48 protein-coding genes and 1 pseudogene (2 of these 49 cut by a window edge) are annotated in these 57,671 nt (G+C 70.1%); 23 read left to right on the top strand and 26 right to left on the bottom strand.

Translation table 11 applies throughout. The features are described from left to right. Together ACTMTF_RS14210 and ACTMTF_RS14205 are read left to right on the top strand one after the other, a co-directional pair. A protein-coding gene (locus tag ACTMTF_RS14210; protein ID WP_441111015.1) for an SGNH/GDSL hydrolase family protein crosses the window boundary here: on the top strand, nt 1-635 show its 3' portion. Its footprint begins 148 nt before the window's first position; 635 of the gene's 783 nt are visible here — the last part of the coding sequence; its start codon lies off the left edge, out of view; the stop codon is at nt 633-635. 607 nt (nt 636-1,242) lie between these two features. Beyond that, the gene (locus tag ACTMTF_RS14205) at nt 1,243-1,503 is read left to right on the top strand and encodes a helix-turn-helix domain-containing protein (RefSeq protein WP_397010666.1); all 261 of its coding nucleotides are present in this window, start codon (nt 1,243-1,245) and stop codon (nt 1,501-1,503) included. Between the two features lie 107 nt (nt 1,504-1,610). On the opposite strand, the gene ACTMTF_RS14200 is transcribed toward ACTMTF_RS14205, so the two are convergent. The 10 genes and pseudogenes from ACTMTF_RS14200 to ACTMTF_RS14155 all read right to left on the bottom strand — a co-directional run bounded on the left by ACTMTF_RS14200 (nt 1,611) and on the right by ACTMTF_RS14155 (nt 14,315). Next, nucleotides 1,611-6,395, bottom strand: coding sequence for a GH92 family glycosyl hydrolase (locus ACTMTF_RS14200; protein ID WP_441111014.1), 4,785 nt, complete (start codon nt 6,393-6,395; stop codon nt 1,611-1,613). A gap of 185 nt (nt 6,396-6,580) precedes the next feature. Beyond that, the gene (locus tag ACTMTF_RS14195; RefSeq protein ID WP_441111013.1) at nt 6,581-7,309 is read right to left on the bottom strand and encodes an AAA family ATPase; all 729 of its coding nucleotides are present in this window, start codon (nt 7,307-7,309) and stop codon (nt 6,581-6,583) included. A 144-nt stretch (nt 7,310-7,453) separates the two neighbouring features. Next, nucleotides 7,454-7,846 (bottom strand): annotated as a pseudogene (locus tag ACTMTF_RS14190) (NUDIX hydrolase); the annotation flags it as partial. Nucleotides 7,847-7,903: 57 nt separating this feature from the next. Beyond that, nucleotides 7,904-8,131 (bottom strand): hypothetical protein, encoded by a 228-nt coding sequence (locus ACTMTF_RS14185; protein WP_441111012.1) that lies wholly within the window; start codon nt 8,129-8,131, stop codon nt 7,904-7,906. Between the two features lie 185 nt (nt 8,132-8,316). Beyond that, a complete protein-coding gene (locus ACTMTF_RS14180; RefSeq protein ID WP_441111011.1) occupies nt 8,317-8,712 on the bottom strand; it encodes a hypothetical protein in 396 nt (131 codons plus the stop codon). Then, nucleotides 8,709-10,013, bottom strand: coding sequence for a hypothetical protein (locus ACTMTF_RS14175; protein ID WP_441111010.1), 1,305 nt, complete (start codon nt 10,011-10,013; stop codon nt 8,709-8,711). Before ACTMTF_RS14175 ends, ACTMTF_RS14180 begins: the two co-directional genes overlap by 4 nt. Next, nucleotides 10,010-11,197, bottom strand: coding sequence for a hypothetical protein (locus ACTMTF_RS14170; protein WP_441111009.1), 1,188 nt, complete (start codon nt 11,195-11,197; stop codon nt 10,010-10,012). Before ACTMTF_RS14170 ends, ACTMTF_RS14175 begins: the two co-directional genes overlap by 4 nt. Nucleotides 11,198-11,251: 54 nt before the next feature. After that, entirely contained in the window at nt 11,252-13,039 is a 1,788-nt protein-coding gene (locus tag ACTMTF_RS14165) for an FtsX-like permease family protein (protein ID WP_441111008.1), read from the bottom strand. Between the two features lie 5 nt (nt 13,040-13,044). Next, nucleotides 13,045-13,785: an ABC transporter ATP-binding protein gene (locus tag ACTMTF_RS14160; protein WP_441111007.1), complete on the bottom strand. Its 741-nt coding sequence runs from the start codon at nt 13,783-13,785 to the stop codon at nt 13,045-13,047. Continuing rightward, on the bottom strand, nt 13,782-14,315 hold the full coding sequence (locus tag ACTMTF_RS14155) for a PadR family transcriptional regulator (protein WP_441111006.1): 534 nt from the start codon (nt 14,313-14,315) through the stop codon (nt 13,782-13,784). Before ACTMTF_RS14155 ends, ACTMTF_RS14160 begins: the two co-directional genes overlap by 4 nt. A 149-nt stretch (nt 14,316-14,464) precedes the next feature. Between ACTMTF_RS14155 and ACTMTF_RS14150 the strand changes: the two genes are divergently transcribed. From ACTMTF_RS14150 to ACTMTF_RS14140, 3 genes are all read left to right on the top strand, one after another. Continuing rightward, a complete protein-coding gene (locus ACTMTF_RS14150) occupies nt 14,465-15,997 on the top strand; it encodes a hypothetical protein (RefSeq protein ID WP_441111005.1) in 1,533 nt (510 codons plus the stop codon). A gap of 70 nt (nt 15,998-16,067) precedes the next feature. Then, complete coding sequence (locus tag ACTMTF_RS14145; RefSeq protein WP_441111004.1) at nt 16,068-18,584, top strand: DUF4118 domain-containing protein; 2,517 nt, start codon at nt 16,068-16,070, stop codon at nt 18,582-18,584. Next, nucleotides 18,581-19,246: a response regulator gene (locus ACTMTF_RS14140; RefSeq protein ID WP_441111003.1), complete on the top strand. Its 666-nt coding sequence runs from the start codon at nt 18,581-18,583 to the stop codon at nt 19,244-19,246. Before ACTMTF_RS14145 ends, ACTMTF_RS14140 begins: the two co-directional genes overlap by 4 nt. A gap of 5 nt (nt 19,247-19,251) precedes the next feature. Here ACTMTF_RS14140 and ACTMTF_RS14135 read toward each other — a convergent pair whose 3' ends face one another. From ACTMTF_RS14135 to ACTMTF_RS14095, 9 genes are all read right to left on the bottom strand, one after another. Further along, a complete protein-coding gene (locus tag ACTMTF_RS14135; RefSeq protein WP_441111002.1) occupies nt 19,252-21,162 on the bottom strand; it encodes an amino acid transporter in 1,911 nt (636 codons plus the stop codon). A gap of 108 nt (nt 21,163-21,270) precedes the next feature. Further along, nucleotides 21,271-21,915, bottom strand: a complete 645-nt coding sequence (locus ACTMTF_RS14130) for a TetR/AcrR family transcriptional regulator (protein ID WP_441111001.1) — start codon at nt 21,913-21,915, stop codon at nt 21,271-21,273. 57 nt (nt 21,916-21,972) lie between these two features. Then, on the bottom strand, nt 21,973-23,205 hold the full coding sequence (locus ACTMTF_RS14125) for an RNA polymerase sigma factor (protein ID WP_441111000.1): 1,233 nt from the start codon (nt 23,203-23,205) through the stop codon (nt 21,973-21,975). Continuing rightward, on the bottom strand, nt 23,202-23,537 hold the full coding sequence (locus ACTMTF_RS14120; protein WP_441110999.1) for a YciI family protein: 336 nt from the start codon (nt 23,535-23,537) through the stop codon (nt 23,202-23,204). The genes ACTMTF_RS14125 and ACTMTF_RS14120 overlap by 4 nt, the downstream gene beginning before the upstream one ends. A 20-nt stretch (nt 23,538-23,557) precedes the next feature. Continuing rightward, nucleotides 23,558-24,178, bottom strand: coding sequence for a dihydrofolate reductase family protein (locus tag ACTMTF_RS14115; protein WP_441110998.1), 621 nt, complete (start codon nt 24,176-24,178; stop codon nt 23,558-23,560). Between the two features lie 72 nt (nt 24,179-24,250). Continuing rightward, nucleotides 24,251-24,436, bottom strand: a complete 186-nt coding sequence (locus ACTMTF_RS14110) for a hypothetical protein (protein WP_397010635.1) — start codon at nt 24,434-24,436, stop codon at nt 24,251-24,253. A 415-nt stretch (nt 24,437-24,851) separates the two neighbouring features. After that, nucleotides 24,852-26,105, bottom strand: coding sequence for an arginine deiminase (locus tag ACTMTF_RS14105; protein ID WP_441110997.1), 1,254 nt, complete (start codon nt 26,103-26,105; stop codon nt 24,852-24,854). Nucleotides 26,106-26,215: 110 nt separating this feature from the next. Continuing rightward, nucleotides 26,216-26,875 (bottom strand): class I SAM-dependent methyltransferase, encoded by a 660-nt coding sequence (locus ACTMTF_RS14100; protein WP_441110996.1) that lies wholly within the window; start codon nt 26,873-26,875, stop codon nt 26,216-26,218. Nucleotides 26,876-26,989: 114 nt separating this feature from the next. Beyond that, nucleotides 26,990-28,135, bottom strand: coding sequence for an FAD-dependent monooxygenase (locus tag ACTMTF_RS14095; protein ID WP_441110995.1), 1,146 nt, complete (start codon nt 28,133-28,135; stop codon nt 26,990-26,992). Nucleotides 28,136-28,315: 180 nt separating this feature from the next. Here ACTMTF_RS14095 and dnaE point away from each other — a divergent pair, with 180 nt between their 5' ends. The 5 genes from dnaE (at nt 28,316) to ACTMTF_RS14070 (ending at nt 36,381) form a co-directional block, all read left to right on the top strand. Next, on the top strand, nt 28,316-31,870 hold the full coding sequence (gene dnaE, locus ACTMTF_RS14090; protein ID WP_441110994.1) for a DNA polymerase III subunit alpha: 3,555 nt from the start codon (nt 28,316-28,318) through the stop codon (nt 31,868-31,870). A 70-nt stretch (nt 31,871-31,940) separates the two neighbouring features. Further along, nucleotides 31,941-33,632, top strand: coding sequence for an amidohydrolase (locus ACTMTF_RS14085; RefSeq protein ID WP_441110993.1), 1,692 nt, complete (start codon nt 31,941-31,943; stop codon nt 33,630-33,632). A gap of 85 nt (nt 33,633-33,717) precedes the next feature. Then, the gene (locus tag ACTMTF_RS14080) at nt 33,718-34,359 is read left to right on the top strand and encodes a DUF1707 SHOCT-like domain-containing protein (RefSeq protein WP_441110992.1); all 642 of its coding nucleotides are present in this window, start codon (nt 33,718-33,720) and stop codon (nt 34,357-34,359) included. A 61-nt stretch (nt 34,360-34,420) separates the two neighbouring features. Next, a complete protein-coding gene (locus tag ACTMTF_RS14075) occupies nt 34,421-35,392 on the top strand; it encodes a tyrosine-type recombinase/integrase (RefSeq protein ID WP_441110991.1) in 972 nt (323 codons plus the stop codon). Further along, nucleotides 35,389-36,381, top strand: coding sequence for a BtrH N-terminal domain-containing protein (locus ACTMTF_RS14070; protein ID WP_441110990.1), 993 nt, complete (start codon nt 35,389-35,391; stop codon nt 36,379-36,381). The genes ACTMTF_RS14075 and ACTMTF_RS14070 overlap by 4 nt, the downstream gene beginning before the upstream one ends. Here the strand turns inward: ACTMTF_RS14070 and ACTMTF_RS14065 are convergent. Both ACTMTF_RS14065 and ACTMTF_RS14060 read right to left on the bottom strand, forming a co-directional pair. Continuing rightward, the gene (locus ACTMTF_RS14065) at nt 36,371-37,084 is read right to left on the bottom strand and encodes an SIR2 family NAD-dependent protein deacylase (RefSeq protein ID WP_441110989.1); all 714 of its coding nucleotides are present in this window, start codon (nt 37,082-37,084) and stop codon (nt 36,371-36,373) included. The genes ACTMTF_RS14070 and ACTMTF_RS14065 overlap by 11 nt on opposite strands. 214 nt (nt 37,085-37,298) lie before the next feature. After that, a complete protein-coding gene (locus ACTMTF_RS14060) occupies nt 37,299-37,862 on the bottom strand; it encodes a DUF3800 domain-containing protein (protein WP_441110988.1) in 564 nt (187 codons plus the stop codon). Nucleotides 37,863-38,119: 257 nt separating this feature from the next. On the opposite strand from ACTMTF_RS14060, the gene ACTMTF_RS14055 reads away from it, so the two are divergent. From ACTMTF_RS14055 to ACTMTF_RS14025, 7 genes are all read left to right on the top strand, one after another. Beyond that, a complete protein-coding gene (locus ACTMTF_RS14055; protein WP_441110987.1) occupies nt 38,120-39,211 on the top strand; it encodes a serine hydrolase domain-containing protein in 1,092 nt (363 codons plus the stop codon). A 146-nt stretch (nt 39,212-39,357) separates the two neighbouring features. Continuing rightward, entirely contained in the window at nt 39,358-39,777 is a 420-nt protein-coding gene (locus ACTMTF_RS14050; protein ID WP_441110986.1) for an RNA polymerase sigma factor, read from the top strand. Next, the gene (locus ACTMTF_RS14045) at nt 39,774-40,262 is read left to right on the top strand and encodes a hypothetical protein (protein ID WP_441110985.1); all 489 of its coding nucleotides are present in this window, start codon (nt 39,774-39,776) and stop codon (nt 40,260-40,262) included. The genes ACTMTF_RS14050 and ACTMTF_RS14045 overlap by 4 nt, the downstream gene beginning before the upstream one ends. Then, entirely contained in the window at nt 40,259-40,954 is a 696-nt protein-coding gene (locus ACTMTF_RS14040; protein ID WP_441110984.1) for an ABC transporter ATP-binding protein, read from the top strand. The genes ACTMTF_RS14045 and ACTMTF_RS14040 overlap by 4 nt, the downstream gene beginning before the upstream one ends. Beyond that, nucleotides 40,951-41,589: an ABC transporter permease subunit gene (locus ACTMTF_RS14035; protein WP_441110983.1), complete on the top strand. Its 639-nt coding sequence runs from the start codon at nt 40,951-40,953 to the stop codon at nt 41,587-41,589. Before ACTMTF_RS14040 ends, ACTMTF_RS14035 begins: the two co-directional genes overlap by 4 nt. 169 nt (nt 41,590-41,758) lie before the next feature. Next, nucleotides 41,759-42,961, top strand: coding sequence for an erythromycin esterase family protein (locus tag ACTMTF_RS14030; RefSeq protein WP_441110982.1), 1,203 nt, complete (start codon nt 41,759-41,761; stop codon nt 42,959-42,961). Nucleotides 42,962-43,071: 110 nt separating this feature from the next. Then, nucleotides 43,072-43,815, top strand: coding sequence for a class I SAM-dependent methyltransferase (locus tag ACTMTF_RS14025; RefSeq protein ID WP_441110981.1), 744 nt, complete (start codon nt 43,072-43,074; stop codon nt 43,813-43,815). A 365-nt stretch (nt 43,816-44,180) separates the two neighbouring features. Here ACTMTF_RS14025 and ACTMTF_RS14020 read toward each other — a convergent pair whose 3' ends face one another. Further along, a complete protein-coding gene (locus ACTMTF_RS14020; protein WP_441110980.1) occupies nt 44,181-44,954 on the bottom strand; it encodes a lysostaphin resistance A-like protein in 774 nt (257 codons plus the stop codon). Between the two features lie 123 nt (nt 44,955-45,077). Here ACTMTF_RS14020 and ACTMTF_RS14015 point away from each other — a divergent pair, with 123 nt between their 5' ends. Together ACTMTF_RS14015 and ACTMTF_RS14010 are read left to right on the top strand one after the other, a co-directional pair. Continuing rightward, nucleotides 45,078-46,169, top strand: a complete 1,092-nt coding sequence (locus ACTMTF_RS14015; RefSeq protein WP_441110979.1) for a sensor histidine kinase — start codon at nt 45,078-45,080, stop codon at nt 46,167-46,169. Next, complete coding sequence (locus ACTMTF_RS14010) at nt 46,166-46,801, top strand: response regulator (protein WP_441110978.1); 636 nt, start codon at nt 46,166-46,168, stop codon at nt 46,799-46,801. Before ACTMTF_RS14015 ends, ACTMTF_RS14010 begins: the two co-directional genes overlap by 4 nt. A gap of 19 nt (nt 46,802-46,820) precedes the next feature. Here ACTMTF_RS14010 and ACTMTF_RS14005 read toward each other — a convergent pair whose 3' ends face one another. Next, nucleotides 46,821-48,452, bottom strand: a complete 1,632-nt coding sequence (locus ACTMTF_RS14005; RefSeq protein ID WP_441110977.1) for an alpha/beta hydrolase — start codon at nt 48,450-48,452, stop codon at nt 46,821-46,823. A 367-nt stretch (nt 48,453-48,819) separates the two neighbouring features. Between ACTMTF_RS14005 and ACTMTF_RS14000 the strand changes: the two genes are divergently transcribed. Then, nucleotides 48,820-49,569, top strand: coding sequence for a MerR family transcriptional regulator (locus ACTMTF_RS14000; protein ID WP_441110976.1), 750 nt, complete (start codon nt 48,820-48,822; stop codon nt 49,567-49,569). Next, nucleotides 49,566-50,195, top strand: a complete 630-nt coding sequence (locus ACTMTF_RS13995; RefSeq protein ID WP_441110975.1) for a hypothetical protein — start codon at nt 49,566-49,568, stop codon at nt 50,193-50,195. The genes ACTMTF_RS14000 and ACTMTF_RS13995 overlap by 4 nt, the downstream gene beginning before the upstream one ends. A 57-nt stretch (nt 50,196-50,252) precedes the next feature. On the opposite strand, the gene ACTMTF_RS13990 is transcribed toward ACTMTF_RS13995, so the two are convergent. Further along, nucleotides 50,253-52,769, bottom strand: coding sequence for a glycoside hydrolase family 9 protein (locus tag ACTMTF_RS13990; protein WP_441110974.1), 2,517 nt, complete (start codon nt 52,767-52,769; stop codon nt 50,253-50,255). A gap of 216 nt (nt 52,770-52,985) precedes the next feature. Between ACTMTF_RS13990 and ACTMTF_RS13985 the strand changes: the two genes are divergently transcribed. Next, nucleotides 52,986-55,205, top strand: a complete 2,220-nt coding sequence (locus ACTMTF_RS13985; RefSeq protein ID WP_441110973.1) for an NACHT domain-containing protein — start codon at nt 52,986-52,988, stop codon at nt 55,203-55,205. Nucleotides 55,206-55,212: 7 nt separating this feature from the next. Here ACTMTF_RS13985 and ACTMTF_RS13980 read toward each other — a convergent pair whose 3' ends face one another. Further along, the gene (locus tag ACTMTF_RS13980; RefSeq protein ID WP_441111034.1) at nt 55,213-56,364 is read right to left on the bottom strand and encodes a macrolide family glycosyltransferase; all 1,152 of its coding nucleotides are present in this window, start codon (nt 56,362-56,364) and stop codon (nt 55,213-55,215) included. A 123-nt stretch (nt 56,365-56,487) separates the two neighbouring features. Further along, entirely contained in the window at nt 56,488-56,988 is a 501-nt protein-coding gene (locus ACTMTF_RS13975) for a nucleotide triphosphate diphosphatase NUDT15 (RefSeq protein ID WP_441110972.1), read from the bottom strand. Nucleotides 56,989-57,079: 91 nt separating this feature from the next. On the opposite strand from ACTMTF_RS13975, the gene ACTMTF_RS13970 reads away from it, so the two are divergent. After that, nucleotides 57,080-57,671, top strand: the 5' end (the start) of a protein-coding gene (locus tag ACTMTF_RS13970) for a hypothetical protein (RefSeq protein WP_441110971.1). It continues 1,130 nt past the right edge of the window; the window shows 592 of its 1,722 coding nt (coding positions 1-592); it begins with the start codon at nt 57,080-57,082; its stop codon lies off the right edge, out of view.

The following is a 57,671-nucleotide window of genomic DNA, read 5'->3' as shown; positions in this document are numbered from 1 at the left end:
TGAGCGTACGAGGACGCCTCGCCTCGCAGGTCCTCGCCGAGCAGCTCGGCCCGGCGCTGCGGTTACGACCGGACCTGGCCACGGTGATAGCCGGGATGAACGACCTGATCAGGCCCGGCTTCGACGCCGCCGCGGTGGCCGCGAGCCTGGAGGAGATGTTCGCCGCGCTCACTGGAGCAGGCGCGCACGTCCTTACGGTGACATTTCCGGATATCGGGAAGATCGCGCCTCTGGCCCGGCCGTTGCTGCCCCGCGTCCTCGCCCTGAACGAGCACATCCGCGAGGCCGCCGGCCGCCATCGTGTCACCGTGGTCGACACCTTCCCGCACGCCTTCGCCACCGACGCCAGGATGTGGAGCTCGGACCGCCTGCACGCCAGCCCCCTGGGACACGCCCGGATCGCCGCCGCCTTCGCGCACGCGCTCGGGCTGCCGGGCAGCGACGACACCTGGTCGGCCCCCCTCGAACCGGTCCCGCCGCGCGGCCGCCTGCGCAGCACGGGGACGGAGTTCCGCTGGATCGCCGGTTTCGCCGGCCCGTGGATCTACCGCCGCATCCGGGGCAGATCCTCCGGCGACGGCCGCACCGCCAAACGCCCTGACCTCGGCCCCGTACTGCTCCACGGCGAGGAGTGACGCGCGGCGCAGATTGGCCGCCATGGCTGGTGTCGAAAATCTGTAGTGGCGAGAGTAGACATTGGTCGCTGTGGGCGCTAATGTTTCTCACATCGCAAGGAACGGAACGGGCAGCAAGATCTAGCACCACGACGAACTGCCCGGAAAAGACGGAAGTTCAGGCAGAAGGTCGGACGAGACGGGCCAGCGCAGTGGCAAGGGGCCCAGACCGTGGACGCGCTGCCGAAGGTTTAGTCGGACAGAGTTTCAGATGATGCGAAGAAGGGAGTGTTGAACGCCATCGGGATCGCCCGTCGGCTCAGTTCCGCCGCGCGGGCACCGCAGCTCCACAGATAGGACGGTGGTCTACGGTTACGCATCCAAGATCCCGCACAGCCGCCGCCGAGTACGGCGGACGCGGAAGACAGTAAGCCGGCCGACTGGCCGGTAGATGGTGTTTGAACCTCTTCGGGGCTCCGGCGCACATGCGCCGGGGCCCCCTGTTGGCGTGTGAAAGGCATTAATGGATCAAACCCGCTCAGCAGCCGGCGGCGACAGGCACGCTCCCGCCGGCGCCGCAGTCAGTGCCGAAGATCGTTTCGATGACGAGGATTACCCCGCTTACAGCATGGGCGCGGCTGCGGAGATGCTCCAGGTCACCCCGACGTTCCTGCGAGCTCTGGGCACGGCCAAGCTGATCGAGCCGCTACGTTCCAGCGGCGGTCACCGCCGCTACTCTCGCTACCAACTCCGCCTCGCGGCCAGAGCCCGGGAGCTCGTCGACCAGGGCACGCCCGTGGAAGCCGCTTGCCGGATCATCATCTTGGAAGACCAGTTGGCCGAGGCGCTGCGCATCAACGACGCCCGCGACCGGCCGGCCGGACCGTAGCTCTCTACTTTTTCATGCGGACATGAACACGGCCCAGTGTCCTGCCGTGTGAGGCAGGACACCGGGCCGTGACAGCGGCTCAGGTGCAGCGGCTCAGTGACGGCGGCTCAGCCTGCCGCGCGCCGCAGCTCCAGCCGCACCCTGGCCAGCCACGCACCCCAGCCGTCCTGCGGCCGGCTGTCCTTGATGCGCAGGTAGAACGTCCCGGTCTGGCCGCGCAGTTCGCCGAGGTCGAGCGTGCGCTCCTCGCGGTTGGACAGGTCGCGCACGTTGGCGTCCTCCTGCAGGACGGTCCGCCAGGTCTGGTTGTCGGGGGAGACCTGAACCAGGAACTGGTTGCCGATGTCCAGCGTCAGCGACCCGCCGGTCACCTCGGCCGGCAGCGCGAACCGGTAGGTGGCGTGGCTGTCGCCGTCGGTGAATCGGGCGCGTCCGTCGTACACCTCGCCGTCGAGCTGGGACGCACCCGCCTCCAGGAGCCAGGGCGCCTCGGCCGGGGTGCCGGGCGTGAACTGCACGGTGTCGCCGAGCACCGTCACCGTCGCCTGCGCGCTCGCCGAGCCCGAGGTGAGCTGGATCGGATGGGTGCCGGGACCGGCCGTCGCCGGCACCGCCACCTGGAACTCCACCGTCTGGGACGCGCCCGGCGCGACGGGCCCGAAGTCGGCGGACGCGGGCTGGACGGTCCAGCCCTGCGGCGCGGTCGCGGTCAGCCGTCCGGAGGCGGGCCGGGTGTCGTGGTTGGCCACGGTCGCCGACAGCGTCACACTCTCACCGGGGGTGCCGAAGACCCCGCCGGCCTCGATGGCCAGCGACGAGGTGGCAGGCGGCTCGTGGGTGAGCAGCTCCACCTCGGCCAGCAAGGTCGGTGACCCAGCGGACGCGGTGAACCTGAGCCGGTACTGGTCGTACGAGCCAGGGCTGTGGATCTTGAACGGTCGGGTCTGCTGCCGCCACTGGAAGCTCTCCCCGGTCCGCTTGTCGATCGTCTTCCACGCGTTGCCCTCGGTGAGCCCTTCCAGCACCCAGCCGGCCGGATTCCCGGTGAGCTCGCCGGTGCCGGAGGTGAGCGTGTAGAAGCGCGCCTGCTCGTCGCCGGGGAAGGTGTACTGGATCCACTCGGGCAGCGCCGCCTGGCTGGCCGAGTCGTTGTCGAACAGCGCGCTCACGTCGGCGTCGCCGAACCCGGTCGCGGTGCCGCGCCCCGGCCCGGTGGCGTCACGCAGCGGCTCGGGGATCCGGTTGTCGTCGGTGATCGAAGGCGGCGCGGCGTCCCGGCCGGTGCCCCACCGCGACGGCTTCGGCCCCATCTCGAACACCAGCTCGCCGCCGTTCGCGAGCAGGTCGTGGGGGAGGTACGTCTTCCCGTACGGCCTGCCGTCGACCTTCAACCCCTGCACGTAGACGTTGCGGTCGCTGTTGCCGTTCGCCCTGACGACCAGCTTCTTGCCGTTCTCCAGACGTACGGTCGCCTTCTCGAACAGCGGGGAGCCGATCGCGTAGGTGGGGCTGCCCATCTGCAGCGGGTAGAAGCCGAGCGCGCCGAAGACCTGCCAGGCCGACATCTCCCCGTTGTCCTCGTCGCCGGGATAGCCCTGGCCGATCTCGCTGCCCAGGTACAGCCGCGAGAGCGCCTCGCGTACCTTGGCCTGGGTCTTCCACGGCTGACCCGCGAAGTTGTACATGTACGGGATGTGGTGCGAGGGCTGGTTGCTGTGGCCGTACTGTCCCATGCGCACGTCGCGGGCTTCGCGCATCTCGTGGATGATCCCGTTGTACGAGCCGGGGAACGTCGCCGTCTCCTGGGTGGCGAAGAACGCGTCCAGTTTGTCGGCCAGCGCGTCCGCGCCGCCGTACAGGTTGGCCAGTCCGCGTCCGTCCTGCGGGACGTGGAAGGCCATGTTCCAGCCGTTCGTCTCGGTGTAGTCGAAGCCCCACTTACGCGGGTCGTAGGCGCCGGGTTTGTTGCGGAAGGACCCGTTGGCGTTCCGGCCTTGGAAGAAGCGCACCGCCGGGTCGTACATGTGCACGTAGTTGAGCGCCCGGTTGCGGAAGTACTCGTACTCCTCCAGGTAGCGGGCGCGTTGCGCGCCCCGTGAGCGTTCGGCCAGCGACTTGGCCATGTTCGCGATGCCGAAGTCGTTGATGTAGCCGTCCATCGCCCACGACATCGCCTCGCCGGTCGACTCGATGCTCGTGTACCCGAGGAAGGCGGAGGTGGACAGGCCCTTGCGGCCCACGTGGCGGGTGGTCGGGGTGACCGTGGCGTTCTTGACGGCCGCCTGGTAGGCGGTCGCGGCGTCGAAGCCCTTCACGCCCTTCAGGTGGGCGTCGGCGAAGGCGACGTCGGAGCTGGTGCCGACCATCAGGTCCGCGTACCCCGGTGACGACCACCGCGCGATCCAGCCGCCGTCCTCGTACTGCCGTACGAAGCCGTCGACCATCTCGCCGGCCGCCTTGGGGGTGAGCAGCGCGTACGCGGGCCAGGTGGTGCGGTAGGTGTCCCAGAAGCCGTTGTTGACGTACACCTTCCCGTCCGCGACCTTCGCCCCGGTCTCGGTGGGGCTGCTGGGCGGGGTGCTGGTGGCCGACTGCACGGCGTGCTTGTACACCGGCGCGTCCGCGGTGCCGGTGTTCTCGAAGCCGGAGTTGGGATACAGGAACAGCCGGTACAGGTTGGAGTAGAGCGTGACCAGCTGGTCCTTGCGCGCCCCTTCGACCTCGATGACGCCCAGCTTGGCGTCCCAGGCCCGGCTCGCCCGCTCGCTGACCTTCTCCAGCGTGTCCGAGGCGGCGATCTCCAGCTCCAGGTTCCGCCTGGCCTGCTCCACGCTGATCAGCGAGGACGCGATCCGCATGGTGACCGTGCGCGACTGCCCGGCGTCGAAGGCCAGGTAGCCCAGCACGTTGTCGCGGCCCTGGCCGGTCAGCTTGCCGCCGCCGGTGACGGGACGGTCGAAGACGGCGTAGTAGAACATCCGGCTCGCCCCGGTGGACAGGTCGCTGCGCACGTCCGAGTAGCCCGTCACCACGCCGCCGGAGGTGTCCAGGGTCAGGCCGCCGTCGTTGTTCACGTTGTCGAAGACGATCTTGGCCGAGTCGCCGGGGAAGGTGAAGCGGGCGAGCGCCGCGTGATCCGTCGGCGCGATCTCGGTCTTGAGCCCGTTGTCGAACGTGACCCCGTACAGGTGTGGCTGCGCGACCTCCCGCTCGTGCCGGAAGGGCAGCGCGCGGGCGGCTCGGGACGGGTCCGGCGTCCCTTCGGCCGCCGACGGCATGAACTGGAACGTCTGCCGGTCGCCCATCCACGGGCTCGGCTCGTGGCTGGCGGTGAACGCCTCGATCTCGGGCAGGTTGGCCGCGTTGTTGTCCCGGTGATACTCGTACAGCCAGCCCGTCGACTCGGCGTTGGTCATCGGCGACCAGAAGTTGAACCCGTGCGGCACGGCGGTGGCCGGGAAGTTGTTCCCCCGCGAGAAGCCGCCGGTGGAGTGGGTGCCCCGGGTGGTGATCACGTGCTGCGACGGCCGCTCGTCACCTCGTGTCTTCCGGCCCTCGTACGGCTGCCGCTTGCGCTCCGAGACGAGCTTGATGTCGTCCACCCAGCCCCGGAACCCGGCCTCTCCTTCAGCGGAGTCGTAGGCCACCAGGATGCGGCTGATCCGCTTGCCCCGGGCGACCTTGCCGATCTCGGCGTGCTTGTAGTTCCACTGGTCGGCGTACAGGGTCTTGGACTCGCCCTGGGCGCGCGGCGTCAGCCGGACCCCGTGCTGGTCGACGGCCTTGAGGTCGCTGAGGTAGGTGCCGTCGCTGAAGGCCAGGTCCATGGCGACGTACGTGCCGGGGTAGCGCAGGTCGGCGGCGGTGAACTCGGGGAAGACGACGTACGACAGCTCCATCCGGGACGTGACCGGGATGTCCACCTCGAACACCTTGTTGGTGGAGTGCCCGCCGTCCTTCGCGGTGGTGCTGCCCGCGTACGTGAAGGCTCGCGAGCCGGAGAAGCCGGCGCGCGGCTTGGCGGTGAACCCGCGGGTCGGCCCGTCCCCGACCTGGCTGCGCACGTCGCTGGGCGGCCTGGGGCCGCGCTGTCCGTCCGACAGCTCCCACTCGGCCAGTTGCAGGGTGGAGCCGCTGCCGATGCGGGTGATGTTCAGCCGGTAGTGGGCGTAGGCGGTCGCGTTCTCGAAGCGGTACTCCTTGCGCTGGTGGCGCTCGGTGAACGTCTCGCCGGTACGGGTGTCCAGGGTGGTCCAGTCCTGCCCGTCCTGGGAGCCCTGCAGTTGCCAGTCGCGGGGGTCGCGCTGGGGTTCGTCGTCGGCGGAGGTCAGCGCGTAGTGCGTGACGGCGACCGGGCTGGACAGGCCGTACTGCGCCCAGCCCGTGCCGGTGAACACCAGCCACTTGGTGTTCGCGTCGGTGTCGGCCAGGTGCTCCTTCATCTCGCCGTTGGCCGCGTACTCGCCGTTGACGCTGATCTGGGTGATCCGGTCGGAGATGGTGCCCTCGATGCCGCCGATCAGGATGCCGGTGACGTTGGCGGCCTTCTTGACGCCCCGGGCGTCGGTCTCGGGGGTGTTGAGCCAGGTCGGCTGCGGATCGCCGGGCTCGAAGGAGGAGACGAAGGCCGCCCCCTCGTCCCGCGCCAGCTTCTGGCCGTCCTGCGCCGCGCGCCGTTCCACCTCCGCCGACGGCGCCTGCTCGGTCTTCCTCGGGTCGGGAAGCGGGCTGTGGGACGGGCCGGGGGAGGGGGTGCCCGAGGGGCCGGGGTTCGGTACGGGATCGGGGCCGGGCCCGGCGGTCAGCGCGGCGGCGGCGGGGGCGGCGAGGGTGACGGCGATGGCGGCGGATAAGAGCGCGGTCAGGAGGGATCGTCGGTGAGGGCGCTTCATGTGGGGGGAACCTCTCGTGCGTTCAGCCGGTACGGGGACTGAGCAGCGTCACGAAGGCGGCTGCGGGGGGTGCGGTGATGACAACGTTGTCAAAAAACGATCTGTTAAGGAAGTTTTCAAACCGGCAGCACCTTGTCAAGGGCTGCGTCACGGCGCACCACATGCTGGTGTGAAACGTCCCTGCCTCAGTCAGCGTCCAAGGCGTAGCGCAGGTAGAAGTCCGGCTTGGCCATGAACCGCCGCCAGTGGTCGACCAGCTGGAGGTTCTCCCACTCCGCCGGGTGCATGCCGTCTTCGCTCAGCTCAATGATCTGAGCCCCTGGCAGACTGGCGAGGATCGGCGAATGGGTGGCGCAGACGATCTGGCCGCCCTCGCCCGCGACGCGGTTCATGAGGGCGACCAGGCGTACGCACGACTGGAAGGACAGCGCGGCCTCGGGTTCGTCCATCAGATAGAGCCCCGGCCCGGACACCATGCGTTCGAGAACGGTGAAGAACCCCTCGCCGTGTGACTGCTCCGTAAGGTCGTCTTCCCAGAACCCGTGCATGCCGGAAACGTTCCGTCCGAGATTGAACAGTGTTTCGGCGCGGAAGAAGAACGCGCGCCGCTTGGGGCGAGGACCGTGCAAGAGGCGCAGTCCCGCTGCGGTGAGTTCGGCGTCCAGAACCTCCCCGAGTGGGGTGAGCTCGCCAGTTGAGGAGTACTTGGTCCCCGCCTTGCCGCCCTCGGAATTGATGCCGCACACATCGGCGATGGCCTCGACCAGGGTCGACTTCCCTGACCCGTTCTCACCCACCAGGAAGGTGACCTGACGGGTGAAGGCCAGCCCATGCTCGACCAGATGACGCACCGGAGGCAGATTTCCGGACCAGCCGCTTGGCAACCGCGGAGCCTCAAGCCGGGTCAACAGCACCGCTACCGCCTTCCGCCTCATCCAAAGGCACGTCTCGCCTTGAGCGTCCGCTCGGCTCATGATGTCTATCGATACCTCGACCATCCTGTCAGCAGGCCCCGAACCTCGGACATCGATGCTCGGGGCCCGTTGTCGGGCCCTGGATCAGACTGCGGCGACGCTGGCGGCAAGCCGTGCGGTGGGCAGGTCGACTGGTGAACGCCAGGCGAATGCGGTGACCTCGGCGATTTGGATGGAGACCTTGCTGTCCTTGACCCAGAAGGCGAACCGGAAGTCGGCGTGTAGGTGTGCCGGTTCCTGCTTGGCAGGGTTGGCGGGGATTTCGTGAACGTCGATGTCCACGGGGACGATGTCGTGCGCGGGCGGGGAGACGGCGTGCTGCCAGGGAATGCCGGTCTCCTCCTCCAGCTCTCGCAGGGCCGCGCCGTACAGGGAACGGTCCTGAGGTTCGACGTGGCCACCAGGCAGGAGCCAGCGGTCCAGCGCCCGATGGTGGATCATCAGGATACCGCCGGCGACGTTGATGGCGGCGGCGCTGCATGTGACGTGGAGCGGGAAGGTAGCGCGTCAGGACGGTATGGATCTCCTCGCGGGTCACTGTCCTGACCCTCCATGGAAATAGGCGAGCCAGGTCGCCGCAATCGACTTCCGGACTTCTCCCGGAACCTCCCACATGCCCGGATCGTTTTCAGTGCTGGCCAGCACTGCGAGCGCGGCCAGGATCTCGGCCTGTACGAGCAGGATGAACGAGCCGACCGACGCGCCGTGGAGGAAGTTGACGGCGTTCCCGTCCGCGGCCGCAATGTCGGAGATGCGGGCCACCCCCTCCAGGAAGGCGGGTCGTTCGGCGAGCAGGTGTGTGATGGCCAGGCTTGAAGGGCGGTCGATGATGGGGATGGAATCCGCTACACGGCGGAAGAACGCTGTGACGCGCCCACGCTCGAAGTAACATGGGAAGTTGGCGGCTTTCGTCGGTCGGCGGCTCTGTGTGCTTCTGAGGCGATCGTCTATTCAGCGATCAGTGTCCTGACGGCGAGTTGCTCCTCGCCGGCGGGGCCGTCGAGCCGGATCGACAGCTCCCAGACGCCGCTCATCGTGAACAGCTCGCCTGCGGCCACGAAGCGGCCGGGCGCACGCTCGGTGGCGGAGATCTCGGGTGTGGAATGTCCCATCTGGGTCATGACCGCCGACAGGGCCACGGCGTCGGCGTCGCCCTCGCTCACCTCGATCTCCACGGTGACCTGGCCGGGAGCCGGGTCCGCGATGCGGACGGTGGCGGTGTAGTGGGCGCCCGTCGTGGTCAGGTCGACCGGTTCTGCGGTCGTGCTCCTGCCCACGGCGAACAGTGCCACTGCGGCGGCCACGAGCGTGGCCGTGGCCACGGCCTGCCATCTCTTGATCATTGGGCCTCCGTCACGTTCACGGTGAAGGGGGCGGTCACGATGCGGTCCGCGACGGCGTACTGGATCCAGGCGAGGTAGCGGCCCGGTTCGGGGAAGCTGAAGGTGAAGCGCACCCGCGATCCCGGCGCGCTCATCTCGTGTACGTGGCCGAAGAAGCGGCCGTCCGCACTCCGGATGAGCAGGTGGCCGGTCATGCCGAGCCAGGTCCGGACGCCGGCGGGGGTGTCCAGTTCGATCGTCGTCGGACGGCCCGCGACGGGCACGGCGGGTTGTAGCCGCGGCGTACCGGCCTGCACGTTGGGTTGTAGTCGCGGAGTACCGGCCGGCGTGCCGGGTGTACGGGCTTCACCTGGGGACTTGGCCGTCCCGCCGACGGTGAAGTCCGCGGCGACGAGTTGCCCGCCTGAGTCCTCCCGTTCGACCTCGACGTGCGCCAGGTACCTGCCGGGGCGGTCGGCGGTCAGCCTGACCTCCAGGTGCCCGGGCGCCGTGCGCAGGGGGTGCACGTGGCGGAAGTAATGTCCGTCCTCGCTGGTGACGACCACGTGGGCGAGCGCCTCGTGGTGCGCGGTGAGGTCGTCGACGGGCCGCCCGGTGGAGCCGTCGACGAGATCGACCCGGAGGGTGAACTCCGCGCCCGCCGCCGGCCGGGCCGGCACCGTCTCCATGCGGACCTGCGCGTACGGCCGCCCTTGCGCCGTCGATGTGGTGGGAGTGGGGGCGGCGCCGTCAGGTGGGGGCCCCGGTACCTGCGATTCGAACACGATGACCATGGCGGCGACCGTCACCCCGGCTGCCGCGCCCGCGGCCAGCGCCATCGCCCGTCCCGGCCGGGCCGCCGCCCCGGTGAGCAGGCCGCCCACCAGCAGGAGCGCGGCCACGAACAGGCCGCCGTAGATGAGGATCTCACCCGCCGACTCGCGTTCGACGAGGACGCGGAACGGGATGACGGCGGTCTGGTCCCCGGCGCTCAGTTTCAGCTCGTACGGCCCGGTCCGCTCCACCTGGAGTTGCGTGTACTGCGGGTTCGCCGTCGCCTGGGCGGTGCCGGTCACCGTGCGGTCGTCCTCGACCGAGCGGACCTCCAGGCCGATGGGCAGTCCGGACACCGGCTGGTAGGCGATGACGCCGATCCGCAGCGGCCCCGGCACCCGGGTCGTTCCTTTCACCACCACGGTCACCTCGGTGCCGGCGATCGTCTGGGCGATCCGCAGGTCCGCCCCCGCCGTGACGTTGTGCGCGGCGGCGGGGACGGCCAGCACCAGCACGAGGGCGGCGGCGAGGCACAGGACGCGGATCATGCCCGCCCGGCGCCGGGCCCGACCGGCTCGGCAACACCAGCATTCGGCGAATCCGGCTCGGCAGCGACGGCGTCGGGCGGAGCCGGCTGGGCGATGACCGCGTCGGGCAGGAGCAGGGCCCCGAGTGCCAGCCCGATCAGCCCGGCGACGATCGGCGCGCCGGTCCACATCTCGGGCATGGTCGGCAGGCCGCCCCCCGTGGCCGAGGCGACCCCGATGTACAGCGACCAGGTGGCGAAGGCCGACAGCCCGGCGAAGGCCCAGTAGGCGGCGCGCCGCTCACCCGACGGCCGGAGCCGGCGGATCAGCAGGTCGCTCACGAACCCGGCGGCCACGAACGACAACAGGATCGGCACGTTGCGGAACGCCGCCTGGGCACCCGGCATGAGCACCATGATCGTGTACATGACGGTCACCGAGCCGAACGGCAACGACCAGCGGCGCACCAGGAACAGCACCGGGCTGAGCATGACGACGTTGGCGACGACCATGGCGACGGCCACTTGCTCGGCGCCCGGGCCCACGGGTCGGGGACCGGCGCCCTGCCCGGCGCCCGAGTCCTGCAGCATGGAGAACGCCTGGACGATGTCTTGAGGGCGGTACTGTACGGCGTCGCCGTACGACAGGAACAGCGAGACCAGCGTGGCGGCGAACGCGAGCCCGATCAGCGCCGGCAGCAGGCGGCCGAGCGACGGCCGGGAGCCGATGTCGGGGGCGTGCCACGCCGAGCGCAGCGGTGTCGTGATGATGAGCATCATCGTCACGACGAGGCCGAGGTGTGACGGGCTGAATAAGATGTCGATGGTCGTCTCGATGCCGAGGATGGTGTGCCACAGCATGTCGACGAGCCCGAAGGCGGCGAACGCGGGCACCGCCACCAGCCCGGCGAGATACCCGGTCGGAACGGCCGCGAGCCCCTGCCGTCCGGCACGCACGTTGCGCCACACCTGCCAGATGATCCAGCCCGCGATCACGGCGAACCCGGAGTAGAACACCGCGTGCCATGGCGTGAAGAACGTCTCCAGCTCCGCCAGGTTGCTGTGCGCCCATGCGTCGATCATCAGTCCGACTCCGAACCAGATGCCGAGCAGCGCCGTCACCAGGTCGGTCCTGGGAGACACCCAGCCGCGGGGTTCTCCGGTGTCCACCATGAAGCGCCGGATACCGGCGGCGTCAGATGCCATGTCATGATTCCTTTCCATCGATCGAATAGATTCGTACAGGCGTTGCCGGGCCGGTCAGGCCGTTTCGGCGCTGAGAACCTGCGCCACGGGCTGTCGGGCCGCCAGGCGTGCCGGTAGGGCGGTGAGCGCCGCCGTCGCCAGGAGAGTCGCGAGCGCGGCGCCGAGCAGCCAGGAGGAGGGGGCGTCCACCGCGTTCCCGGCGGCGAAGAGCGAGAGCAGGCCGCCGCCCAGCGGGATGCCGATGACGACACCGGGCAGGCTGGGCAGGAGCTGGGCGATGGACAGCCCTGCGGAGACCTGTCCAGGGGTGGCGCCGAGGGTGCGGGCGATGGCCATGTTCGCCCGGGCCTCCATGGCGGTGGTCCAGGTGAACGTGATGGTGTTCACGACGGCGAGCGTGATCAGCAGGATGGCGACGGCGAGCATCAGCCGGCGATCGTGCTCGCCCCGCAGGTTGGGCAGGACGGAGGAGCCGTCCAGGCCGTAGCCCCTCTCCGGATGGGCGTAGAGGGTCAGCAGGGCGACGATCGCGATCATCGTGGTGGCGGTGGAGCACGCCTGCAGCAGGGCGCGGCCCGGCCGGCGGGCGGTCAGCCGCAGCCCGAGCAGCAGCGGCGTGGGCAGCAGCGCGGACAGCGCGGTGAGCCACGGGCGGTGACGGGGCTGGTGCGCGGTGGCGGTCAGCGCCGTGACGGTCGCCGTACGCAGGGCACGCAGCGTGGGGCGCAGGGTGGACAGCACCGCCACCACCACGGCCAGGACGGTCACCGCCGCGACCGTGGCGGCGGCAGGCCCGGCGGCGTCGCCGATCCGGCTGGCGGTGGGGCTGGCGATGGCGGGCGCGGCCAGGCGGGCGATCACCAGCCCCAGCGCGTCGCCGGCCAGCGCCAGCGCCAGGTACTCGGTGAGCAGGACGGTGGCGATCAGGCCCGGGGTGGCGCCGACGGCCTTGAGCAGCCCGGCCCGGCGCGTCTGCTCGACGGCGCGTCCCGCGGCCAGCGCCGCCACTCCGGTGATGGCCAGGAAGCTGAGCAGCCAGCTGCCGACGACCAGGATCGGCCGACTGTTCTCAAGGATGACCATGTCCTGCCCGGCCGTGAACTGCCAGGAGCGGAAGTTGAGCCTCACAGGGAAGTCGCGGTGGGCCTCGCGGAAGGCCTCGGTGGTGGCGGGGTCGCGCAGCTTGAGATCCAGGGCCATGGTCACCGGCAGGTCCTGGGACGACGCCAGCGTCCGGGCATCTGATCGGGTCATCCAGGCCAGGCCGCTGTAGTCGCTGCCACCGCCGTACGGGCCGATCTGCTGGGCCCCGGGGTAGACGGAGGTGGCCGCGGTGACGGCGATCCCGGCGACGGGGTACGACCGGCCGGCGATGGTGACGCGGTCGCCGACGCCGACGCCCAGCGCGGTGGCGAAACCGCGTTCGAGGACCGTGCCGCCGGAGCGTACCCAGTGGCCCGAGGTCAGCAGCGGGCGGTTGACCGCGCCGGGCGTCTCGGCGAAGCCGTGCACCACCACGTTGGAGGTGCGGCCGCGTGCGGTGAGGTCGGCGTACACGATGCGATAAGGACCATGGTGGGCGACCACTTCGGGATCGTCCGCCAGCGAGGCCAGGGCCGAGGTCACGGCGGGGTCTGTGCCGCCGGAGAGCGCCACCACGTCCGGCCCGGCGGTGGCCGCGCGGGTCTGCTCGTACAGCGAGTCGCTCACGCTGCGCAGGGACAGGCCCAGGGCCATCGTGGCGGTGGCCACGGTCACCGCGAGCAGGAGCATCACGGCCTGGATTTTGTGCCGGCGCAGGTCAGCCAGCACCAGGCGCGCGACGAGCACGATGGAGCCCATGACGTTCAGCCCTCCAGCCCGATCAGCCCGCCGAGCCCGCGCCCGGGGGAGCCGGCCAGCCAGGTGTCGTCGACGAACATCCCGTCGCGCATCGAGACCAGCCGATCGGCCGTGGCCGCCACCCGCTCGTCATGCGTGACGATGACGAAGGTCTGCCCCGCGGCACGCAGCTCCTCGAAGATTCTCAGCACGTCGAGGGTCGCCGCGGTGTCGAGGTTGCCGGTCGGCTCGTCGGCCAGGACGACCTGCGGTTCGTTGACCAGCGCGCGAGCGACGGCGACCCGCTGGCGCTGCCCGCCCGACAGTTGTGACGGCAGGTGCCGGGCGCGGTCGGCGAGCCCGACCCGGTCCAGCAGCAGGCTCGCGTGGCGCCTGGCCTGGCGGCGCGAGCGCCCGGCCAGCAGCGCGGGCAGTTCCACGTTCTCGGCCGCCGACAACTCCTCCATCAGATGGAAGGCCTGGAAGACGAACCCCACCGACCGGCGCCGCATGCGCGCCAGAGCTCGCTCGCTCAGCGTGTCGATGCGCCGCCCGGCCATCCACACCTCGCCACCGGTCGGCCGCTCCAGGCCACCCAGCAGGTGCAGCAGAGTGGATTTCCCGCAGCCGCTGGGCCCCATCACCGCCAGCATCTGCCCTTCGGGCACGTCCAGGTCGACCTCGTCCACCGCGTGGACCCGGCTCTGGCCCTGACCATGCGTCTTCACCAGGCCGCAGGCCCGGAGCGTGGCACTTGACACGTTCATCCACCCTCGACGTCGTCTTCGACCTTGGACCAGGCCCGCTCACAGGCATCCAGCCAGCGCAGGTCCGCCTGCAACCGCAGCACGACCCCCTCCAGCAACAGGCCGGCGCCCGACCCCGGCGGCTCGGCCAGCGCCGCCCGCTGCGCCTCGCGCAGGCGGCGCAGCAGCTCACGGCGCTGCGCCGCCACCAGCTCCACAGGGTCGGCCAGCCGGGCCGCGCGGGCGGCGGCGAGCTTGAGATGGAACTCCGCCAGGTCCGGTTTAGGCCAGCCCACCTCGGCCAGCCAGGCGGCCACCCGCTGCTGCCCGGCCGGCGTCAGCGCGTAGACCTTGCGCTCGGGCCGCTCGGGCAGACCGTCCGCGCGCTCGCAGACGACGAGCCCCGCCTTCTCCAGCCGCGCCAAGGTCACATAGATCTGGCCGCGGTTCATCGACTCGCCCAGCGGGCCGAGGCTCTGCCGCAGGCGAGCATGCAGGTGGTAGCCGTGCGTCGGCTCCTTGGCCAGCATCGCCAGCACTGCGTCCTGCATCCCACTCCCCTAACGGTTAGCTAATAGATAGCGGTTGCCTATACGAGGTGTCAAAACGACCCCGCTGCCCTGGCCTGACCGTTACTGTCTGCCCGGCCGGATAGGGTTCGTGATCATTTGTGAAGATCACGTAAGAAGGGCGGGCCGCCGTGGTCTCCGTAGCGAGCAGCGGGCCGAAGCGGATTCAGCCGGTGTTCTGGTGGTGGCTGGCGGCCTCGTACGCGGTGTGGGAGATCTTCCGGCCCATCCTGGTGCCGCCTCGGCGGATCACGTGCTTCGGGATGCCGACCGTGCACCCGGTCAGCGACGCCCGCCGTGCCGCCGCCGACGTGGCCGAGATGATCGGTGACGTGCTGTATTCGGCGGCGCCCTTCCTCCTGGTGGTGATCGCCGTGTTCGCGACCAGGCACCACGGCGCTCGGGTGCCCCTGCGCGTCGCCGCGCTGGGGCTCGGGATCCTCGCGCTGCCTGAGGCACTGGTGATCGTCGAGGAGCTGCTCGCCCCGCCAGGGGGGCCGCCGCCCGGCTGTCTGCCGGAGCCGCCGCCGGCGCTGCTCCGGATCCTGTCGATCGCGCTGTCATGGGTCGTCTCCCCGCTGACGCTGGTCCTGCTGGCCGGTGCGGCCGGCACGCGCGTACGCCCCGACCGCGGCTCCGTCCTGCGGCTGATCGGGGCGATCGGGGTGGTCGCGCTCCTCGTGCCGGCCGTGCTGATCCTGCCGGGCCGGCTGGCCGGACCTCCGGTGGCGGACGACGGCACGCCACGCTACGCGGTGCTCGGCAACGGTATGCCCGAGACGGTGGACCTGCTGACCGGACGGGTCGCCCATGCGTACCTGCCCTATCTCGGCAGGCGCGTGGCACAGGTTCGGGCGATCGCCGCCACCCCGCAGCCGGGTGAGTACGTCGTCAGCGTGCGACTGGCGAGCGGCCAGGACGAATACTCCCCACGGGGACACGTCTCGCGCTTGCACCGCTTCACGGTGGACGCCGACGGCCAGGCGAAGCTGGGCGAGGCCCTGTCCGGCCGGCTGACCGGGATGGTGAACCATGTCGTGGTCTCGCCCGAGGGCCGCATCGCCTACACCCGCGCGACCGAGGACCGCGACCGGCAGGCGAAGTCGTACGCGGGCGTGCTCGGCCCGCACCGGGAGTGGCCCGCGAAGACGTACGGTCTGTACTGGAGAGACGCTCACACCCTGGCGCTGCCGGACGACCTCGGCGTCACCCCGATCACGCCGGGCTCGGCGACCGGTCCCTTCGAGTGGTGGGAGGCGGCCATCGACGTGCGGCTGCCCCCGTCGGACCCACGCTCGACGAAGGGACGGGTCCCGGCCCCGAGGGAGGCCGGCAGCCACACCCTGCCTCTCCCGCTGCCGGGCGGCCGGACCCTGCGGGTGCGCCACGGCAGCTACGAGGAGCGGTCACAGGTGCTGCTGTACGAGGGTGACCGGAAGGTGGCCACGGTGCTCACGCTCGACTGCGGCGACATCGTGTCACTGGCCGCGGACCCGTTCGGCCGGCATGTCCTGATCGGCAAGGACAACGAGAACGAGTCGGTCGCCGGGCACAATCCGTGCGGCGGCAAGAGCTACGAACTGCTGCGTCTCAGCCTCGCGGCCGGGTTCGGCCACAAGGTCGTCTGGCGGGGGGACACCTCGGTCCATGGTCTCACCTGGTAACCCAGACCGCAGCTCCGGACGTCCGGAGCGCGGCACGTAGCCTTGGCCGCATGAGCGAGCGTCACGGGTCATGACCAGAGGTCGTCTGCGGGTCTATGTGGGCGCCGCGCCAGGAGTCGGCAAGACGTACGCGATGCTGAGCGAGGGGCGGCGGGCTCGCGAGCGGGGCAAGGACGTGGTGGTGGGTCTCGTCGAGGACCACGGCCGGCGGCACACCGCCGCGCTGCTCGACGGCCTGGAGGTGATCCCGCGCAAGCGCCTGGTCCACGGGAGCGCCGAGCTGGACGTCGAGGCGGTCGTCGCACGGGCGCCGAAGGTCGCGCTGATCGACGAGCTGGCCCACACCAACGCGCCGGGCTCGGCCAACGCCAAGCGGTGGCAGGACGTCGACGTGATCCTCGACGCCGGGATCGACGTGGTGTCCACCGTCAACATCGAGCACCTGGAGTCGGTGAGCGACGTCGCCCAGGCGATCACCGGCATGCCGCAGCCGGAGACCGTGCCGGACGAGGTGGTGCGCCGGGCCGACCAGGTCGAGCTGGTCGACATGGCGCCCGAGGCGCTGCGCCGCCGCCTGGCGCACGGTGACGTGTACGCCGCGGGGGAGGTGGACGCGGCCCTGTCGAACTACTTCCGGGTGGGCAACCTCACCGCGCTGCGCGAGCTGGCCCTGCTCTGGGTCGCCGGCAAGGTCGACGACCAGCTCGGCCGCTACCGCGCCGAGCATGGCATCGCCGGCACCTGGGAGGCGCGCGAGCGGGTCGTCGTCGCCCTCACGGGCGGCCCCGAAGGCGACACGCTGGTACGGCGGGCCGCCCGCATCGCCGCCCGGAACACGGGTGCCGACCTGCTCGCCGTGCACGTGACCCCGGCGGCCGGGACGCCCGGCGCCGACCCGCCCGGCCTGGCCCGCCTGCGCATCCTGGTGGAGAGCCTGGGAGGCTCCTACCATCACGTCGTCGGCGAGGACATCCCGCGCGCGCTGCTCGACTTCGCCCGCGGGGTGAACGCCACCCAGCTGGTGCTGGGCGCCTCCCGCAGGGGACGTTTCGCGCAGGTCATGTCGCGCGGCGTCGGCGTCACCGCCACCGCGCTGTCCGGCTCGATCGACGTGCACATGGTCACGCACGAGGAGGCGAGCCGGGGCCGCCCGCAGTGGTCGCCCTCGCGGACGGCGCTGCCCCCGAACCGCCGGCTGGCCGGGTGGGTGATGGCGGTGGCCGGGATCCCGGCGCTGACGTCCGTGCTGCTGCCGGTCGCGGACGACCTGGCGCCCTCCAGCGAGATGTTGCTGCTGCTGTTCGCGGTGGTCGGCGTCGCCCTCACCGGCGGCATGTGGCCCGCGCTCACGGCGGCCGTGGGGGCGTCACTGCTGATCAACCTGTTCTTCACGCCGCCCGTCGGCCTCTTCGCCATCGCCGACCCGGAGAACATCCTGGCGCTGACCGTGTTCATCCTGGTGGCGGCGGCGGTCAGCGTGATCGTGGACATCGCCGCCCGGCGCACCAGGGAGGCGGCCAGGGCCGGCGCCGAGGCCGAGCTGCTGTCCACCCTGGCGGGCCACGTCCTGCGCGGTGAGGCCGCCGTCCCGTCGCTGCTCGCGCGCATGCGGGAGACGTTCGGGCTGGTCTCGGTGACGCTGCTGGAACGGCACGCCGAGCCGGCCCCCGACGACCTGGCCGAGCCGGGACGCTGGCGGATCGTCGCCACGTCCGGCGGCCCGCCCGCCACCTGCCCGGCCGCCGCCGACACGGCGGTGGTGATCGATCCCCAGCTCGTGCTCACGGCTCGCGGCAGGCTGTCGGACGCGGCCGACCGGCGGGTGCTGGAGGCGTTCGCCGCCGAGGCGGCGGTGGCACTGCGGCACGAACGCCTGGAGCGAGAGGCCGAGCTGGCCCGGCCGCTGGCCGAGGCCGACCGGATGCGCACCGCCCTGCTCGCCGCCGTCAGCCACGACCTGCGCACGCCGCTCGCCTCGGCCAAGGCCGCCGTGGAGAGCCTGGCCGACACCGGCATGCCCTGGAGCGAGCAGGACCGCGCCGAGCTGCTCGAATCCGCCCAGGAATCGCTGGCCAAGCTGGAGCGCCTGGTGATCAATCTGCTCGACATGAGCCGTCTGCAGGCCGGGGTGCTGGGGGTCGAGCTCCAGCCGACCTCGCTGGCTGACGTCCTGCCCGGGGCGGTCGACGACCTGGCCCAGTCGCGTGGCCGCGTCGAGGCCGCCATCGGCTCCGGGGTGCCCGATGTGCTGGCCGATCCGGCGCTGCTGGAAAGGGTGCTGGTCAATCTGATGTCCAACGCGGTCCGCTACAGCCCGCAGGGCGAGAAGGTGCTCGTCACCGCGAGCCGGTACGCCGCCCACGTCGAGGTACGCGTCGTGGACCGTGGTCCCGGCATCCCGCGAGAGGCGTACGAGCAGGTCTTCCTGCCCTTCCAGCGGCTCGGCGACCGCGACAACCATTCGGGCGTCGGGCTCGGGCTGGCTCTGTCCCGGGGGCTGGCCGAGGCGATGGGCGGCGTGCTCGTACCCGATGAGACACCAGGGGGAGGTCTCACCATGATCCTCAGGTTGGGCGTCGCCGCATGACCCGCATCCTCGTCGTCGACGACGAACCCCAGCTCCTGCGCACACTGCGGATCAACCTCGTGGCCCGGCAGTACGAGGTCGCGGTGGCCGCCGACGGCGCCGAGGCCCTGCGCGAGGCGGCCGAATGGCACCCGGACCTGGTCATCCTCGACCTCGGCCTGCCCGATCTGGACGGCATGGACGTCATCCACGGGCTGCGCGGCTGGACCAGCGTCCCGATCATCGTGCTGTCGGGCCGGTCCGGCAACCAGGACAAGGTCGAGGCGCTGGACGCGGGCGCCGACGACTACGTCACCAAGCCCTTCGGCATCGACGAGTTGCTGGCCCGCATCCGCGCCGTCTCCCGCCGGACCGGCCAGGAGGAGGACCTGGCGCCCGTCCGGATCGGCGACCACGAGATCGACCTGACCACCAAGACCGTCTCCGGCGAGGTACGGCTCACCCCGACCGAATGGCACATCCTGGAGATCCTGCTCCGCAACCCCGGCAAACTGGTCAGCCAGCGGCTGCTGCTGTCGGAGGTGTGGGGCGCCAAGTACGTCAAGGAGTTCCACTACCTGCGCCAGTACATGGCCCAGCTGCGCCGCAAACTCGAACGTGACCCGGCGCACCCGGTGCACCTCATCACCGAACCGGGGATGGGCTACCGGTTCACACCCTGAGCGGGTCAGCCGACGTGCACGATCGGGCGGCGGTCGGGGTCGGGCTCGGCCTGGCGGAGCACCTCGCGGGTGAGCGGCGGGATGTCTCCGCCGCCGAAGACCAGATAGCGCAGCAGCGCGCCGATCGGGTTGCCCTCGGCCGCCCAGTGGAAGTAGACGTGCGGCGTCTTCCCTGTCTCGTCGCGCAGGTGCAGCAGCAGGGCGGCGATGGCGTTGGCGACCGTGGTGCTCCGCATCCGCAGCACGCGGAAGCCGTGGCGCTCCTCGCCCACGACGCGCAGCTCGCCGGCGAACTCGGAGGCGTCCGGGATGGTGACCTCCAGGAAGATCGGCCCCTCGCTGGTGCGCAGCCGGTGCAGCTCCCACGCCTCGCGCATCTTGTCGACGTACTCCTTACTGTTGCGGGCGTGGGGTTCGTTGGCGATGAGGTAGATCTCGCCGACCTCGTTGATGAACTGGCGGGCCTGGTCGTCGAGGGTGATCCGGGTGACCCGCAGCTCGGTGGACCGGGTCGCCCGGGAGACCAGCGAGATCACCACGATGGCCAGCACGAACAGCAGGGCGATCACCAGTCCGTCGGGCCGTTCGATGATGTTGGCCACCGTGGCGTAGCCGAAGATCAGCGTGACGACCCCGAAGAAGGCCGCGGCGCGGAGCCGGCCGCCGGTCCAGGCCGACAGGGTCACGGCGACCGCCGCCGACAGGATCAGGGCCAGCACGCCGGTGGCGTAGGCGCCGCCCTGCACCTCCACCTCCGCGTCGAAGAACAGCGTGATGAGCACGGAGACGGCGGTGAACACCAGCACCATCGGCCGGGAGGCGCGTGACCAGTCCGGCGCCATGCCGTACCGGGGGAGATAGCGCGGCACGATGTTGAGCAGCCCGGCCAGCGCGGAGGCGCCGGCGAACCACAGGATGGCGATCGTGGACAGGTCGTAGGCGGTGCCGAACCAGTCACCGAGGTACTCATGGGCCAGGTAGGCGAGCGCCCGCCCGTTGGCCGCGCCTCCCTCGGCGAACTCCTCGGCGGGGATGAGCACGGTGGTGGCGAAACTCGACGTGATCAGGAAGACGCTCATGATCAGCGCTGCCGTGGTCAGCAGCTTGCGCGCGCCCTTGATCCGTACGTCCACCTCGCCTTTGACCAGCGGCATCACGGCGACACCGGTCTCGAAGCCGGACAGGCCGAGGGCGAGCTTGGGCATGATGTACAGGGAGACCGCCACCATGGCGAGCGGGCTGGCGTAGTCGTCGGCCAGCACGTTCCGCCAGTCGGTCACCCGCTCGGGCTCGGCCAGCACGTGGAGGACCGCGGTGGTCACCACGACCAGGTTGAGCAGCAGGTAGACGCCGACGAGGACGACGGCGATGGAGATCGCCTCACTGAACCCGACCAGGAACACCGCGCCCAGGGCGGCGATCAGCACCAGCGTGACCGGCACCTGCCAGCCCGCCAAGGAGTCCGGGACGAACGGGTTGTGCAGGATGTGCGCGGTGGCGTCGGCCGCGGACAGGGTGATCGTCACGATGAACGCGGTGGCCACGAACCCGAGCAGGAACAGCACCAGCAGCTTGCCCCGCCAGCCGGGCAGTAGCCGCTCCAGCATCGACAGTGAGCCCAGCCCGTTCGGGCTCTCCCCGGCCACGGCCCGATAGGTCGGCAGCGCGCCGAACAGGGTGAGCGCCACCAGCAGCAGGGTCGCGACGGGGCTGAGCGCGCCGGCGGCCAGCGCCGCGATGCCCGGCTGGTAGCCCAAAGTGGAGAAGTAGTCCACACCGGTCAGGCACATCACCTGCCACCAGCTGTGGTGATGGTCCGGCTGCGGTTCCGCGAGCTGGCTCTCAGGCCGCTGCAGGCCTTTCAGCATCCACGTGCGCAGCGCCCCTTCCCGTACGGGCTGACCTAATCCGGCCAACTCGGCCACCTCCAGCATCTTTTACGTGCGAAACCGCAAAGGACACTAGTGAGGGTGAGGGCGGCCACCGCATGATCGCGGCATCAAGAAAACGTCAATAATCGGCGGTCAGGGAGGGGAGTAGTCGCCGGGCAGGAGGAGGTTGCGGTGCACCATCTGGTGCAGCCGCACCCGGAACAGCCGCCAAGCCTCTTCGTCGGCGGAGGTCACGGTGGTGCCGGTGTCGTCCAGCATGCCGCCCAGGACGAAGGCCTGGATGCACCAGTTCGTGAAGTACAGCGTGTACTTCAGGTCCGCGTCCTTGTTCAGGTGCCCGGCGGCCATCGCGGGCTCGAAGGCGTCCAGGACGGCCCGCAGAAGGGGCGCGGTGTAGCGCGTCTCGATCTCGTCCACGTGGATGGCGTCGGCCAGCCAGCGGTGCGTCCGGAGCGCGGAGATGTAGGGGTGGCGGGCGGTGAAGTCGATCTGCCTGTCGATCAGCAGGTGGATCGCCCGCGCGCAGTCGGCGGGGTCGTCGCAGTGGAGATCGTCCAGCAGCGCGTCCAGGGCGACGCGTTCCCGCTCGAAGGCGTCCTTCATGACGGCGACGTAGAGCCCCTGTCTGCCGCCGAAGAGCTCCTGGATGACAGAAGGCTGCACTACGGCCGCTTCGGCGATCTGCTGGGTCGAGGTGGCGTCGTACCCGAGAGCGGAGATGAGCCGGGCGGCGACCTGGATGATGTGCTCGGCCTGCTGATTGTCCGAAGAAGCCATGCACAGAAACGTACGTTCACCCTGCCGTCCCCTTCGGGGGCAACCCGCGCGAAACGGTCAAGTTTCCACAGGGCCAGCCCAAAGGGCCCGCCGCTTTTCGGTGAGGAAGGCCCGTTCGGCGCCGTTGCCGGCCAGCGTGATCGCTCGCTCGTACGCCTCGGCGGCCTCGGCCCGGCGGCCCAGCCGGCGCAGCAGGTCGGCCCGGACCGCCGGCAGGTAGTGGTAGGCGGCGAGCCGCTCGTCCCGCTCCAGCGCCTCGACCTCGGCCAGGGCGGCGGCCGGGCCGCTGACCATGGCGACCGCCACCGCCCGGTTGAGCGCCACCACCGGCGACGGCCAGACCTTGAGCAACTCGTCGTAGAGCACCAGGATCTGCTCCCAGTCCGTGTCGGCGTAGGCCGGCGCGGTGGCGTGCAGCGTCGCGATGGCGGCCTGCAGGGCGAACCGGCCCGGCGCGCCGCCGCGCAGCGCGCCCACGACCAGCGCGTCCGCCTCGGCGACGGCCTCCTGGTCCCAGGCCGAACGGTCCTGCTCCGCCAGCGGCAGCAGGCGCCCGTCCGCCGTGGCGCGGGTGGTCCGGCGGGCGTGACCGGCCAGCAGCAGGGCGAGCAGTCCGCGTGCCTCCCGCTCGTCCGGCATCAGGTCGCGGAGCATGCGTGCCAGGTCGAGCGCGTGCGCGACCAGGTCGTCCCTGGTCAGCGCGGCCCCCGCCGGCGCGGTGTGGCCGGTGGTGAAGAGCAGGTGGATCGTGGTGAGCGCGGCGTCCAGCCGGTCCGGCAGCTCGGCCGGGGCCGGCATCCTGAACGGGATCCCCGCCGCCATGATCTTCTTCTTGGCCCGGGTGATCCGGGCCGCCATGGTCGGCTCGGAGACCAGGAACGCGCGGGCGACGTCCGGCGTGCTCACCCCGCAGACCAGCCGCAGGGTGAGCGCGACCTGTGCCTCGACGGCCAGCGCCGGATGGCAGCACAGGAAGACCAGCCGCAGCCGGTCGTCGTACGGCACCGGCTCGGCGGCCACGTCCGGCTCCACCAGCAGGTGCAGCTTCGAGCGCAGCGTGCCGGCCCGGCGCAGGGCGTCCAGCGCGTTGTGCCGGGCGGCGGTGGTCAGCCAGGCGCCCGGCCTGGCGGGCACGCCGTCGCGCGTCCAGGAGTCGAGCGCCGCGGTGTACGCGTCCTGGACGCACTCCTCGGCCAGGTCCAGGTCACGGGTGACGCGCACCGTCGCGGCGAGCAACCTGGCCCACTCGCGACGGTGCGCCTCGGCCACCGCCTGAAGGACGGAGGTCATTCGGTGAGCAGCGGCCGCACTTCCACGGCGCCGTCCATGATCGGCAGCAGTCGGCCGATGGCGACCGCCGTCTCCAGGTCCGCGGCCTCCACCACGAAGAACCCGGCGATCACCTCCTTGCTCTCCAGGAACGGGCCGTCGGTGACCAGGCCGCCCTTGTGGATCGTCCGGGTGGCCGCACTGGGCTGCAACGCCTGCTCGTGGACGACCGTCGCGCCCATCGCGGCGATCTGCTCGCCGGCGCGCAGGTTGGCCTCCATGACCTCGGGCGGGATGTCGGCCACCCCTCCGGGCGTCTCCTTCTCGTAGATCAGAATCGCGTACTGCGGCATGGCCGCTCCCCTTCGCTCGATCACCAGTTGCCGGTCTCCGGGCCGAGTTCGCCGTAGCCCACCTTGCCACTTCTCGCGTACGTGCTCAGGACCACGCCCGTGCTCGACGTCGTGCTGTCGAGCAGCTTGAACCCGGCCGTTCCGGTCCTGAAGAGCCGCTTGCCGGAGCCGAGGAGCACCGGGAAGACCAGCAGGTGGAACTCGTCCACGAGGTCGTGCTCGATGAGCGTCTGGATCAGCTCGCCACTGCCGTGCACCTGGATCTCGCCGCCCTCGTCCCGCTTGAGCTCGCCGACCGCCTCGGCGACGTCGCCGGTGAGCAGCGTCGAGTTCTGCCACGTCACGGTGTCCAGGGTGCGTGACGCGACGTACTTGCGCAGGCCGTTCATCGTCTCCCCGATCGGGTCGCCGGGGCCGGCCAGCGGCCAGGTGGCGGCGAAGCCCTCGTAGGTCCTGCGCCCGAGCAGCAGCGCGTCGGCCCTGGCGGTCAGCGCGGCCATCCGCTGGATGAGCTCCTCGTTCATGTGCGGCACCGCCCAGCCGCCGTGCTCGAACCCGCCTTCGCGGTCCTCGTCCGCGCCCCCGGGCGCCTGTACGACGCCGTCCAGCGACATGAACGTGGTCACCATCAGTTTCCGCATGATCGTTCCTTGTCAGTCGGTGATGCCTCTCACTGACTACGGCGAACGAGCCCGGCGACAATCGACAGCTCGTCAGGAATGGGAGGCGCGAATCTCCGTCATGGTGAAGTCGTCGACGATGTGCCGGTTCTGCAGCAGGAAGCCGACCACCCCCGCCACCGCCTCCGCGCTCAGCTCCGCCCGGACATGGCCGCTCAGGATGTAGACCAGCGGCGTCGACGGCTGGTCCAGCGCGAACCGGCGGCCGTGGCGGTGCACGTCCTGCAGCGCCCTGATCGGGATCGGCCGCGTGGTGGTGAACCACGCCGCGACTTCCCACAGGGGCAGCTCCGGGTCGGCCGTGGCGCAGGCGTCATAGCACGCGATGCAGCCGTTTCCGGCGTGCTGGCCGTGCGGGCAGGTCCACTTGACGACGTCGGCCGAGCTCTGGTTGCTCAGCGTCGTCGCCTCGGTGATGCGGCGGCGCGCCGGACGCGGCGCGTCCCCGAACGGCGGATATGAGTCGCTGACGATGATGGTTCCCTTCGGGCCCAGTTCGGCGTGGCCCGAGCCTAGCCCCGTGCGACGTCAGGGGGAATCAAGGCCACGCCTGTCGACCGCCGCCGAGGACAGCCGATGGACAAGGTCTGATCATTGTACGTGAGCCGCTGTTGTCACTGGTCAGGGGCGGGCCTCACACGGCGTCGCGCTGGATGGGACAGGTCATGCAGTGGGCACCGCCCCGGCCCTTGCCGAGCTCGAAGCCCTCGATCTCGATGACCTCGACGCCGTGCTCGCGCAGCTTGCGGTTGGTGGCCTGGTTCTTGTGGTAGCCGACGACGACCCCCGGCTCCAGGGCGAAGAAGTTGTTGCCGGAGTCCCACTGCTCGCGAGACTGCTGGGCGTCGTCACCGCCGGTGGGGATCACGTCCAGGTGGGGGATGCCGAGGGCCTCCTGGATCGCGGTGACGAAGCTCGGGTCGCGGTGGACGGTCAGCGTCCCGTCCTTGTCGCCGGGGCGCAGCGAGAAGGTGGCGGCCGTGGCCAGGAACGGCGTGTAGGCGGTGGCCTTGTCGGCGTCCAGGAGGGTGAAGACGGTGTCTAGGTGCATGTAGGAGCGCTGCTTGGGCACGTTCACGGCGATGATCCGCTCGGCAGCGCCGGAGGCGAACAGCGACAGCGCGAGGTGCTCGATGGTGCGCGGGCTGGTGCGTTCGCTGATGCCGATGACGACGACGCCGTTGCCGATCGGCATCATGTCGCCGCCCTCCATGGCGGCGTTGCCGTAGTCCTCCTCGTTGAAGCGCGCGTAGTCGCCCGCGTACGGATACCAGAACGAGAAGTCCGCCCCGGCGAACATCGGATGGTGGTGGTAGATCGTGCTCTGGTTCATGGTCTCCAGCAGCCGGGCGTGCCAGAACATCGGATTGAGCGAGACGCCCGCGTACAGCCAGGCGGCCGGGTCGCGCTGGTAGAGGCTGTTGGGCAGCGGCGGCAGGATGAACCGGCGCGGGCTCGTCCACGCGGCCACCAGCGAGGAGCCCTCCAGCTCGGCGGTGCCGAACTCCTCCTTGGTCAGGCCGCCGATCAGATGCCTGGCCAGGTCGGCGCCGCTCCAGGTGGACAGGGTGTCGCGCACGGTGTCGACCAGCGCGGGCCCGACCGTCAGGTGGGTGACGGCCTGCTCGACGGCCCGGCGCTTGACGTCGATGCCGGTGTCGAGAGCCTCGGCGAGCAGCTCGTGGTGGTAGTGGACGTCGATGCCGCGCTCACGCATCACGGCCACGAACGCGTCGTGCTCGCGCTGGGCGTGCTCCACCCACAGGATGTCGTCGAACAGCAGCTCGTCCATGTTGCTCGGAGTGAGCCGCCGCAGACTCAGATCGGGCCGGTGCACGATCACCTTGCGGAGCCGGCCCACCTCGGAGTGGACTCCGAACTCACTCATCCGCTAATTCCCCCTATGTGTCAACATGTCGGGTTCTGTCCATTCCCGTGCATGCTGTTTGTTACACCTGGCCTGATGCGGGGGTCCCAAACCGTTGCGGAGACGCCGGGCTAGGCGAGGCCGGCTTCAGGTCGTACGGCCTGGACGTAACGCAGCCGGGGCGGCAGCTCGCCCTCGGCCTCGACCCGGAAACCGGCGTCGGGGACGAGCGTGCCGAGCACGTCGTGGCCGTGATGCCGCAGGAGCAGCTCGCCCAGCCGCCTGGCCAGCGCGTTCGCCGGCGGCCTGAGGTCGGCGACGAGCAGCCGCCCGCCCGGCCGCAGCACGCGGAACATCTCCCGCAGCGTCTCCTGCCGGGCGTCGGCGGGGATGTGGTGCAGCGCCAGGCTGGAGACGACCGTGTCGAAGGAGCCGTCGGGGAACGGCAGGTCCTGCGCCCGGCCGACGGTGTAGTCGCAGTTGCCGGGAGCGCGGCCGAGCGCGTACTCGATCATGGAAGGGGAGGGGTCCAGGCCCGTCACGTGCCCGGCGGGCGTGACCACCGGAGCGAGCACCCGCGTCAGATAGCCGGTGCCGCAGCCCACGTCCAGGATGCGGTCGCCGGCTCGCGGCTTGGCGAGGGCCGCCAGGCGGGTGAAGGTGTAGCGCCGGCCTCCGGCGAAGGCGATGGCCGAGACGATCTCGTAGGCGCGCGGGTGATTGAGCGTCCCGCCGGAGTCGGCGTGCTCGGCGTGCTCGGCGTGGTGATGCAGCAGCTTGCCTGTGCTCATGGTGGGCTTCCCTTCTCTTCCGGCGTGTTTCAACGGTGAGCTTCCCTTCTCGTCCGGCGTTTTTCAACAGGGATGAGGGGCTGCCGGCTCCGGCAGCCCCTCCTGGGCGTACGTTCAGCGCCCGAACCGGCCGGCCAGCCGCCAGATCCGGTAGTACAGCGCCGGTGGGAGATGCGCGAGCAGCCCGGAGTGGCGCTGCCCGAGCAGTTCGAGCAGCTGCTCCGGGGGTCGGTCGATGTAGCGCGGGAGGTTCTCGAACCACTGGGCGCTGTGCCGGGCCGAGCGCTGGGCGGACCGGATCTCGCCGATGCGGTTGTGCTCGTAGCGGGTCAGGGCAGGCTCCAGCCGCGTGTCCCGCTGCAGCTCCTCGGCCAGGACGGCGGCGTCCCCCAGGGCGAGGCCGGTGCCCGAGCCGATGGAGTAGTGGGTGGTGTGCGCGGCGTCCCCGAGCAGGACGAGGTTGCCGCGGTGCCAGGTCCGGTTGGTCAGGGTGGGGAAGCGCTCCCAGCGTGCGCTGCCGTCGGCACGCGCGCGGCCGATCAGCGGGTGCCCGTCCAGCACGTCGGCGAAGAGCTTCTCCAGCATGCCCAGGCAGTCGGCCTCGTTCATCTGGTCGAACCCGAGGCCCTGCCACGTCTCGGGGGTGGATTCGACGACGCAGGTGCTCTGCTCCGGGCTGAAACCGTAGCCGTAGCACCAGATCCAGCCGTGGTCGGTCTCGGTGAAGGCGAAGGTGAAGGCGTCGAAGACCTTGGTGGTGCCGAGCCAGAGGTAGGGGTGGCGGCCGACCGTCACCTCGGTGCCGAAATGGTCGGCGTGACGCTCCCGCAGCACGCTGTTGACACCGTCGCCGGCGACGATGAGGTCGGCGTCGACCAGCTCGTCCTCGTCGAGGATCTCGCGTTCGAACTCCAGTCGCACCCCGAGCGCGCGGGCCCGGTCGGCGAGGATGTCGAGCAGCCGCTGCCGGCCCACGCCGAACCCCTCCGCGCCGTTCTCGACCGTGATCGTCACGCGGTCGTGGACGTGCGTGATCCAGTTCTCCCAGCGGACCGAGCTCTCGCTGATGGCGCGCCCGGACTCCGGGTCGGCGCTCCGCAGATAATCGATCAGCGCTTCCCAGTAGGTCACCCCCCAGCCGAACGTCGATCCGGCGGGGTTGCGTTCGTAGACGGTGATGTCATGGGACGGGTCCATCCGCTTCATCAGGATCGAGAAGTACAGGCTCGCGGGCCCGCCGCCGACACAGTCGATCTTCACACTGCCCCCTTATGTGACTGATTGTAATCAACATGTAGCACACCGTGTGTGAGGGGATATGGCGGGGGTCCTTCGGGGCCCGACAAGGTGCCGAGCCGTTGGGCGCGATGCCCCAACGGCTCCATGGGACGGAATAGGCTCGTGCGGTAACTCTGGCCGGGGCGAGCGTTAGGGGACCAGGTGAGCAAGTCCTTCGTACATCTGCACGTGCACACCGAGTACAGCATGCTGGACGGTGCGGCCAAGATGAAGCCGCTGTTCAAGGAGGCGGAGCGGCTGGAAATGCCCGCCATCGCGATGTCGGATCACGGCAACATGTTCGGTGCGTACGAGTTCCAGAAGGTGGCGAAGGGCAGTCCGGTCAAGCCGATCATCGGCATCGAGGCGTATGTCGCGCCGGAGAACCGGTTCGTGAAGAAACCGGTCTTCTGGGGCCGGCGCGCCGAGACCGGTGTGGCCGACGGCGAAGGCGGGAAGGACGTCTCCGGCGGCGGCCGGTTCACCCACATGACCATGTGGGCCAAGGACGCGGACGGTTTGCGAAATCTGTTCCGGCTGTCCTCGCTGGCGTCGTTCGAGGGCTACTACTCCAAGCCCCGGATGGACCAGGACCTGATCTCGCAGTACGCGTCCGGGATCATCGCCACCACCGGCTGTCCGTCCGGCGCGGTGCAGACCCGGCTGCGGCTCGGCCAGTATGACGAGGCGGTCCGGGTCGCCGGCGAATACCAGGAGATCTTCGGCAAGGAGAACTACTTCCTGGAGTTGATGGACCACGGCATCGACATCGAGCGGGAGGTTCGGGCGGATCTGCTGCGGCTGGCCAAGCAGCTCAACATCCCGCTCCTGGTCACCAACGACAGCCACTACGTGACCGAGGACCAGGCCGACGCGCACGACAGCCTCCTGTGCGTCGGCGTCGGCAAGAACAAGGACGACCCCAACCGCTTCCGGTTCAACGGGTCGGGCTACTACCTCAAGAGCGCCGACGAGATGTACGGCCTGTTCACCGACCTGCCGGAGGCGTGCGACAACACGCTGCTGGTCGCCGAGATGGTCGGCGACTACAGCGAGGTGTTCGCCGAGGTGAACCGGATGCCGGACTACCCCGACGTGCCCGAGGGGGAGACGCAGGAGTCGTGGCTGCGCAAGGAGGTGGAGCGCGGCCTGGAGCTGCGCTACGGCGCCCCGGTCCCGGCCGAGGTGCTGGAGCGGTACGAGACCGAGATGAAGGTCATCGGCCCGATGGGGTTCTCCTCCTACTTCCTGGTCGTGGCCGACATCTGCCGTTACGCCCGCGACAACGGCATCGCGGTGGGGCCGGGCCGAGGCAGCGCCACCGGGTCGATCGTCGCCTACGCCACCCGCATCACGGAGCTGGACCCGTTGGAGCACGGGCTGCTGTTCGAGCGGTTCCTCAACCCTGAGCGGATCAACCCGCCGGACATCGACCTGGACTTCGACGACCGCCAGCGCGACCGCATGGTGGCCTACGTCACCGAGAAGTACGGCAGCGAGTACACCGCGCAGGTCAACACCTTCGGCACGATCAAGGCCAAGGCCGCGGTCAAGGACGCTTCTCGAATCCTCGGTTACCCGTTCGCCGTGGGTGACAAGATCACCAAGGCGATGCCGCCGGATGTCATGGGCAAGGGCGTCCCGCTCGCGGACATGTTCAACGAGGACCACCCCCGCTACAACGAGGGCGGTGAGATCCGCGCCCTGTACGAGAACGACCCGGACGTGCACAAGGTCATCGACACCGGCCGGGGCATCGAAGGCCTGATCCGCGGCACCGGCGTGCACGCGGCCGCGGTCATCCTGTCGTCGGCGCCGCTGCTGGACCTGATCCCGATGCACAAGCGGGACAAGGACGGCGTGATCATCACCGGGTTCGACTACCCGAGCTGTGAAGACATGGGCCTGGTCAAGATGGACTTCCTGGGTCTGCGCAACCTGGGCATCATCGACCACGCCATCAAGATCATCGAGCAGAACCGGGGCGTCAAGCTCGACACCCTCACGCTGCCTCTCGACGACGAGACGACGTACAAGCTGCTGGCCCGCGGTGACACCCTCGGCGTGTTCCAGCTCGACGGCGGCCCCATGCGGCAGCTGCTCAAGCTGATGGAGCCGAGCCGGTTCGAGGACATCGCCGCCGTGCTCGCCCTCTACCGGCCGGGGCCGATGGCGGCCAACGCGCACACCAACTACGCGCACCGCAAGAACGCCCGCCAGGACATCGAGCCCATCCACCCGGAGCTGAAGGAAGCCCTGGACCCGATCCTGGGCACCACCTTCCACCTGCTCGTCTACCAGGAGCAGATCATGGCCGTCGCCCGCGAGCTCGCGGGCTACACCCTGGGCGGCGCCGACATGCTGCGTCGGGCCATGGGCAAGAAGAAGAAGGAGGTCCTGGACGCCGAGTGGGGCAAGTTCTCGTCCGGCATGCGCGCCAACGGCTACTCCGACGAGGCGATCCAGGCGCTGTGGGACGTCATGGTGCCGTTCTCCGGCTACGCGTTCAACAAGTCGCACACCGCCGGCTACGGACTGGTCGCCTACTGGACCGCCTACCTGAAGGCCAATTACCCCGCCGAATACATGGCCGCCCTGCTCACCTCGGTGGGGGACGACAAGGACAAGGCCGCGGTCTACCTGGCCGAATGCCGAAAAATGGGCATTCAGGTGCTCGCCCCGGACGTCAACGAATCCCAGCTCGACTTCGTCGCGGTCGGCGACGACAAGGTGCGCTTCGGCCTCGGCGCGGTCCGCAACGTCGGTGCGAACGTCGTCGAGGGCGTCGTCAAGGCCCGCAAGGAGAAGGGCCGCTACACCGACTTCGACGACTTCCTGGCCAAGGTGCCGCTCGCCGTCTGCAACAAGCGGGTCATCGAATCACTGATCAAGGCGGGCGCGTTCGACTCGCTCGACCATCCGCGCAAGGGCGCGCTCATGATCCATGAGCAGGCGGTCGAGTCGGTCATCGACATCAAGAAGAACGAGGCCCACGGCCAGGACTCCCTGTTCGGCGGCGTGGACGACGCCAGCGAGGACACGGCGTTCACCATCGCCATCCCCGACATGGAGTGGGACAAGAAGACCAAGCTCGACTTCGAGCGGGAGATGCTCGGCCTGTACGTCTCCGACCACCCGCTCGCCGGGGCGGAGCGGCTGCTGGCCCGTAACCGGGACACCACGATCGCCGACCTGCTCGACAGCGGCCGCGACGACCGCGGCGACGTCACCGTCTGCGGCATGATCGCCAACGTGGACAAGCGGGTCAACAAGGCCGGCAACGTGTGGGCGATCGTCACCGTCGAGGACATGGACGCCGCGGTGGAGTGCCTGTTCTTCCCCAAGAGCCACGAGCTGTACGGGCCGGAGCTGCGTAAGGACGCCGTGGTGTCGGTGCGCGGGCAGATCAACAACCGCGACGGCGCCATCTCGGTCTTCGCCCAGGACCTGACCCCGATCGACGTGTCCGGCATCACCAGCGACGCCGGACACCCCGTCACCCTGAAACTGCGTGAGGAACGCATCAACCCGCAGGTCATCGACGAGCTCCGCAACGTGTTGCAGCTGCACCAAGGACAGGTGCCGCTGCAGATCAACCTGCGGCGCCTCGCCGGCAACACCATCGTGCTCGCGTTGCCGGAATTCCAGGTCAACCCCGAACCCAGCTTCGCCGCCGACATCAAGCAGCTTTTCGGGTCGGAGGCGATCTCGCTCTAGACCGGCGAGCCGCCTCTTGCCGCCGACGATCTATCAGCCGATAGTTGAGTCTTAAACGAAAGGCGGCTCGATGAGCATGGATCTCTCTCGGCGTAGTGTCCTCGGCACCGGTGCGGCGGCGATCGGCGGCGCGATCGCCACCGCCGGTGCGGCGGTGGCTTCGGCGGCTTCGCCGTCTTCGGCCACGACCCGGACCGTGCCGCAGGGTGACCTGGTCCTCCACAACGGAAAGATCCGTACCTTCGACGATCGCGACCGCACCGTCTCCGGAGTCGCCGTCGTGCAGGGCCGCATCGTGGGGGCCGGGTTGAGCCTCGGCCGGCTGAGGCAACTGGTCGCCCGGGACGCGAAGGTGATCGACCTGCGCGGCCGCACCGTGATCCCGGGCATGATCGAGGCGCACGTGCACTTCGTCAGCCTGGCGATCCGGCCCGGCTATCACGTGGTGATCGAGAACGCGGGGGACATCGCCGGGATCCAGAAGTCACTCGCGGCCCGCCGCCGGGGGGTGCCGGAAGGTCAGTTCGTCACCGCGATGGGCGGCTGGCACCCGAACATGTTCGCCGAGCGCCGCCTGCCCGACCTGGCCGAGCTGGACGCCGCCGTGCCGGACCGCCCGGTGCTGCTGTTCCAGGGGTTCACCGGCCCGGCCGTCACGAACAGCGCGGGCAAGGCGGTGCTGGAGTCGGCGGAGGTGCCGTCGGTCGTCGGCGCGGACGGCTCGATCGCCTCCGGGGCGAACGCCACGGCCGCCCTGTACAACGTCCGCCTCACCCAGACCTTCGAGGACAGGAAACGCAGCACCCTCGACGCCATGGCCTACGCGGCGAGCGTCGGCATCACCAGCGTGCAGGATCATGTCGGCTTCCCCGTGGTCGGGCCGCCCGCCCCCGGCCAGTTCCTGTCCAACTTCGACCACTATCGGATGTACGACTCCTGGCTCGCCCTGCACCGGGAGGACCGTACCTTCATCCGGCTGCAGACCAACTTCCTGCACAACCAGAACGACATCGACCTGCCCGAGCTCACCCAGCGGCTGAACAACCAGTTCCAGCTCTTCGGCGACGACCTGATGATGACCGGCGGCATCGGCGAGTGGGGCGCCCCCGGTGACGGCAGCGGCCCGGTCTGGGCGAAGGCCCAGCAACTGATCGCGCAGGCGGGCTGGCGCAACACCAACCGGGCACTCAGCCTGGCCGCGCTGGAGGCCGAGATCGCCGGCTACGAGGCGGTGAACGCCCAGCACGACATCACCAAGCTGCGCTGGCGCATCGACCACGTGCCGGTGGTGACCACGGCGCTGCTCGACAGGCTCCAGGCGCTCGGCGGCGCCGTCCAGTGCGGGACGTACAGCTACGTGGCGGGCGGCGGCACCGCGGCCGGCGCGCCCTTCCGCACCATCCTGGACCACGGCATCAAGGCCGGCATCCACCTCGACGGCGTCCACATCGCGCCGCTCAACCCCTGGTACGGCGTCTACTACGCCGTCACCGGCCGCAACGCGCTGGGGAACCTGGTCAACGACGGCCAGCAGATCACCAGGGACGAGGCGGTACGGCTGTACACGCGGGAGAACGCCTGGTTCCTCAACATGGAGGACAAACTCGGCACGATCGAGAACGGCAAGCTCGGCGACCTCGTCGTCCTGGACCGCGACTACCGCACGGCCGGCGACGAGGACCTCAAGCGCATCAAACCGATCCTCACCACGGTCGGCGGCACGATCGTGTACGACTCCGGCGACCTGACCGGCCGCCACTAGCTCCCGCCTGTCCCGAGCCGGCCGACTCCGTCAGGTCATGATCACAAAGAACCCCACATAATCTCCCTTATGGGGGTGTATCGTAATGATCTCCGGTGTTCCGGGCCCCTACCCCTACCTGAAAGCGAACGCGATGGACGCAAACCAGCAGCCGCTTCCCTCTAGCTCTGATCAGGTGCGTGTTTCGCATGACGAGCGCGAAGCGATGGTGGAGCGGCTCAACACCGCGGCGGCCGAGGGGCGAATCGACTTCAGCGAGCTGGAAGTGCGGCTGGACCTGGCGCTGAACGCCAAGACGTACGCCGACCTGGAGCGCCTCGCCACCGATCTGCCGCAAGAGATTCCAGCAGAGCCGCTGGTTCTCAAGGGAGGCATCAACGGCGCGGCGCGGACCGGCCGCTGGCGGGTGCCTGCGCGCATCACCGTGTATGGCGGCATGGGCGGCGCCAAGCTCGACTTCACCCAGGCCGAATGCCGGCTGCGCGAGATCGCGATAGAAGCGTACGGGCAGATGGCCGGTGTGACGATCATCATCCCCGATGGGTGGGTGGCGGAGACCTCGGAGATGAGTCCAGGCCTTGGTGGTTTCAAGGACAAGACCACATCCCAGCGGCTCCCAGGGACGCCACGGGTCCGCCTCGCCGGCGACGGCGGCGCCGCGGGCGTGGTCATCCGCCACCCGAACAGCTGGGAACGTCGAGTACAGCGGCGCGCTCAGGGACGTTGAACGACAACAGCCGTGCGCTCGCCAAGGCCACCATCCGCCCGCGCTGGGGGAAGGTCGAGCCGTGACCGTCGAGCCGGCGCCACACGCGGGTGACGATCTGGCGTACCCACTCCGCATGCCCGGCTCCGTGCGTGACCTGACGAAGGCGTGGCTGCTGTCCTACAACTCCCCGAACACCCGCGACGCCTACCGGCGTGAGATCGAGCGGTGGTTCTGCTTCTGCGCCGAGATCGGCCTCGACCCGCTGCAGGCGCGGAAGTCCCACGGCGATGTCTACCAACGATGGCTGGAGCTGCAGGCCGGCCGGCCGATCCCGCCCCAGACGATGAACTTGCGGATCTCGGCCGTGTCATCGTGGTACGACTACCTCTTCGACGAAGACGTCATCGATGCCAACCGGTTCAAAGGAACCCGCCGGCCGAAGGTGAACCGGCAGCGCTCCGAGACCGTGGGCCTCACCCGCGCCGAAGCCCGTGACGTGCTGTACGCGGCCGACCACGACCACGGTCGGGAACGGCTCCGCACAGCGGCGCTCATCCGGCTGCTCATGGAGACCGGCGTCCGTGTCACCGAGGCCTTGACCGCGCAGTTGCCCGATCTCGGGCACGAGCGCGGTCACCGCACCCTGCGGATCGTCGGCAAGGGCGACAAGCCGCAGACGCGGAAGATCCAGCCGGCGGCGGCGCACGCGATCGACGCGTACTTGACCCACCGCGCCGAACGCGCCGGGATCACGGTGGAGGAGCTGACCGGGCCGCTGTTCGTGTCCGCCTCCGGGCGGCGGCTCGACCGCAAGGACGTCTACGACCTGGTGGAGCGCATCGGCCGCCAGGCCGGGATCACCGGGCTCCACCCGCACCAGCTCCGGCGCACGTTCGCGACCCTCGCCGATGAGGCGGGCGTCGACCCCGAAGCCCGTCGTGACCTCGTCGTGCGGCTGGACTCTCCCACGGTGGGAGGCGTCATGCTGCTCCCAGTGGTTCCCGCATCAGGTGCGGGTTCGTCACGTCAGCATCAGGAGAGCGACGCATGACCATCGTGAAGGACATCGAGGCCCGCGGCATGCGCCACTGCGAGACGACGGCGCTGGGGGTGCTGCTGCGGCATGAGGGACTCGATCTGTCCGAGCCCATGCTGTTCGGGCTGGGCTCGGGGCTGTCCTTCGTCTACTGGGACAGCAAGAGCATGGCGTTCCCCTTCCTCGGCGGCCGCGTCAAGCCTTTCGAGCTCACCAGGAACCTGGCCGCCAGGCTGGGACTGACGTTGACGACCAAGGAGACCACCTCGCCCCGCAAGGCGTGGGTGAACGTGGCCGCCCCCATCGACGCCGGTAGGCCGGTCGGCCTCCAGCTCGACTGCTACCACCTGGACTATTTCCACTCCAAGGTGCACTTCGGCGGTCACGTCGTCGCGATGTACGGCTACGACGAGCATGACGTCTACCTGGTGGACACCGACCAGCAGGGCGGAGCGGTGCGCACCAGCCGGGCCGGCCTCGCCCTGGCGCGGGCCGAACGCGGACCGATGACCGCCAGGAACCGATCCTTCACCATCTCCCCGCCGGCTCACCCGCTTTCCTGGCAGGACCAGATCATCCCCGCCATCAAGGACTGCGCCGACGCCTTCCTCGCCGCCCCCATCGCGAACCTGGGCCATCGCGGCATCGAGAAAGCCGGCAAACAGGTGCCCGGATGGCTGCAACGCGCGGGGGAGCCGCAGCGGGACCTGCCGCAGGCCGCCCTCCTCATGGAGAAGGGCGGCACCGGCGGCGCCCTGTTCCGCGCCCTCTACCGCGACTTCCTCGACGAATGCACCCGGCTGATCGACGACGACGACCTCCGCGCCGGTCACCGGCTGTACGCCGAGGCCGCCGTCCTGTGGACGGACGTGTCCGCCTTGATCGCGAAGGCTGGAGAGAACGGCGACGTGGCGTACCTTGAGCAGGCCGGCGTCATCCTGCACGATCTCGCGCGCATCGAGAGGGACGCCATGCAGGTGCTTCGTCAGCTGGTCAGGCGGTGAACCGCGCCACGAGCTGAGGGACCGCCTCGCCGATCGGGTCCCTGATCAGCTCGGCGGCGAAGTCGTCGTACGGGGTCGGCTCGGCGTTCACGATGACGAACCGCGCGCCGGACCTGACCGCGAGGCCCGCCAGCGAGGCGGCGGGCTGCACCTGCAGGGAGGTGCCGATGGCGACGAAGGTGGTGGACCTCTCCGTGGCCTGGACCGCCTCGGCGACGACCTCGCCGGGCAGGGCCTCGCCGAACATGACCGTGGTCGTCTTGAGGATCCCGCCGCACACCAGGCAGGCGGGATCCGGCTCACCCTCGTCGATCCGCGCCAGCGCCTCCGCCAGGGTGGAACGGGCCTCGCAGCGCACGCACAGCACACCGGACATGTTGCCGTGTAGTTCCAGCACCCGATCGGGGCTGGAGCCGGCCTTCTGGTGCAGGCCGTCGATGTTCTGCGTGACCAGGCGGTCCAGCAGCCCGGCCCGCTCCAGCTCGACCAGGGCCAGGTGAGCGGCGTTGGGCACGGCGGTCCTGGCGGGGCTGTTACGGCGGAACAGCCACGAGCGGCGGCGGATGTCGGGATCGGCCAGGTAGTAGTCGATGGTGACGAGCTTCTCGTGGTCCGGATCGTTCCGCCACAGGCCGGAGGGACCTCGGAAGTCGGGAATGCCGGAGTCGGTGGAGATGCCGGCGCCGGTCATGACGGTAATCATCACCACCCATTGTCCCAACAGGCGAGGTACCGCAGAGCCGCAAACCTATGTGGTGCGGCCCATGGGCTTTCACATTCGTACGGCGTACGCGTCGGAACGGGGTTGCCCGATCACACTTGGTGAGGCACACTGGGAACTGCCGCACCCCCGGTGGGTGTTGGAAGTGAGGCCGGGCCTCCCGATGGAATCGGGCGTCCGGCCTTTGCGCTCTCACTCAATTGATGCACACCACTCTTACGCGCTCTTCAAGGCGCTCGAAACCGGCGCTCTGGCCGTCTATCCACCAAGTGGTCGCGCCGACCACGGCATCGGCCGCCCAGAGCAGTGGCTCCTGGTGTGAAGGTAGCCAGTTGACTGTGACCGCTTTCGAGAGGGTTCGGGATTTCCGCAAGGCCATGACCATCAGAAGATCCAAGTGGTCCTGGCCGGGCGTGCGACTTTCCATGACGACCTCCGCCACGCCCGTGTTCTCCAGTTCGAGGAGCAGGCGCTCAAGACAGCGTCGGCGTGCTCGCTCGGTGCGGCACGTCCTGTCGAAGATGTGCACGGCCACAACGGCGGCAAGGGGCATCCTGGCGATTGCGTCAGCGATGATTCGCTGCCTGGCAACAGGCTCGTCGCGCCAGTGCAAGCGGGGGTTCTTGCCCAGGCGCAGCGACTCCAAGGTCAGGCGGGCCTCGTCATGGCCGCTGGAGTCGATGACGATCGCCGCCATCGCGTAGATGCTGTCATCGCCGGGTCGGCGACGCATGCTCTCGTCGACATAGGCTGTAAGCATAGAGTAAATATATAGTCACAGATCGTGAATGTGATGCTGTATTCGCCTCCGTCATAGCCGACGCCGTGGCCTGCGGTCTACCCTGCGGCGGGCGCAACTGGGGTTACGCCGGGCGCCTGATCCGCGTTGAGCCAGGGGGCATGCCCTGACGGCAGGTAGGGACACCCCCCGGGTGGGAGCGGTGCTGGCGTGACTGTGTTTCTGCGGGCCGGACGGGAGAGTCGTGGGAGACACTTTCCGATTCCTAAGGACTTCTCATGGCTCGCAGGACTGCTCACCGGTTGGTGGCCGCCGTTGTCGTCGGCGCGCTGGCGCTCGCTCCCCTGACCCCGGCGCTCGCCGCTACCGACCCCGGGTTGGAGGAGCGGCTGGATCGGCTTACCGGGGAAGGTGGCGTGGCGGGGGCCCTGGCGCGTACCAGCGACGGCGTGACGGTGGTGTCCGGCACCGCTGAGCGGGGGACCGGGCTGCCGATGGTCGGGGCGGATGCGAGCTTCCGGGTGGGGAGCTTGAGCAAGCCGGTGATCGCCGTGACGGTGATGCGGCTGGTCGAGCGGGGCGAGATCAAGCTGGGGGCGCCTGTCGAGCGGTATCTGCCCGAGGTCCTGCGGGGGCAGGGCGCGGGGGCGGCGATCGACGGGCGGAAGATCACGGTACGGGATCTGCTGCGGCACACCAGTGGGCTGCCGGACTTCAGCGAGGCGGTCGACTGGTCGAAGTTGCCGCAGGACTATCTCAAGGTCGCGCTCGGGCTCAAGCCGACGCCCGTGGGGCAGTTCGCCTATTCCAACACCAACTACCTGGTGCTGGGCAAGATCATCCATGCGGTGACCGGGGAGGACTTCAGGCAGGTCTCCCGGGAACTGGTGATCAAGCCGTTGCGGATGCGGGACACGTACTGGCCGCGCAGGGGAGAGATGGGGATTCGCGGCGAGCACGCGCACACGTACGGGGTGAGTCCGGCGGATCCGGAGGGCGGGGTCGTCGATCTCACCCGGCTGCCGGGGTACGAGTTCGGGGCCAGTGGCGGGCTGGTGTCCACGCCGGACGATCTGAACCGGTTCTGGCGAGGTGTGCCGGCCAAGACGCTGCGGGCGATGACGGCGGATGCCGTACGGGTCGGCGCGCCGGGCTGGCCGGCCAAGGCGCGCTACGGGCTGGGGGCCGCGCAGGCTCGGCTGAGCTGCGGGGAGGTCTGGATGCACGGCGGCGATGTGCCTGGTGTGTCGGTGTTGTCCGGGCGGACTCGGGCCGGGCGGGCGGCGACCGTCTACGTCACCGGGTCAGCCGCCACGGAACGGCAGCGCGAGCGACTGCTCGACGCCTTCGACACGGCCATGTGCGGTTGATGACGGTGGTCGGCGTCAGCCGAGCCATGATCTACCGGCACCTCGATCCCGACCTGCGGTGATCGTCGTCGGTTCCGCACGATGATGTCGTGAATCGTGAACCTGATCGGCTTCTCGCCCGACTGTTCAGGTGACGGGAGGGCGAGATGATCGATGAGCTGCTGGTGGTGCGCGCGCAGTTGGGTGAGCGCGCGGCCCTGGCCGAGCTGGTGGCCCGGTGGCGCGTGCCGATATGGACATACGTGCGCCGCATGCTGGATGCCGAACGGGCCGACGACGTGACCCAGGAGATCTGGCCGGCCGTGGTCCGCGGCCTGTCCCGGCTGCGGGAACCCGGCCGGTTCGTGCCCTGGCTGTTCACGATCGCCCGGCGATCGGTGACCGACCGCCTGCGCAGCGAGTACGCGCAGGAGCGGGAGATTCTCGTCCTGTTCCACCTGGAGGACCTGTCGGTGGAGGACTGCGCGCGGATCTGCCAGGTCCCCGTCGGCACGGTGAAGTCCCGGCTCGATCGCGCCCGTCGGCTGCTGCGTGAACACCTTGACGGAAAGGGACACCGGCCATGACCGAGGAGGAGCCGCGCCTGTCGGCGCGGGACATGATCGAGCGGCTGGCGCCGGCGCTGTCGCTGAGGACGCGGATCAGGGCGGTGGCGGCGCTGCTCGCCGGACTGGCCGGCACGGTGTTCACGACCGCGCTGTGGTGGTCCGAGCCGGGTCCGCTGCCTGGCCGCACGTACCTGGCGTTCGCGCTGTTCACCGTTTTCTGCCTGGCCTGGGCCGGCTACGGGGGGTGGCTGCTGACGCGCAGGGTGCCGCTGTTCGCCACCGAGCAGGTGAGCGCCGCCTGGATCGCCCTGGTGGCCTCGACGGTCACCACCGCGGTCGTTGCCGTCGTCGCTGTCCAGCGCGGGACGGGCCTGGGCCTCGCGCTGGTGATCGGGGGCCTGTTCGTCGCGGCGGCGTTGGTGCTGGCCGTGCGCGCTCACGGTCGCCGGGCGGCGCTGCTGCGTCGCATGCGCGAGCTGACCGGCGGGACGGGGGAAGCGTGAACGCGTTGGAGACCAGCGAGCTGGGCAAGCGCTACGGGCACCGGTGGGCGCTGCGCGAGGCCACCATCGAGCTGCCCTCAGGGGCCAGGGCCGCCCTGGTCGGGCCGAACGGGGCGGGCAAGTCCACGCTACTGAACCTGGTGACCGGGCTGCTGGCGCCCACCACGGGCGGGGTGCGTGTTCTCGGCCGGCCGCTGGAAGCGGCCGCGGTCGCGTTCGTCGCCCAGGACAAGCCGCTGTATCGGCGCTGGAGCGTGGCCGACCTGCTGCGCTTCGGCGCGGCCACCAACCCCCGCTGGGACCGCGAACCCGCCGAGTCCCTGCTGCGCGCGCACGACATCGGCCTGCGCGAACGGGTGGACCGGTTGTCCGGCGGCCAGCGCACACTGGTCGCGCTCGCCCTGGCCATCGGCAAGCGCGCCGATCTGGTGGTGCTGGACGAGCCGCTGGCCGACCTGGATCCGCTGGCCCGGGTTCAGGTGATGAGCGTGCTGCGCGCCCTGGAGGCCACCGTGCTGCTGTCCTCGCACATCCTGGCCGATCTGGCCGAGGCATGCGATCACCTGATCCTGCTCGGCGCCGGCCGGGTCCGGCTGTGCGGCAGCTTCACCGACCTGCTGAGCACCCACCCCACCGCCGATCTGGAGGACCTCGTGCTGGACTTCTTGCGCAATCCCGAGGCGGCCCGGTGACGGGGCTGGTCTGGGTGGCCTGGCGCGGGCAACGCGCCCAGGCCACCGCCATCGCCGTTCTTCTCCTGCTGTACGGGGCCACCATTGTGGTGGAGCGTCTGGAGCCGGAGCTGAGCGGACTCACGTTCCAGCTGGCGGGTTTCCTGGCCGGGGCGGTCTGCCTGATCTGGGGCGCACCGCTGATCGCCCGCGAATTCGAGACCGGCACCTACAAGCTCGCCTGGACCCAGAGCCTGTCCCGAGGCCGGTGGCTTGCCGTCACCCTCGCCACCGCTGCCGCCGGCGCCCTTGCCGCGACCGCGGTCCTTGCCGCGCTGCTGACCTGGGCGCTACCGCAAGCCGAGGCGGACCCGATGGCCTGGCCGTACTACGAAAGCCACGGCCTGGTGCCGTACGGCAGGGTGCTGTTCGCGCTGACACTCGGCGTCGCACTCGGTGCGGTGACCCGGCACACCCGCATCGCCATGCCACTGTCGCTGCTGCTGGTCGGTGCGAGCCAACTCGCCGGCCGGGCACTGCGCGGGGGACTCGACCTGCCGTTCTGGCCCATGCAAGGGACCGAAACCGCCGCCTATCTGACTCTCGCACTCGTCCTGACCTGCATCGCCTACCTGGCGATACGACGCCGGGCCTGACAGGGAGGGATCGCGATGGCACACAACCCGAAGTTCATCCGCCGCCGATTCGGCAAGACCACCCTGGCTGGTGCCGCGCCATACCGCCCTCTTTTAAGGTTTTGCTCTGTCGAACTGGTGAAATGTCGGAAAAGGTTCAACCGATCTATTGAACGATATTCTTTAAGGTATGACAACTGGCATCAAGGACATCATTCATGCCATTGAGGTGGCCACCATCATGAGGCTCCTCCCGGCCCGGCCCAGGCTGCTCGCGCTGGGCGAGCCCACCCACGGCGAGGACACCCTGCTCGACGTTCGGAACGAGCTCTTCCGGCAGCTCGTCGAGCAGGAGGGCTACCGGGCGATCGCGATCGAGAGCGACTGCATGGCGGGCCTGGTCGTGGACGACTACGTCACCTCGGGCACGGGCACCCTCGACGAGGCCATGGAACGCGGCTTCAGTCATGGGTTCGGCGCGTCCGAGGCCAACCGCGAGCTCGTCCGCTGGATGCGCGCCTACAACGACGGCCGCCCCGCGTCCGATCAGCTGCGCTTCGCCGGGTTCGACGGCCCCCTGGAGATCAGCGGCCCCGAGAGCCCCCGGCAGGTCCTCACCGCACTCCATGACTACCTCGCCACCTGGGGCGACGCGGACCTGCTGCCCTGCACCGCCGAAACGCTCGACCGGCTGCTCGGCGCCGACGACCGGTGGACCGACCCTGCCACGATGATGGACCCGTCCGCGTCCGTGGGGCAGTCGGCCGAGGCCAGGGAGCTGCGGCTGCTCGCCGACGACCTGGTGGCGTTGCTCGACGCGCAGACGCCGCACCTGATCGCGGCGTCCTCGCGGGAGGACTTCGACCGGGCGAGCCTGTACGGGCGCACCGCCACCGGCCTGCTGCGCTACCACTTCTGGATGGCCGACCCGTCACCGAGCCGGTTGACGCGACTGCTGGGCGTGCGGGATTCGATGATGGCCCGCAACCTCCTCGCCGTCGCCGAACGGGGCCCGGCGCTGGTCTTCGCCCACAACAGCCATCTCCAGCGGGCGAAGAGCACGATGCGGATGGGCGGCCTGTCGCTGGAGTGGTGGAGCGCCGGCGCGATCGTGCACGCCCACCTGGGCGAGGAGTACGCCTTCCTGGCCATGGCACTCGGCACGATCCGGCACCAGGGTGTGGACACCCCGCCCCCGGACACTCTCGAAGGGCTCCTGTACGCGCTCCCCGAGGACCGTTACCTCGTCGACGCCCACCGGCTGGCCACCGACCTGGTCGACGCACTGCCGGCCCCCCGCGTGTCCCCCTGGTTCGGCTACGCCTCGCTGGACCCGGCGCACCTGGCCGGGATCGACGGGGTCGTATGGGTCAAGGACTCCCCGCGAGGCTAGACCCCCTCAGCGATCACTGGCCCGGGCGCCTTGGCCCCTCGCTCGGCACCTAGCCGACATATACCGTCATATGCGCCCGTATACCCCGGCTCAGTTGAAGGCGGTTGACCTTGCTCGACTACGACCGCGAGGCCGCACGCTACGACGCGACGCGAGGCGGGGACGCCCGCGCCGAGGCGGCGGCGGAGGCGGTGGAGAGGCTGCTGCCCGAGGGGGCGCGGGTCGTCGTGGACGTGGCCTGCGGTACGGGGATCGTCACCGCCCGGCTGCGGCGGCCGGGGCGGCGGGTGGCCGGCGTCGACCGGTCGGCCGGGATGGCGGAGGTGGCGGCGTCCCGGCTGCCGGGCGGGGTGGTGCGCGGCGACGCGGCCCGGCTGCCTCTCGCGGACGGGTCGGCGGACGCGGTCACCATCATCTGGTTGCTCCACCTGCTGGACCTGGCCGGCTCCGCCGCCGTGCTCGCACAGGCGGCACGGGCGCTGCGGCCGGGCGGGGCGCTCCTGACCACCGTCGACAAGAGCGCCGCCGCCTATCGCACCGGCGACGACGTCGCCGCGCTGGTCGGCCCGGCGCGTGACGCCCACACCCCGCCGCCGAGCGACGCGCTCGACCGGGTGCTGGAGGTTGGTTCGGGGCTGGGGCTCAGGATGGCGGGTCGTACGACGTTCGCCGGGCTCGGGCAGGGCCGCAGTCCTCGCGGATGGCGTGAGCTGGTCCCGGAGAGCTCATGGGGCCGCCGGATGGACGCCGCTGCTCTGGCCGAGCTCGGCAGCCGACTGGGCGACCTGCCCGGCCAGGACCGGCCGCGCCCCGACCCCGTCTACACCCTGGTCACGCTGGTGAAGCAGGGCTGAGACGTGTCACAGCCGTCAGGTGTCCGGGCGCGACGCCGCATCGCCGGCCTGTCGATCAAGCGTTGGGCGCCCAGATGCGATCAGAATTTCGTGGTCGTATCAACACGGGCTACTTTCCTGATTTCGTCGGGGTGGAGCAGGCGGAGGAGCCGCCGCTTGCGCGGTTTCGGCCATGCGACGTGCCCTGGTCGCGGTCGCCGCCGCAAGGACCTGCCGGGCCGGTAGGCGCGGCTGCCTGGCTGTCATGCCCCTGTTGCATCTCTTCCGGCGTGCGGGCGGTGTCACGGTTCCTCAACCGTTACCGCAGGCCGGCCACCCGGCACCGGTGCGGGGAATCCGCCCCGGTGCGACGAAGGTGACCGCCGCTACCGGGTCGGGGCCGGGCTGTGTGAGGTCGCCGTCCGCTCGCTCTGGCCCCTGAGCAGCAGGGCTCCTGCCAGCGTGAGGGTGATGGTCAGCAGCACGAGCGTGACGCCGTAGTGCACCGGCTGGAGGGGCAGCACGCGCAGGCCCAGGTGGAAGCCCCAGTGCACGCCGACCGCCATCCAGAGCCCGCCGCCGCGTACCCGTGCCGCTGTGCACGCGAAGCCGAGTGCCACGGCCATGACCACGTAGAGCAGCTTTTCCATAAGGGTGCTCGCCGGGCTCTGGGAGAAGATGTGCAGGACGCCGAATCCGGCCGAGCTGATGATCACGACTGCCCGTGGCGACAGTCGTACCGACAGGGTGTCCACGAGGTGGCCGCGCCAGAGCAGTTCCTCCGGGAACGCCTGGCCGAGCAGGATGACGACGGCGGCCAGCGGCAGCCAGACATAGGCGGAGGCGTCGACTGACACCCAGGTGGACGCGCCTACGGCGAGGGAGAGCCCGCTCGCGGCGAGCGGGGGCACAGCGCCCGCGAGCACGCCGAGCAGGACATGGGACGGGTTTCGCCAGCCCAGGGCCGACCACGGCCGCCGGTCGAGGAATCGGCGGACGAGATGGATGAGCAGGAGCGCGGTGAGCGTGACGCCGATCGCGCCGAGCGGCTCCCGCAGCGGATTCGCCTGGTCGAGGAGCAGTAAGGCGGGGCTGGAGCCGATGAAGATCTGCGCGAACATGACGACGATGACCAGGAGGACGGCCCAGAGGGTTCTCATGCCAGGCACGCTATGAACGCGCGGGTCCGTCGCGCATCGGGCCGGAGATAGAGACGACCATGACCGGGGTCATGGTGACTCGGGTGGGATCTCAGGCGTTCGGCGGGGTCGTAGGTTTGTCGTATGGCGTGGTTACGTGATCCCGATCGTCCGGTTCTCCTCAGTGCGGTGTTCTGGCTCGTGCTCGGCGCCACGGTCATGATCAACCTGGCGGCGCCCAGCGATGCGTGGCACCGGGTCCTGTTCCTCGCTGACGTCGCGCTGCTGTGCGGGTTCTGGCCGGTGATGCCGTGGCGGCCCGGCCGTGGTCGTCGCCTGGTGGCCCCCGCGTTCCTGGCGGGCGCGTTGGCGCTGGGGCTCACCGGGGCGGCCGGCACGCACATGCCCCTGCTGCTCATCGGCATGACCAACCTCGCCTTCGTGTACGGCGTGCGGGTCGCCGCCGCCATCCTCGCCGTGTTCGGTGCGATCATCGTCGTGGTCCTGCCCGTGGTCTACGGCAGGACGATCGTCGAGGCGCTGGTCGAGACGGCGGCGATCGCGGTGCTGGCCGCTTTCTCCATGGGGATGGCATCGGCGGTGCTGCGGGCCCGGCTCCTCGCCGAACGGGTGCGGGAGCTGACCGTCGCCGAGGAGCGCGCCAGGATGGCGGCGGAGATGCACGACTCGATCGGCCACCACCTGACCGTGATCAAGGTGGGGCTGGAGAACGCCGAGCGCTTCCGTGACAGCCGGCCCGTCGCCGCCTGGGAGGAAGTGCACCAGGCCAAGGAGCTCACGATCGCGGCGCTGGCCGACGCTCGCCGATGGGTGCGCGCGCTGCGCCCGCTCGCCCTCAACGGTCACCTGGGCAGTGCCGCGCTCCAGCGGCTGGCGGACTCCTTCACCGGCACCGGCGTCCGGGTCAGCTTCGACGTGACGGGGACCGAACGTTCGCTGGAGCCCGACGCCGAACTGGTGCTCTACCGTGTGCTGCAGGAGGGGCTCACCAACGCCCTCCGGCACGCCGAAGGCGAGTCCGTACGCGGCACGCTGGCGTTCGAGAAGGGGAAGGTCGTGCTCGTGGTCGCCGACGACGGCAAGGGCCGTGACGATGATCATGCCCACGGGTTCGGGCTGAGCTCGCTGACCGAGCGGGTCAAGGCGCTCGGCGGCGATCTCACCAGCGGAAACGCGGCCAGGGGCTTCGAGCTGCGCGCGGAGCTGCCGTCGTGAACGCGGTCCGGGTGCTGCTGGTCGACGATCAGGAGCTGATGCGGCAGGGCCTGCGCAAGCTGCTGGAGATCGAGGAGGGCATCGAGGTCGTGGGCGAGGCCGCCGACGGGGTGGTCGCGCTGGCGGTGGTGGGCGAGACCCGTCCCGACGTGGCCCTCGTGGACGCCCGGATGCCCCGGATGGACGGCGTGGAGCTGATCACCCGCCTCACGGTCGAGCATCCTTCGGTGGCGGCGATCGTGCTCAGCACCTTCGACGAGGACGACTACATCTTCGGCGCGCTGCGCGGCGGCGCCGTCGGCTACCTGCTCAAGGACTGCTCACCCGACGAACTGGTCGCGGCCATCCGGCAGGCGAGCCGCGGCGAGACCGTGCTGAGCAATCCGGTCGCCGCCCGGCTGGTCGCCAACCTCCGCCGGGAGCCGGTGGACGGCGCATTCCCCGGCCAGGAGCTTCTGTCGGCCCGGGAGCTCGAAGTGGCGCGGATGGTGGCCGCCGGCGCCGCCAACCGGGAGATCGCCGCCCGGCTGTTCATCACCGAAGGGACGGTGAAGAACCACGTCTCCAGCATGCTGCGCAAGCTGGGCCTGCGCGACCGCACCCAGCTGGCCCTGCGCCTGACGGGCCGGTGACCGGCCTCGGACTGCAGCTCTACAGCGGTCCCGCGGACATGATGGAGGGCAGGACAGGGGAGCGAGCGGTGGTATCGGATGGTGACGGGGCCGGGCAGAAGCGGTCCCGTCCGGGCAGTGCGCCGGTGGCCAGGAAGGTGTGCATCGCCTCGTCGGCGCAGCTGCCCAGCCCCACGACGCCGTGGCCACCCTGGTCGACCGTGATCATGGTGGCCCGCCGGCCGAGTGCGGCGCGCAGGCCGCGTGCGCTCACCAGGGGAGTGGCCGGATCGCGGGTGTTCTGCAGAATCAGTACGTTGCGCGGTCCGTGGCCCGTGACCGTCACCGGCGGTTCCACAGGCAGGGTGGGCCAGGCTACGCATGGCCAGAGGTTCGATGGCATGCCGGCCGTCGCGGGCCACGCCCGCTGGTCGGCGGCGACCTGCCGGGCGTGCAACGCCACGTCGCGTGGCCAGGCGACGTCATCGCAGACCACCGCGTAGAGAGCGGCGAAGACGTTGTCCGCCGGTACCTCCGCCGCCACGGCGCCACCGGCGGACAGCAGCCGGTTCAGTCGCGCGAGGATGTCGGTGTCCATGGTGTCGATGGTTTCCGCGGCGGGTTCGGACAGGACGTCCGCCAGCCCCTGCCAGGCTTCGGCCAGGATCGGAAAGGCATCGTCGTGGTAGAGAAACCCCCGAGTGACCTCGCGCAGCATGTTGCCGTCGACCTCCGGGCCGTCCGGGTTCGGCAGGGGCCGCTCGTCCAGGGCCGCGGTCAGCCGGTCGTATGTGCGCCCCACCTCCTCCGGTGTCGCGCCGAGGTGGTAGAGGGAGTCCCGCTCGGCGGCGAAGCGGAGGAAGTCGGGCAGCCGCGTCGCGACCGCCTCGTTCCAGGTCCGCCACAGGTCCCGCCACACCAGGCCCGGATCGACGGCGCTGTCCAGCACGATCCGATCGCCGCGCTTCGGGAACAGCGAGATGTAGACGGCTCCCAGGTAGGTGCCGTAGGAGATGCCGAAGTAGGACAGTTTCGGCTCACCGAGCGCGGCTCGGATGCGGTCCATGTCCCGGGCCGTGTTGGCCGTGGTGATGAACGGGAGCAGATCGCCGGAGTGCTCGGCACATGCGGCCGCGGTGTCCCGTGCGAAGGTGAGGTTGCGTTCGATGCCGCCGTCCGGGGCCGGGTAGGGCATCAGCAGCGTGGTCAGCCGCGTGGGGTCGAGCCCACAGGTGACGGGGGTGCTGTGGCCGACCCCTCGCGGATCGAAGCCGATCAGGTCGTACCGCTCCAGGACCTCGGCCGGCAGTCTGGCCGCCAGCCGGCTGGGCATGTCAAGGCCGCTTCTACCCGGGCCGCCCGGGTTGGACAGCAGGATCCCGCGGCGTGACCCGGGTTGCGCTGTGCCGATCCGGGAGATCGCGATCTCGATGCTCCGCCCGCGTGGGGCGCGGTAGTCCAGCGGCACCCGCAGAGTCCCGCACCGCTGGCGTGGATGGCGCGAGACACCGGGTTCCGCCGGCGGGCACTCGCCCCAGACCGGAGCTTCGGCCACGGCCGGTTCCGGTGCGCCGATCCGAGGTCCGGCCGGTGTCGGCGCGCCCGCCGCCACGGTGGCCATCATCGCCGCGGCGATGAACAGCGTCAGCCTTGATCGCGAACTTAATCGCACCTGTACCTCCATGTGAAAGGGCAGATGTTTCTCAATGCCAGAGAAGAAGGGACTGCCGGACGCTTCGCGGATCTCCTCGCTTCATTCCTGACGCGGGCGGGCGAAAGGGTACGGTGATCGCTCGCGCTCATCAGGCATCGGGACGAGTCGGTCCATCTCGTTGTCGTCCACACCGCCACTATGGGCTCTCAAGCAACGTGAGACTCAAGCCCCCGTCCGCCACCGCCGCGCAGAGCCCCGGCTCGGACCTCGGCCAGGACACGCTCCGCTCGACTCTTTTCTCCGTCCCGGCTCGTCCGCACCCTGGTCCCGCTGGTGAAGCTCGGCAGGTTGACCTTGACGTAGCGGCAACGTTTCTAATGGGGGCATGCGGATCGGCGAGCTCGCCGCGCTGGCCGGGGTGTCGACCCGGACCGTGCGGCACTACCACCACCTGAGGCTGCTGCCCGAGCCTGCGCGGCTGGCCAACGGCTATCGCGAGTATCGGCTGCGCGATGCCGTGCTGCTCGCGCGGGTGCGGCGGCTGGCCGAGCTGGGGCTGTCACTGGACGAGATCCGTGACGTGCTGGCCGACGACCGGGGCAAGGACCTGCGTGAGGTGCTGGTCGAGCTGGACGCCGACCTGGCGCGGCAGCAGGAGGAGATCGGCGCGCGCCGGGCCAGGCTGGCGGGGCTGCTGGCCGAGCCGGATCTGAGCGCGGACGCGGCGGTTTCTGCTGACATGGCCGCGGTGCTGCGCGATCTGACCGGCGGAGGGTCGAGGTTCGCCGAGATGGACAGGCAGATGCTCACCCTGATGGGCACCGCCGCCGAGGCGAGCGAGCGCGATCGGGTGGTCGACCTGCTGCGGCCGCTGGCCGAGCCCGAGGCGGTGGCGCGCGGGCACGAGCTGTACGAGCGGCTGGACGAGCTCACCGACGCCGATCCGGCGGACCCCAGGGTCGCCGAGGTCGCCGCGGACCTGGCCGCTCACCTTCCCGAGGAGTTGGTCAAGGGGGTGCTCGGCAACCTGCCCGAGGACGGGGCGCCGTGGATGGCGGCCATGAACGAGGAGCTGTCGCCCGCCCAGGCCGAGGTGTTCAGGCTGATGGTGGCCGTACTGAAGGAGAAGATGTGAGGCTCGCCAGGGTGCCCGAGGTGGTGCGCAGGATCGCCGCCTTCGATGTGAAGGGCATACGGAGCGTCGGCCTGTGGGTGCTGCGCCGCCGCGACGGCGTGCCGCCGGGCGCGACCGAGGTGACCTACTCGCGGGCGCAGTCCACGACGATGGTGATCATGCTGGCGATGATGGCCGTCGAGACGGTGGCGGTGGATCTGCTGCTGCAGGCGATGGACGTCGTCGGCTGGCTGCGCGTGCTGGTGCTGGTGCTGGACGTGTACGGGGTGCTCATCGGGCTCGCGGTCGTGGCCGCGTGCGTCACCCGGCCGCACGTCGTGACCGCCGGGGAGCTGCGCGTCCGGTACGGCGCGTTCCTGGACGTACGCATCCCGCGTGAGCTGATCTCCTCCGTGCGGGTGGTGCGCAGCTACAACGAGTCGGGGCTGATCAGCGTGGCGGACGACCGGCTGACCGTGGCGGTGTCGTCGCAGGTGAACGTGGTGGTGCAGCTGTCGGAGCCGATCACGATCGTGCGCCCGATGGGCCGGACCGCCGAGGTCGGCGTGGTCCGCTTCTTCGCCGACGTTCCCGCCGTGGTGCAGTCGGCCCTGCTGCCCAGTAAGGCCCGCGATCCGCTCGGTTAGACGTCGGGCGACAGCCGGAGCGCCCGCCCCCTGAAGGGCGGGCGCTCCGGTCAGGTGTCAGCCGCAGCGGCCTCCGTTCAGGTGGAAGACCTCGGGGGCCGTCCCCGGCGCGCCCGCGCCGGTGAAGCCGAACGTCACCGTACGGCCCGGCTTGATCGTACGGTTCCAGCTCAGGTTCTCGGCCTTCACCACCGGGCCCGACTGGGAGACCTTCGCGCCCCAGGCGTCGCGGATCCGCTGGGTGTTGGGGAAGGCCCAGCGCAGGCTCCAGCCGTCGATCGCCTTCTTTCCGGTGTTCTTGATCGAGACCTGGCCGGTGTAGCCCTGCGGCCACGAGCCGTGCGCGGTGTAACGGACCTCGCAGGACCCGTGCCCGCCCCGGTCGGCCAGGAAGGACGAGATCCAGGCCAGCGGCGAGTTCCAGTTGATCGTCAGCTCGTTGGTGGCCCAGGACTCGATGTGGTCGATGTAGCAGAACTGCGGCTCGCAGCCCTGCAGCAGCCGCTGCGCGATCGGGTCCTGGATGGCCGAGTTGGGGCCGCCGGACAGGGTGCCGCGCGGCGGGTGGGGCAGCTCGGGGTTGAGCTGGCGGGCGTACCACCGGCTGTGCTGGTTCTGGCTGGCGACCTCGCCGTAGCCGGTGACGTAGGACTGGTTGAGCGCGTTGCGGCCGAGGATGTAGTCCATGCCCTCCCGTACGGCCGCGCGGTACTTCTCCTCGCCGGTCGTGTCGTACGCGGTGGCCAGGACGACCATGTTGTTCAGGACCAGGTTGTTGGAGCCCCAGTCGTAGTCCGGCGGGTCATACGGGATCCCGTACGGGTGCGCCTGAAGGACGGCGAGATACTTGTCGGCGCCCTCGGCCACCGACGCGCGCACGCGATCGCGATCCGGCAGGGCGTTGGGCACGGTCGCCAGGTCCAGGCGGCCGAGCTGGGCGGTGTTGCCCCAGTCGAAGCCGCGCTGGCGCCAGATGTCGCCGGTGTGGTGCGGCGAGGCGAGCACGTAGTCCTCGAATTCTTGCTCGCCCGTGGTGAGGAACAGCTCGGCCGCGGCCCAGTAGAACTCGTCGGTGACGTCGCCGTCGGAGTAGGCGCCGCCGCCCACGCCGTCGTTGGGGTCGGCGTAGCGGGCGGGGTTCGCCTTCGCGGCTGCCCAGGCGCGGCGCGCGGCCTGGAGGTTCGTGGCGGCGAAGCCGGCGTCGTACGGCGCGTACAGCCGGGCGGCCTGGGCGGCGGTTGCGGCCAGGTTCAGGGTGGCGGCGGTGGACGGCGGGTGCAGCTCGCGGGGCTGTGGGTCCAGGTGCGGCAGCAGCGGCAGCCCGGTCCAGGCGGCGTCGTGGATCTTGTGGTGGGCCATGCCGGCGAGCGCCTCGCCCTCCGGGACCTGCATGCTCAGCAGGAACTCCTGCTCCCAGCGGGCCTCGTCCAGCACGTCGGGCACGCCGTTGTCGCTCTCCGGGATGCCCAGCGCGCCATCGGCGAAGGCGGCCCGGTCGCGCTCGTACAGCGCCATCAGCTGGTGGACCGAGATGCCGCCGTTGACCACGTACTTGCCGTGATCGCCCGCGTCGTACCAGCCGCCACGGACGTCCAACGTGTAGTCGCAGACGCCGGGCTGGCAGGGGACGCTCGTGTCGCCCTGGTTGGGCGGCGCGCCCAGGTGGCCGGCGGGCCTGGCGTAACCAGGTCTGAGCGCGTCCTGGATCTCGATGCCGCTGCGCTGGGTGTAGTAGAACTTCAGCGCGTCCACCCGCAGCTCGTCGTACAGGTCGGCGGCGATGTCGAACGGGCGGCTGGTCTCGCCGTCGGCCACGAGGGTGTAACCGGTGCCCGGTTCGCGGTAGGAGCCGAAGTCGATCGTCTGGACGTTCTGCCCGGAGCTGGCGTCCACGCCTGCCGGCTCGGTCTTCCCCTTGGCGACGGTCGTGCCGCTCGCGTTCTTGAGCTGCCACTCCAGTACGGCGGTCTCGTCGGTGACCACCGTCGCGTTCTTGGGGCCGGTGGGGAGGTAGCCGACCATGTTGACGCGCACGCGCGGGCCGGTGTCGGGCTCGTACTCCTCGGGCTCCGCGCCGCCCTTGAGCGACACGTCGTCCATGCAGAACCGCCAGGGCTCGGCGCTGCCGCCCAGCTGGAAGGCGACCTGGGCGTTGGGCAGGGTGACGGGGGAGGTGAAGGTGTAGGAGTAGGCGTTGCCCGACACGCTCAGCTCGGGACTGGCCGACAGGTACTGCGTGTACGGATCGACGGGGAGCTGGATGAGGGCCCTGCCGACCTTGGCCGGGGTGGCCGAGGCGGAGAACGCGTAGCCGTAGGTCTCGCCCTCGACCAGGGGCAGGTCGTTCTGGCCGATGATGGCGTCCCACGGGTTGATCGTGCCGCCGGGGATGTCGGCGCACAGGCGGCCGTCGTCCACTTCGAGCGTCAGGTTGCCGGTGCTCCACCAGGGGGCGGTTCCGGTGTCGAAGGTGCCGTTCACGATCTGCTCCGGGCCCTCGTCCGCGTGGGCCGGGGCGGGGGTCAGGGCGATCATCAGGAGAAGGGCCGCTGCTGCGGCCAGGCGTCCGGTCATGGGGGTCCTCGGGGGGTTGGGAGCGCTCCCAGGATCCTCCGGTCCCTGAGGTGTGCCGTCAATGAGCCCGTGCCACGTCGCCGGCGGTCGTGGGCGCGGGCCTGGACAGGTGTCTGGGCTATGGGATGAAACTTTCACGGGCGAGCGCGGGTATCACATTCCGGCGACAATGTTCATACCGCCTTCTGGGCGCAGGATGATCGCGAAGATGGATACATGGCGAGGAACGGCGCTTCTTGGCGGTACGTGCTGGGCTGGTGGGCTGGGATCGCCGGGCTGGCCGCGGTGCTGGCTCTGGTGGGGATCGCGCTGTTCAGCAAAGGGGGCCTGCAGACTGCGGCGAACATCGCCCAGGTCGTGGGCATTCCGCTGCTCTTCCCGACGCTGCTGGTGCCGTTGCTGCTGTGGCGGCGCCGGGCAGTTTCCGCAAGGGCCGTCACGTCGGCGGATGTGGCACAGGCCAAGGACATTCTCGCGGGCCTCGTGGCCGAGCAATGGCGTGTGGAGGCGAACCTGCGTTCGCTGGACGACCCTGACCCGATGCCGGTGCGCTGGCGTACGACCCGCGACAAGAAGGTGATCGACCACCCGGCCAACCTCACCCCCGCCTCGGGACGGTTGAGCGTTTCGAGCAGCGACATCGCGGGCCTGACGGCGCAGTTCCGGGCCATGCGGCGCCGCCGCCTGGTGGTGCTCGGCGGACCCGGCACCGGCAAGACCACCCTGGCCGTGCAGCTGCTACGCGACCTGCTGGCCACCCGTGACCAGCACCCCGACGAGCCGGTACCCGTCCTGATGTCGGTGGCCGACTGGGACACCGACGTTCATCCCGATCTGCGCGACTGGCTGGCCGTCCGGCTCGCTCAGGACTACCCCGCGCTACGCGCGCCGAGCCTGGGCCCCGGCATGCCGGTGACCCTCGCCGCACGAGGCCACATCCTGCCGGTCCTGGACGGCTTGGACGAAATGCCCCCGCCTGCCCAGGCTGCCGTCATCACCGCACTCAACCGCTCCCTCGGCGACGGCCAGCTCATCATGGCCAGCCGCACCACCGAATACGCCACCGCCACCGCCGACGCCGGCGACGTGCTCACCTCCGCCCTGGTCATCGAACCTCAGCCTCTTACGGGTGCCGCCGCCGCCACCTACCTCGAACGCTGCCTGCCCCCGCAGCCGGGACCGGCATGGCGGCAGATCCTGGCCGACCTGCGCGCCGCTTCAAGCCGGCGGGTGAGGCCGACGGCCGCGATGGCTGAGACCGCCGCCACGCCCCTGGGCCTGTGGCTGCTGCGCACCGTCTACATCACCTCCCGCGCCGACCCCGCTCCGCTCATGGACCGGGACCGCTTCCCCGGCCCAGCGGCCCTGCGCGCTCACCTGCTCGACCAGCTGATTCCCGCACTCATCGCGGCCCGCCGGCCCAGCGACGACCCCGCCGACCTGTTCCGGCCCCGCCGCGGCCACCACCCCGACCAAGTCCGGCGGTGGCTGGCCTACCTCGCCCACGCCATGTCCCACCCAGCCGTCGAAAGCGAGCCCACCCGCGACTTCGCCTGGTGGCGCCTGGCCCACATGACCCGCAGTTTCACCGTCGCCACTCGCTTGGTGTTCGTGCTCGTGGCCGGGTTTGTGGCCGTGCTTGTGGTCGGGCTTGTGGCCGTCCTCGCGTTCGTCGTGCTCTCGGTTGTGCTCGTCGAGGGTGGGTTCGCGGTCAGGCTCGCATACGGGTTCGCGCTCGGGCTTGAGATCGGGCTCCCGGTCGGGCTTGCGGCCGGGCTCTTGACCGGGCTCTTGAGCGTGTTCTCGTCGAGGAAATGGTCTACGGAGGAACCGGCGTTCGCCGACCTTCGCCTGCGTGGCCGAGGGACCGTACTAGTCCGGATGTTCGCGGTCTGGCTCGTGGTCGTGGTCATGATCGTAGTCGCGGCCGAGCTTTCGACGGTGTTACCGAACGAGCTCCTGGCCGTGGTCACGGTCGTGGTCCCGGTCGGGCTCGCAATCGGGCTCATAGCCGGGCTCACGAAGCGGGTCGAAGTTCCGGCCAGAGCGGAGCGACCGATGACACCGGTGACGAGCTGGCGTGCCGACCGTGCCCTACATCTTTTGCGAGTCCCTGTGTTGGGGCTCGGGCCTGGGCTCGCATACGGGGTCGCGATCGGGCTCACGGGCCCGCCCGAGGAAGGGCTCGTGTTCGGGCTCCTGGCCTGGGTCGTGAGCGGGCTCGTGGCCGGGTTCGCATTCGGCCGTCACCATGCGTGGCTCGCGTACCTGATAGCCACCTACCGGCTGGCATGGGCCGGGCACCTTCCCCGCAAGCTGATGCCGTTCCTGGACGACGCGCACCGGCTGGGACTGCTACGTGCGGTCGGCCCGCATTACCAATTCCGACACGCCGACCTCCATGACCACCTCGCCGACACGTACCGACCCCGGTGAACCGGGCTCAGTCAGCGATCACGGCCTCCAGAAGGTCGGCGGCGCGGGTGGTGCCGCCTTCGGCCCGTGCCTCGGCGCGCAGTCGCGCCGAGCGGCGGGCAACCTCGGGGTCGGCGGTGAGCTCCAGCAGGGCTGACCGCAGCGCCTCCGGGGTCGCGTCGGCGGTGTCGATACGACGGGCTACCCCCAGCTCGACCAGCCGGTCCGCGTTCATGAACTGGTCGACGCCCTGCGGCACGGCGATCATCGGAACGCCGGTGGACAGGCCCTCGCTGCTGCCGCCCATCCCCGCGTGCGTCACGAACGCGTCCGCCTGCTCCAGGATCGCGAGCTGCGGCACCCAGGAGTGCACCTCGACGTTGGCCGGGACGCCGCCCAACTCCTCCACCGAGGTGTGCTTGCCGATCTGCAGCACCACATGCCAGCCGGGCAGCTCGCCGAAGGCGGCCAGGCAGTTGCGGTAAAACTCCGGCTGCCGGGTGTAGGCCGAGCCGAGCGAGATCAGCAGCACGTTCGCCGCGTCGGCCGGGCGGGTCCAGCCGCCCTGGTCGGTCCGGGGGCCGAAGCACGGGCCGACGAACGTCACCACGTCCGGATCCACCTGGTCGGCGTGCGGCTGCATGGCTCGGGGGATCGTGGCCAGGCAGCGCGGGGGATGACCGGAGAAGCTCTCCATGTCCGTGGTCGTCGCCCCGGCCTGGACGAGCCACTCGGCGAACCTCGCCCGGTACGCCGAGGCGCCCGGCAGCTCCCACAACTGCGCGGCGACCTCGTCCTCGTAGCCCTTCCAGGCCACCATCGACGGTGAGAGCTGCACCACGGGCCTGCCCTGCGACTCGGCCAGGGCGCGGCCCGCGTACCCGCCGATGTCGTACAGGTAGAGGTCGGCGGGGTCGTCGTCGTAGACGGCTCGCAGCGCTGCGTACCGCTGGATGTTGTCGTCGAGGAAGACGCTCATCGCGGCGATCGGGTCGTCCGGCCAGTCGTGGTCGGTGACGGGCAGCGTGGAGGTGTACGGGACCAGCTCGGCGCCGGTGGCCGTGATCACGTCCGCCACCAGCGGGTCGTTGGCGTACGTCACCCGGTGGCCGCGCGCCACGAGCTCCCGGATGATCTCCAGGCTGGGCAGGATGTGGCTGATGGCGGGGATGCCGACCATCGCGATATGGGACACGGCGGATCACTCGTTTCTGGTCTGCGGGGTGCTGCGATTTTAGCCCGCGCGCCGGAACCTCCTGATCGCCCACGCCAGGCCCGCCATCGGTTTCCGAGCTGCCTTGCCCTACGTGACGGGCGGCGCGGACGATTCGTTCACCCGGTAGCGGGTCGCCGGTGCCGCCTCCAGCACCTGGGCGGTGGCGGGGAACAGCGGCGCGGGCAGCTGATCCGGGGCGAACCACCGCCATGACCGGAACACCTCCGGCTCGGTCACGCGTGGCCGACCGGACTCGATCGTGTCCGGTACGGCCTGCGGGTCGCTGTCCAGCGGTTCGGTTGTGTGGGGTACGGTCTGCGGCCTGGTGTGCATGGCCACCGCCGCGGTGACGCGCACGACGCCGCCTGGGTGGTCGACGATCACCGCCGTGACCCGGGGCGGGCCGGCGTCCCCGATGCCGGTCTCCTCCTCCAGTTCGCGTACGGCGGCGGCCTCGAAGGTCTCGCCCGGCTCCACCGCGCCGCCAGGCAGGCACCAGGACGGCTCCTCACCGGCCTTGATCCGCTCGCCCAGCAGGATCCGCCCCTGCGGGTCCGTCAGCACGACCCCCACCCCGACGATCCCCATCCGACCTCCTCCGTACGGCGCTCGCGCCAGTGTAGGACTTGATCTTCGCTAGGGTTGGGCGCCCCCTGCCGGAAATGCGAGGAAGTGACCGATGCGCAGCTACAGGTTCGGCCGGGTCGCCGCCGTGGTATCCGGGGGATTCGTCGCCGCGGTCATCGTGTTGGCGGTCGTCACCGTGGTGACCGATGACGTCGGTTACCTCTGGCTCCCCAGCGGTGTTTTCGGCCATGGTCCCGGTGGGTGGGCGACGATGCTGCCGATGGTGGCGCTGGGGATGTTGCAGGGCTGGGGGCTGTGGCAGATCCTGCGCGGGCGGTCCATGAGCGGGAAGGCCGAGCCGGCCAGGGACGCTCGCCTCTTGCGGGTGGTCCTGTACACGTCGCTGATCTTCGAGTTCGTCCCCTCACCGTGGTGGGTCGACATCCTGGAGGACGCCCTGTGGGTGGCTCTGGTGGTGTTGTTCTACCGGGTGCTCAACCGGGCCTCCAGGGTGGTGCGAACGGTCGCGCTGGTGGCGGGGGTGTACGTTCCGGTGGCCGGGCTCACGTACATGGTGCTCGATGTCGGTTACCTTCGGCTGCTCGGGTTGCCGTGGTTCGTCTGGATGGTGTTGACGCTGGCCGCCCAGGCGAGGGACGGCAGGTGGAGCCGGGTCACGGTGTGGTCGGGAGCGTTGCTGGCAG

The sequence above is a fragment of the Nonomuraea sp. ZG12 genome, assembly GCF_052068115.1.
Lineage (GTDB): Bacteria > Actinomycetota > Actinomycetes > Streptosporangiales > Streptosporangiaceae > Nonomuraea.
This window is presented reverse-complemented; position numbering and strand designations above follow the sequence as displayed.

Bases quoted from the DNA above. Each gene is read 5' to 3' on its own strand.
- ACTMTF_RS14205 (WP_397010666.1), top strand. From the start codon at position 1,243: ATGGGCGCGGCTGCGGAGATGCTCCAGGTCACCCCGACGTTCCTGCGA.
- ACTMTF_RS14200 (WP_441111014.1), bottom strand. From the start codon at position 6,395: ATGAAGCGCCCTCACCGACGATCCCTCCTGACCGCGCTCTTATCCGCC.
- ACTMTF_RS14180 (WP_441111011.1), bottom strand. From the start codon at position 8,712: ATGATCAAGAGATGGCAGGCCGTGGCCACGGCCACGCTCGTGGCCGCC.
- ACTMTF_RS14175 (WP_441111010.1), bottom strand. From the start codon at position 10,013: ATGATCCGCGTCCTGTGCCTCGCCGCCGCCCTCGTGCTGGTGCTGGCC.
- ACTMTF_RS14170 (WP_441111009.1), bottom strand. From the start codon at position 11,197: ATGGCATCTGACGCCGCCGGTATCCGGCGCTTCATGGTGGACACCGGA.
- ACTMTF_RS14165 (WP_441111008.1), bottom strand. From the start codon at position 13,039: ATGGGCTCCATCGTGCTCGTCGCGCGCCTGGTGCTGGCTGACCTGCGC.
- ACTMTF_RS14160 (WP_441111007.1), bottom strand. From the start codon at position 13,785: ATGAACGTGTCAAGTGCCACGCTCCGGGCCTGCGGCCTGGTGAAGACG.
- ACTMTF_RS14155 (WP_441111006.1), bottom strand. From the start codon at position 14,315: ATGCAGGACGCAGTGCTGGCGATGCTGGCCAAGGAGCCGACGCACGGC.
- ACTMTF_RS14145 (WP_441111004.1), top strand. From the start codon at position 16,068: ATGACCAGAGGTCGTCTGCGGGTCTATGTGGGCGCCGCGCCAGGAGTC.
- ACTMTF_RS14140 (WP_441111003.1), top strand. From the start codon at position 18,581: ATGACCCGCATCCTCGTCGTCGACGACGAACCCCAGCTCCTGCGCACA.
- ACTMTF_RS14130 (WP_441111001.1), bottom strand. From the start codon at position 21,915: ATGGCTTCTTCGGACAATCAGCAGGCCGAGCACATCATCCAGGTCGCC.
- ACTMTF_RS14125 (WP_441111000.1), bottom strand. From the start codon at position 23,205: ATGACCTCCGTCCTTCAGGCGGTGGCCGAGGCGCACCGTCGCGAGTGG.
- ACTMTF_RS14120 (WP_441110999.1), bottom strand. From the start codon at position 23,537: ATGCCGCAGTACGCGATTCTGATCTACGAGAAGGAGACGCCCGGAGGG.
- ACTMTF_RS14115 (WP_441110998.1), bottom strand. From the start codon at position 24,178: ATGCGGAAACTGATGGTGACCACGTTCATGTCGCTGGACGGCGTCGTA.
- ACTMTF_RS14105 (WP_441110997.1), bottom strand. From the start codon at position 26,105: ATGAGTGAGTTCGGAGTCCACTCCGAGGTGGGCCGGCTCCGCAAGGTG.
- ACTMTF_RS14100 (WP_441110996.1), bottom strand. From the start codon at position 26,875: ATGAGCACAGGCAAGCTGCTGCATCACCACGCCGAGCACGCCGAGCAC.
- ACTMTF_RS14085 (WP_441110993.1), top strand. From the start codon at position 31,941: ATGAGCATGGATCTCTCTCGGCGTAGTGTCCTCGGCACCGGTGCGGCG.
- ACTMTF_RS14080 (WP_441110992.1), top strand. From the start codon at position 33,718: ATGATCTCCGGTGTTCCGGGCCCCTACCCCTACCTGAAAGCGAACGCG.
- ACTMTF_RS14070 (WP_441110990.1), top strand. From the start codon at position 35,389: ATGACCATCGTGAAGGACATCGAGGCCCGCGGCATGCGCCACTGCGAG.
- ACTMTF_RS14065 (WP_441110989.1), bottom strand. From the start codon at position 37,084: ATGATTACCGTCATGACCGGCGCCGGCATCTCCACCGACTCCGGCATT.
- ACTMTF_RS14060 (WP_441110988.1), bottom strand. From the start codon at position 37,862: ATGCTTACAGCCTATGTCGACGAGAGCATGCGTCGCCGACCCGGCGAT.
- ACTMTF_RS14055 (WP_441110987.1), top strand. From the start codon at position 38,120: ATGGCTCGCAGGACTGCTCACCGGTTGGTGGCCGCCGTTGTCGTCGGC.
- ACTMTF_RS14050 (WP_441110986.1), top strand. From the start codon at position 39,358: ATGATCGATGAGCTGCTGGTGGTGCGCGCGCAGTTGGGTGAGCGCGCG.
- ACTMTF_RS14045 (WP_441110985.1), top strand. From the start codon at position 39,774: ATGACCGAGGAGGAGCCGCGCCTGTCGGCGCGGGACATGATCGAGCGG.
- ACTMTF_RS14030 (WP_441110982.1), top strand. From the start codon at position 41,759: ATGACAACTGGCATCAAGGACATCATTCATGCCATTGAGGTGGCCACC.
- ACTMTF_RS14020 (WP_441110980.1), bottom strand. From the start codon at position 44,954: ATGAGAACCCTCTGGGCCGTCCTCCTGGTCATCGTCGTCATGTTCGCG.
- ACTMTF_RS14015 (WP_441110979.1), top strand. From the start codon at position 45,078: ATGGCGTGGTTACGTGATCCCGATCGTCCGGTTCTCCTCAGTGCGGTG.
- ACTMTF_RS14000 (WP_441110976.1), top strand. From the start codon at position 48,820: ATGCGGATCGGCGAGCTCGCCGCGCTGGCCGGGGTGTCGACCCGGACC.
- ACTMTF_RS13990 (WP_441110974.1), bottom strand. From the start codon at position 52,769: ATGACCGGACGCCTGGCCGCAGCAGCGGCCCTTCTCCTGATGATCGCC.
- ACTMTF_RS13985 (WP_441110973.1), top strand. From the start codon at position 52,986: ATGGCGAGGAACGGCGCTTCTTGGCGGTACGTGCTGGGCTGGTGGGCT.
- ACTMTF_RS13980 (WP_441111034.1), bottom strand. From the start codon at position 56,364: ATGGTCGGCATCCCCGCCATCAGCCACATCCTGCCCAGCCTGGAGATC.
- ACTMTF_RS13975 (WP_441110972.1), bottom strand. From the start codon at position 56,988: ATGGGGATCGTCGGGGTGGGGGTCGTGCTGACGGACCCGCAGGGGCGG.